The organism is Amycolatopsis sp. NPDC114504 (genome assembly GCF_055633595.1).
This window is the reverse complement of sequence record NZ_JBVKDU010000005.1, coordinates 56010-111340: the sequence shown is the minus strand read 5'-3', so window position 1 is coordinate 111340 and position 55331 is coordinate 56010. Positions and strand designations below refer to the sequence as shown.

54 protein-coding genes (2 of these 54 cut by a window edge) are annotated in these 55331 nt (G+C 71.3%); 27 read left to right on the top strand and 27 right to left on the bottom strand.

The window, feature by feature from the left end:
- A protein-coding gene (locus ACZ7PG_RS36680) for a cytochrome P450 (protein WP_470243773.1) crosses the window boundary here: on the bottom strand, positions 1-525 show its 5' portion. It extends 804 nt beyond the left edge of the window; only the first 525 of its 1329 coding nucleotides appear in the window; its start codon is at positions 523-525; the stop codon falls past the left edge of the window.
- 118 nt (positions 526-643) lie between these two features.
- On the opposite strand from ACZ7PG_RS36680, the gene ACZ7PG_RS36675 reads away from it, so the two are divergent.
- Positions 644-1459: an SAM-dependent methyltransferase gene (locus ACZ7PG_RS36675; protein ID WP_470243772.1), complete on the top strand. Its 816-nt coding sequence runs from the start codon at positions 644-646 to the stop codon at positions 1457-1459.
- Here ACZ7PG_RS36675 and ACZ7PG_RS36670 read toward each other — a convergent pair whose 3' ends face one another.
- Positions 1460-4378 carry a glycoside hydrolase family 3 C-terminal domain-containing protein gene (locus tag ACZ7PG_RS36670; protein WP_470243771.1) on the bottom strand — a complete coding sequence of 973 codons (2919 nt, stop codon included), beginning with the start codon at positions 4376-4378 and terminating at the stop codon, positions 1460-1462.
- A 348-nt stretch (positions 4379-4726) separates the two neighbouring features.
- Between ACZ7PG_RS36670 and ACZ7PG_RS36665 the strand changes: the two genes are divergently transcribed.
- From ACZ7PG_RS36665 to ACZ7PG_RS36635, 7 genes are all read left to right on the top strand, one after another.
- Positions 4727-5734 (top strand): LacI family DNA-binding transcriptional regulator, encoded by a 1008-nt coding sequence (locus tag ACZ7PG_RS36665; protein ID WP_470243770.1) that lies wholly within the window; start codon positions 4727-4729, stop codon positions 5732-5734.
- Positions 5735-5769: 35 nt separating this feature from the next.
- A complete protein-coding gene (locus ACZ7PG_RS36660) occupies positions 5770-6999 on the top strand; it encodes a sugar ABC transporter substrate-binding protein (protein WP_470243769.1) in 1230 nt (409 codons plus the stop codon).
- The gene (locus tag ACZ7PG_RS36655) at positions 6996-7934 is read left to right on the top strand and encodes a carbohydrate ABC transporter permease (RefSeq protein WP_470243768.1); all 939 of its coding nucleotides are present in this window, start codon (positions 6996-6998) and stop codon (positions 7932-7934) included. The genes ACZ7PG_RS36660 and ACZ7PG_RS36655 overlap by 4 nt, the downstream gene beginning before the upstream one ends.
- Positions 7931-8734 carry a carbohydrate ABC transporter permease gene (locus tag ACZ7PG_RS36650; protein WP_470243767.1) on the top strand — a complete coding sequence of 268 codons (804 nt, stop codon included), beginning with the start codon at positions 7931-7933 and terminating at the stop codon, positions 8732-8734. The genes ACZ7PG_RS36655 and ACZ7PG_RS36650 overlap by 4 nt, the downstream gene beginning before the upstream one ends.
- Positions 8735-8743: 9 nt before the next feature.
- A complete protein-coding gene (locus ACZ7PG_RS36645; RefSeq protein ID WP_470243766.1) occupies positions 8744-10741 on the top strand; it encodes a glycoside hydrolase family 31 protein in 1998 nt (665 codons plus the stop codon).
- A 117-nt stretch (positions 10742-10858) separates the two neighbouring features.
- Entirely contained in the window at positions 10859-11764 is a 906-nt protein-coding gene (locus ACZ7PG_RS36640) for an FG-GAP repeat domain-containing protein (protein WP_470243765.1), read from the top strand.
- 92 nt (positions 11765-11856) lie between these two features.
- A complete protein-coding gene (locus ACZ7PG_RS36635; RefSeq protein WP_470243764.1) occupies positions 11857-12711 on the top strand; it encodes a CE1 family esterase in 855 nt (284 codons plus the stop codon).
- A 9-nt stretch (positions 12712-12720) separates the two neighbouring features.
- Here ACZ7PG_RS36635 and ACZ7PG_RS36630 read toward each other — a convergent pair whose 3' ends face one another.
- Both ACZ7PG_RS36630 and ACZ7PG_RS36625 read right to left on the bottom strand, forming a co-directional pair.
- Positions 12721-13755 (bottom strand): helix-turn-helix transcriptional regulator, encoded by a 1035-nt coding sequence (locus ACZ7PG_RS36630; protein ID WP_470243763.1) that lies wholly within the window; start codon positions 13753-13755, stop codon positions 12721-12723.
- Positions 13756-13821: 66 nt separating this feature from the next.
- A complete protein-coding gene (locus ACZ7PG_RS36625; protein ID WP_470243762.1) occupies positions 13822-14799 on the bottom strand; it encodes a pentapeptide repeat-containing protein in 978 nt (325 codons plus the stop codon).
- A 53-nt stretch (positions 14800-14852) separates the two neighbouring features.
- On the opposite strand from ACZ7PG_RS36625, the gene ACZ7PG_RS36620 reads away from it, so the two are divergent.
- Positions 14853-15458, top strand: coding sequence for a TetR/AcrR family transcriptional regulator (locus tag ACZ7PG_RS36620; protein WP_470243761.1), 606 nt, complete (start codon positions 14853-14855; stop codon positions 15456-15458).
- Between the two features lie 21 nt (positions 15459-15479).
- Here ACZ7PG_RS36620 and ACZ7PG_RS36615 read toward each other — a convergent pair whose 3' ends face one another.
- Positions 15480-16037, bottom strand: coding sequence for a YceI family protein (locus ACZ7PG_RS36615; RefSeq protein WP_155543674.1), 558 nt, complete (start codon positions 16035-16037; stop codon positions 15480-15482).
- Between the two features lie 104 nt (positions 16038-16141).
- Here ACZ7PG_RS36615 and ACZ7PG_RS36610 point away from each other — a divergent pair, with 104 nt between their 5' ends.
- From ACZ7PG_RS36610 to ACZ7PG_RS36600, 3 genes are read left to right on the top strand one after another with little or no spacing between them, the layout of a single operon-like run.
- On the top strand, positions 16142-16618 hold the full coding sequence (locus tag ACZ7PG_RS36610) for a MarR family winged helix-turn-helix transcriptional regulator (RefSeq protein ID WP_470243760.1): 477 nt from the start codon (positions 16142-16144) through the stop codon (positions 16616-16618).
- Between the two features lie 8 nt (positions 16619-16626).
- Entirely contained in the window at positions 16627-17610 is a 984-nt protein-coding gene (locus ACZ7PG_RS36605; protein ID WP_470243759.1) for a glutathione S-transferase family protein, read from the top strand.
- Positions 17611-17632: 22 nt separating this feature from the next.
- Positions 17633-18415 carry an SDR family NAD(P)-dependent oxidoreductase gene (locus tag ACZ7PG_RS36600; RefSeq protein WP_470243758.1) on the top strand — a complete coding sequence of 261 codons (783 nt, stop codon included), beginning with the start codon at positions 17633-17635 and terminating at the stop codon, positions 18413-18415.
- On the opposite strand, the gene ACZ7PG_RS36595 is transcribed toward ACZ7PG_RS36600, so the two are convergent.
- Positions 18412-19335, bottom strand: a complete 924-nt coding sequence (locus tag ACZ7PG_RS36595; protein ID WP_470243757.1) for a helix-turn-helix transcriptional regulator — start codon at positions 19333-19335, stop codon at positions 18412-18414. The two genes, ACZ7PG_RS36600 and ACZ7PG_RS36595, sit on opposite strands and share 4 nt — an antisense overlap.
- A gap of 61 nt (positions 19336-19396) precedes the next feature.
- Between ACZ7PG_RS36595 and ACZ7PG_RS36590 the strand changes: the two genes are divergently transcribed.
- Entirely contained in the window at positions 19397-20527 is a 1131-nt protein-coding gene (locus tag ACZ7PG_RS36590) for an epoxide hydrolase family protein (protein WP_470243756.1), read from the top strand.
- Here ACZ7PG_RS36590 and ACZ7PG_RS36585 read toward each other — a convergent pair.
- Both ACZ7PG_RS36585 and ACZ7PG_RS36580 read right to left on the bottom strand, forming a co-directional pair.
- A complete protein-coding gene (locus ACZ7PG_RS36585; protein ID WP_470243755.1) occupies positions 20524-21027 on the bottom strand; it encodes an LmrA/YxaF family transcription factor in 504 nt (167 codons plus the stop codon). The two genes, ACZ7PG_RS36590 and ACZ7PG_RS36585, sit on opposite strands and share 4 nt — an antisense overlap.
- On the bottom strand, positions 20960-21613 hold the full coding sequence (locus tag ACZ7PG_RS36580) for a GNAT family N-acetyltransferase (RefSeq protein ID WP_470243754.1): 654 nt from the start codon (positions 21611-21613) through the stop codon (positions 20960-20962). Before ACZ7PG_RS36580 ends, ACZ7PG_RS36585 begins: the two co-directional genes overlap by 68 nt.
- 256 nt (positions 21614-21869) lie before the next feature.
- Between ACZ7PG_RS36580 and rox the strand changes: the two genes are divergently transcribed.
- From rox to ACZ7PG_RS36565, 3 genes are all read left to right on the top strand, one after another.
- Positions 21870-23297: a rifampin monooxygenase gene (rox, locus tag ACZ7PG_RS36575; RefSeq protein ID WP_470243753.1), complete on the top strand. Its 1428-nt coding sequence runs from the start codon at positions 21870-21872 to the stop codon at positions 23295-23297.
- A gap of 31 nt (positions 23298-23328) precedes the next feature.
- Positions 23329-25476: an RNA polymerase recycling motor ATPase HelR gene (gene helR, locus ACZ7PG_RS36570; protein ID WP_470243752.1), complete on the top strand. Its 2148-nt coding sequence runs from the start codon at positions 23329-23331 to the stop codon at positions 25474-25476.
- Positions 25477-25548: 72 nt separating this feature from the next.
- A complete protein-coding gene (locus tag ACZ7PG_RS36565; protein ID WP_470243751.1) occupies positions 25549-26148 on the top strand; it encodes a hypothetical protein in 600 nt (199 codons plus the stop codon).
- 3 nt (positions 26149-26151) lie between these two features.
- On the opposite strand, the gene ACZ7PG_RS36560 is transcribed toward ACZ7PG_RS36565, so the two are convergent.
- The 10 genes from ACZ7PG_RS36560 to ACZ7PG_RS36515 all read right to left on the bottom strand — a co-directional run bounded on the left by ACZ7PG_RS36560 (position 26152) and on the right by ACZ7PG_RS36515 (position 35578).
- Positions 26152-26340 carry a hypothetical protein gene (locus ACZ7PG_RS36560; RefSeq protein WP_470243750.1) on the bottom strand — a complete coding sequence of 63 codons (189 nt, stop codon included), beginning with the start codon at positions 26338-26340 and terminating at the stop codon, positions 26152-26154.
- Between the two features lie 113 nt (positions 26341-26453).
- Positions 26454-28145, bottom strand: coding sequence for a chaperonin GroEL (gene groL / locus ACZ7PG_RS36555; RefSeq protein ID WP_470243749.1), 1692 nt, complete (start codon positions 28143-28145; stop codon positions 26454-26456).
- 11 nt (positions 28146-28156) lie between these two features.
- Entirely contained in the window at positions 28157-29182 is a 1026-nt protein-coding gene (locus tag ACZ7PG_RS36550; protein ID WP_470243748.1) for an NAD(P)-dependent alcohol dehydrogenase, read from the bottom strand.
- Positions 29179-29895 (bottom strand): iron-sulfur cluster assembly protein, encoded by a 717-nt coding sequence (locus ACZ7PG_RS36545; RefSeq protein WP_470243747.1) that lies wholly within the window; start codon positions 29893-29895, stop codon positions 29179-29181. Before ACZ7PG_RS36545 ends, ACZ7PG_RS36550 begins: the two co-directional genes overlap by 4 nt.
- Positions 29892-30929 carry an amidohydrolase family protein gene (locus tag ACZ7PG_RS36540; protein WP_470243746.1) on the bottom strand — a complete coding sequence of 346 codons (1038 nt, stop codon included), beginning with the start codon at positions 30927-30929 and terminating at the stop codon, positions 29892-29894. Before ACZ7PG_RS36540 ends, ACZ7PG_RS36545 begins: the two co-directional genes overlap by 4 nt.
- Positions 30930-30969: 40 nt before the next feature.
- A complete protein-coding gene (gene mimD / locus ACZ7PG_RS36535) occupies positions 30970-31341 on the bottom strand; it encodes a propane 2-monooxygenase effector subunit MimD (RefSeq protein WP_470243745.1) in 372 nt (123 codons plus the stop codon).
- Positions 31338-32507, bottom strand: coding sequence for a ferritin family protein (locus ACZ7PG_RS36530; RefSeq protein ID WP_470243744.1), 1170 nt, complete (start codon positions 32505-32507; stop codon positions 31338-31340). The genes mimD and ACZ7PG_RS36530 overlap by 4 nt, the downstream gene beginning before the upstream one ends.
- A 6-nt stretch (positions 32508-32513) precedes the next feature.
- Positions 32514-33551: an NADH:ubiquinone reductase (Na(+)-transporting) subunit F gene (locus ACZ7PG_RS36525; protein ID WP_470243743.1), complete on the bottom strand. Its 1038-nt coding sequence runs from the start codon at positions 33549-33551 to the stop codon at positions 32514-32516.
- Positions 33552-33571: 20 nt separating this feature from the next.
- On the bottom strand, positions 33572-35224 hold the full coding sequence (locus tag ACZ7PG_RS36520) for a ferritin family protein (RefSeq protein WP_470243742.1): 1653 nt from the start codon (positions 35222-35224) through the stop codon (positions 33572-33574).
- A 105-nt stretch (positions 35225-35329) separates the two neighbouring features.
- Positions 35330-35578, bottom strand: a complete 249-nt coding sequence (locus tag ACZ7PG_RS36515; RefSeq protein WP_470243741.1) for a hypothetical protein — start codon at positions 35576-35578, stop codon at positions 35330-35332.
- Positions 35579-35757: 179 nt separating this feature from the next.
- Here ACZ7PG_RS36515 and ACZ7PG_RS36510 point away from each other — a divergent pair, with 179 nt between their 5' ends.
- Entirely contained in the window at positions 35758-37554 is a 1797-nt protein-coding gene (locus ACZ7PG_RS36510) for a sigma-54-dependent Fis family transcriptional regulator (RefSeq protein WP_470244708.1), read from the top strand.
- A 10-nt stretch (positions 37555-37564) separates the two neighbouring features.
- Positions 37565-38080, top strand: coding sequence for a GNAT family N-acetyltransferase (locus ACZ7PG_RS36505; protein WP_470243740.1), 516 nt, complete (start codon positions 37565-37567; stop codon positions 38078-38080).
- Here the strand turns inward: ACZ7PG_RS36505 and ACZ7PG_RS36500 are convergent.
- Positions 38050-39198, bottom strand: coding sequence for an FAD-dependent monooxygenase (locus ACZ7PG_RS36500; protein ID WP_470243739.1), 1149 nt, complete (start codon positions 39196-39198; stop codon positions 38050-38052). The two genes, ACZ7PG_RS36505 and ACZ7PG_RS36500, sit on opposite strands and share 31 nt — an antisense overlap.
- Positions 39199-39292: 94 nt before the next feature.
- Here ACZ7PG_RS36500 and ACZ7PG_RS36495 point away from each other — a divergent pair, with 94 nt between their 5' ends.
- On the top strand, positions 39293-39868 hold the full coding sequence (locus tag ACZ7PG_RS36495; RefSeq protein WP_470243738.1) for a TetR/AcrR family transcriptional regulator: 576 nt from the start codon (positions 39293-39295) through the stop codon (positions 39866-39868).
- On the opposite strand, the gene ACZ7PG_RS36490 is transcribed toward ACZ7PG_RS36495, so the two are convergent.
- The gene (locus ACZ7PG_RS36490) at positions 39852-40562 is read right to left on the bottom strand and encodes a DUF4142 domain-containing protein (protein WP_470243737.1); all 711 of its coding nucleotides are present in this window, start codon (positions 40560-40562) and stop codon (positions 39852-39854) included. The two genes, ACZ7PG_RS36495 and ACZ7PG_RS36490, sit on opposite strands and share 17 nt — an antisense overlap.
- A gap of 215 nt (positions 40563-40777) precedes the next feature.
- Between ACZ7PG_RS36490 and ACZ7PG_RS36485 the strand changes: the two genes are divergently transcribed.
- Entirely contained in the window at positions 40778-41254 is a 477-nt protein-coding gene (locus ACZ7PG_RS36485; RefSeq protein WP_470243736.1) for a MarR family transcriptional regulator, read from the top strand.
- A gap of 17 nt (positions 41255-41271) precedes the next feature.
- A complete protein-coding gene (locus tag ACZ7PG_RS36480) occupies positions 41272-41685 on the top strand; it encodes a DUF5655 domain-containing protein (RefSeq protein ID WP_470243735.1) in 414 nt (137 codons plus the stop codon).
- A gap of 4 nt (positions 41686-41689) precedes the next feature.
- Here ACZ7PG_RS36480 and ACZ7PG_RS36475 read toward each other — a convergent pair whose 3' ends face one another.
- A complete protein-coding gene (locus ACZ7PG_RS36475; RefSeq protein WP_470243734.1) occupies positions 41690-42955 on the bottom strand; it encodes a YncE family protein in 1266 nt (421 codons plus the stop codon).
- Between the two features lie 173 nt (positions 42956-43128).
- Between ACZ7PG_RS36475 and ACZ7PG_RS36470 the strand changes: the two genes are divergently transcribed.
- Positions 43129-44253 (top strand): helix-turn-helix domain-containing protein, encoded by a 1125-nt coding sequence (locus ACZ7PG_RS36470; protein ID WP_470243733.1) that lies wholly within the window; start codon positions 43129-43131, stop codon positions 44251-44253.
- A gap of 140 nt (positions 44254-44393) precedes the next feature.
- On the opposite strand, the gene ACZ7PG_RS36465 is transcribed toward ACZ7PG_RS36470, so the two are convergent.
- Complete coding sequence (locus tag ACZ7PG_RS36465) at positions 44394-44939, bottom strand: TetR/AcrR family transcriptional regulator (protein ID WP_470243732.1); 546 nt, start codon at positions 44937-44939, stop codon at positions 44394-44396.
- 103 nt (positions 44940-45042) lie between these two features.
- Here ACZ7PG_RS36465 and ACZ7PG_RS36460 point away from each other — a divergent pair, with 103 nt between their 5' ends.
- Complete coding sequence (locus ACZ7PG_RS36460; protein ID WP_470243731.1) at positions 45043-45927, top strand: NmrA family NAD(P)-binding protein; 885 nt, start codon at positions 45043-45045, stop codon at positions 45925-45927.
- A gap of 21 nt (positions 45928-45948) precedes the next feature.
- The gene (locus ACZ7PG_RS36455; protein WP_470243730.1) at positions 45949-46398 is read left to right on the top strand and encodes an HIT family protein; all 450 of its coding nucleotides are present in this window, start codon (positions 45949-45951) and stop codon (positions 46396-46398) included.
- Between the two features lie 13 nt (positions 46399-46411).
- On the opposite strand, the gene ACZ7PG_RS36450 is transcribed toward ACZ7PG_RS36455, so the two are convergent.
- The 3 genes from ACZ7PG_RS36450 to ACZ7PG_RS36440 form a co-directional block, all read right to left on the bottom strand.
- Complete coding sequence (locus tag ACZ7PG_RS36450) at positions 46412-47626, bottom strand: FAD-dependent monooxygenase (protein WP_470243729.1); 1215 nt, start codon at positions 47624-47626, stop codon at positions 46412-46414.
- A gap of 31 nt (positions 47627-47657) precedes the next feature.
- A complete protein-coding gene (locus ACZ7PG_RS36445) occupies positions 47658-50666 on the bottom strand; it encodes an ATP-binding protein (RefSeq protein WP_470243728.1) in 3009 nt (1002 codons plus the stop codon).
- A gap of 149 nt (positions 50667-50815) precedes the next feature.
- Entirely contained in the window at positions 50816-51934 is a 1119-nt protein-coding gene (locus ACZ7PG_RS36440) for an epoxide hydrolase family protein (protein WP_470243727.1), read from the bottom strand.
- Positions 51935-51996: 62 nt separating this feature from the next.
- On the opposite strand from ACZ7PG_RS36440, the gene ACZ7PG_RS36435 reads away from it, so the two are divergent.
- Entirely contained in the window at positions 51997-52962 is a 966-nt protein-coding gene (locus ACZ7PG_RS36435; RefSeq protein WP_470243726.1) for a helix-turn-helix transcriptional regulator, read from the top strand.
- Here the strand turns inward: ACZ7PG_RS36435 and ACZ7PG_RS36430 are convergent.
- Positions 52931-53407, bottom strand: coding sequence for an SRPBCC family protein (locus tag ACZ7PG_RS36430; protein ID WP_470243725.1), 477 nt, complete (start codon positions 53405-53407; stop codon positions 52931-52933). The genes ACZ7PG_RS36435 and ACZ7PG_RS36430 overlap by 32 nt on opposite strands.
- Position 53408: 1 nt before the next feature.
- Positions 53409-53744, bottom strand: a complete 336-nt coding sequence (locus ACZ7PG_RS36425) for an ArsR/SmtB family transcription factor (RefSeq protein ID WP_470243724.1) — start codon at positions 53742-53744, stop codon at positions 53409-53411.
- A gap of 89 nt (positions 53745-53833) precedes the next feature.
- On the opposite strand from ACZ7PG_RS36425, the gene ACZ7PG_RS36420 reads away from it, so the two are divergent.
- The gene (locus ACZ7PG_RS36420; protein ID WP_470244707.1) at positions 53834-55048 is read left to right on the top strand and encodes an ROK family protein; all 1215 of its coding nucleotides are present in this window, start codon (positions 53834-53836) and stop codon (positions 55046-55048) included.
- 100 nt (positions 55049-55148) lie between these two features.
- Positions 55149-55331, top strand: partial view of an ABC transporter substrate-binding protein gene (locus ACZ7PG_RS36415; RefSeq protein WP_470243723.1) — the start only. Its footprint extends 837 nt past the window's final position; the window shows 183 of its 1020 coding nt (coding positions 1-183); its start codon is at positions 55149-55151; its stop codon lies off the right edge, out of view.

The following is a 55331-nucleotide window of genomic DNA, read 5'->3' as shown; positions in this document are numbered from 1 at the left end:
CACGTATTTCAGCATGATCGGAATCGAATGCTGGATTTCCGCCAGTGCTTCGTCGCCGAGCGCGGTCGAGAAGAGCGTCTGACCGGCGATCGTCAGCACGAGGTCCTGCATCCGCCGGTCGAACTGGACGACTTCGCCCGGCTGCCACGAGCTCGCCAGTTCGTCGGCCAGCTTCGTCATCGTGGTCTCGGCGTAGCCCGCGATCCGCGTCCGGCCGAAGGCGGGCATCACCAGGCGGCGCTGACGGCGGTTGACCTCGCCGTTCGACGTGGCCAGGCCGTCGCCGAAGAGCGGGCGCATCTTGTCGAAGACCAGGCCCTTGTCGAACTTGTCGGCGTCGGTGGCGAGGACCTGCCAGGAGAGCTCCGGGGTCGTGACCACGAGCTCCGGCAACGGCCCGAGGCGGAGTTCGACGACATCTCCGTGCGACGGAAGGGAAGTGAAGAGCTTCAGCGGGTCGCGCAGGAGGGCCACCGTGTGCCCGAGCACGGGCCACCGGCCGGGAACGGGACGCGCGTCGGTCATGTCTCGTCTCCTCGCGACCCAGAAACCCTAGCGGTACGGCGAGCGCGTCGAGTGTCGGTCCACACGAACGGATGAGGGCGCTACACTCCGGCCTCGTCAAGCGAGGGTGGGAGGTCCCGTGACCGGGGAACTGAGCTGGGTACCGCCGGAGATCGACACCACGGTGCCGAACCCGGCGCGGGTGTACGACTTCTGGCTCGACGGCGACCACAACTTCGCCGCCGACCGCGCGCTCGGGGAGCAGATCCTCAAGATCATGCCGGGCGTGCGCGACGCGGCCCGCCTCAACCGCGCGTTCCTGCGCCGCGCGGCGAGGTTCATGGTCGACTCCGGCGTCCGGCAGTTCCTGGACATCGGCTCCGGCATCCCGACCGTGGGGAACCTGCACGAGATCGTCCAGCAGGCCGACCCGTCGTGCCGGGTGGTGTACGTCGACCGCGAGCCGGTGGCGGTGGCGCACAGCGAGCTGCTGCTGCAGGACAACGAGAACTGCCTCGTGCTGCAGTCGGACCTGCGCGACGTCAACGACGTGTTCGCCGGCGCCGGCAAGCTGCTCGACCTCGACCAGCCGGTCGGCGTGTTCATGTTGCTGCTGCTGCACTTCGTGCCGGACTCGTGGGAGCCGGCCGGCATCCTGGCCCGCTACCGCGACCGGCTGGCTCCGGGCAGCTTCCTGGCGGTGACGCACGTCGCGGCGGACTCCGAGGCGGGCCGGCTCGACGAAGCGGTCGAGGTGTACAAGAGCAACCAGGACCAGCAGAACCAGCCGGTCCCCCGCACGCACGACGAGGTGCTCGCCTTCTTCGACGGCTTCGAGGTGGTCGAGCCGGGCGTGGTCGGCTGCGCGATGTGGAAACCGGAGGGCGCCGGCGACATGTCCGACGACCCGGCCATCAACGCGCTGCCGTACGCCGGGGTGGGCCGGAAACCCTAGTCACCGCAGGGAGAACGTCGCCAGGTTCACCGGCCCGTCGAAGGTCAGGTACACGTCGTGGCGGCCGGTCGCCTTCGCCAGCGCGGCCGTGACCGTCGTGTACGCGTACCGGTCCCCTGTGGACGGTACCGACGCCGTGCCCAGGACGCGGCCGATCGGCGAGTCCAGGCGAACCGTGACGTGCGCTGACTCCACTGTGGACACCGAAGCGGAGAACCGCGCCGGACCGTTCAACGCGACATCGCGGTACGCCAGCCAGTTCCCGGACGACGCCGCGACCGAAGTCCCGGAGGTCTTCGCCGTGTCCGTCAACGTCGTCCCGGCGTAGTCGTCGAAGTTCTGCGCTGCGGTCGTCCGGCTCAGCTCGCGCGGTGGGATCCGCTCCCCCGGCACGTACACCCGCTGTGCCGCGGAGAGGTCGGTCGCGTTGCGGCCCACCGAGAACTCGTAGACGCCGTCGGCCACCACGGACCGGTCGACCGAGACGTTCCACGACGCCAGGTCCGCCACCGGCACGGAGAACTTCACCGCGCGTGTTTCGTGCGGCTTGAGCGTCACGCGGGTGAAGTCCCGCAGCCGCTGCACGCCGGACGCCTTCGAGTAGAGCTGGACGACGTCGGTTCCGGACCGCGCGCCCGTGTTGGTCACGTCCACACTCACCTGGACCGAACTGCCGGCGCGGACCGCGTGCACCGAGCCGTACCGGAAGCTCGTGTAGCTCAGCCCGTAACCGAAGGGGTACAACGGCTTCCCGCGGTAGTACTGGTACGTGAGACCGGTCTTCGCGATGTCGTAGTCGAGGATGCTCGGCAGTCCCGCGTCGGAGGCGTACCAGGTCTGCGTGAGCCTCCCCGTCGGGTCGTGGTCGCCGAAGAGGACGTCCGCGACCGCGTGCCCGGTCTCCTGGCCCGCGTGGCTCGTCCACACGATCCCCGGCACGGACAGCGTGTCCCAGCCGGTCGTCGGGTAGCTGTTCTCCACCACGACGACCGTGTGCGGGTTGGCCTTCTGCACGGCCTCGATCAACGCGCGCTGCGCCGGCGCCAGTTCCGTGCTCGTCCGGTCGTTCGCCTCGCGGCCGTTGATGAACGGCATGCTGCCGACCACGACGACCGCCGTGTCCGCGCCCCGCGCCGCGGCGACCGCCGAGGAGACGCCGCTCGTGAGCACCTCGCGGCCGAACTTCGTCGCGTGGGCCGCGTCGGGTGCGGAGATCGTGAGGACCCCGTCGGCGCCGACGACGGCGAAGCGGTTCGGGCCGAACCACGGCTCGGTGACCTCGTTGCCCGCGTATTCGAGCACGTAGCTGCCGTCGGGCTGCGGGTCGAGCTTGAGCTGCTGCTGCACGAACCAGCCCGACGGCTGGTCGGCGTCGTTCACCAGCGCGCCGCCGGAGTAGCCCAGGTACTTGCCGTTCGCCGCTGCGCGCAGGGTGTTCTTGCTCGCGCCCCAGTCGAAGACGTCGAAGGACTCCGCCGTGCCCGCGACGGTCCCGCCCGCGGCCACCTTGCCGGGCGACGCGGGCGCGGTCAGGTAGCGACCGGTGGCGAGGTCCTTCAGCGCGATCCGGTCGACGCCTTCGGACGACGCCACCGAGGTCCCGAGCCGCTCTTCGATGCCCTGCTTCGGCGTGACGCGGTACGGCATCGAGCCGCTGTACCAATCCTCGTACAGCGTGTCCGACAGCGGGCCGACGACCGCGACCTTCTTCTTCGCCGCGTCCAGCGGCAGCGCGTTCGAGTTGTTGCGCAGCAGGACGACCTGTTCGTCGGCGACCTTCCGGGCGAGGGCGCGGTGCTCGGGCGAGTCGATGACGGCCGGGGTGATCTTCGCGTACGGGTTGCGGCCCGGCGGGTCGAACTCGCCGAGCCGGAAGCGCAGCGACAGCAGGTGCCGGTCGGCCTTCTCGACGTCGGCCATGGTCAGCAAGCCGCGCGCCAGCGCCTCCTTGACGGCCTCGACGGTGATCGAGCCGTTGGTGTCGTTGTCGGTGAAGCTGTCGAGCCCGGCCTTGATCGCCGCCGCGTCCCCTTCCGCCTTGGTGGCGTAGTACTTCTCCGAGTTGACCAGGTTGGACGGTGCGCCGGCGTCGCTGACGACGACGATGTCCTGCGGCGCCCACTTCCGCAGCAGGCCGCCGAGGTCGGGGCTCACGGTGTTCGGCCGCCCGTTCACCAGGTTGTACGACGGCATGACGCCGTTCGCCGCGCCGGCCTGCAGCGGGATCTTGAAAGCCTGTTCGTCGTAGTCGTGCAGGATCTTCGGCGGCACGGAGGAGTTGCTCGTGTCGCGGCTGACCTCGTTGTTGTAGGCGAGGTAGTGCTTCAACGTCGGCGCGGCCTGCAGGTACCTCGGGTCGTCGCCCTGGATGCCGCGGCCGTATGCCGTCGCGAGCGCCCCGGTGAGGTACGGGTCTTCGGAGTAGCCCTCCTCGTTGCGGCCCCACCGCGGGTCGCGCAGCAGGTTGACCACCGGCGCCCAGAGGTTGAGGCCCCACAGCGTCGGGTTGCGGACGTTGAAGCCGCGCGCCTCCTGCCCGACGGCCGTACCGACCTGCTTCACCAGCGCCGGGTCCCACGTCGAAGCCAAGCCGATGGCCTGCGGGAACACCGTGCCGTCGGCCTTCACCACGGCACCGTTGTCGTCGTAGTCCGTCGACCAGGCGACGCCGTGGAGCGCCTCGGTGCCCGTCTTGAACACGCCGATGCCCAGCCGCGGGATGGCCGGCTCGTACTGATGCAGCAGCGAGATCTTCTCGTCGGCCGTCAGCCGGGACAGCAGGTCGTCGATCCGCGTCGCGAGGGGCAGGGCCGGGTCGCGGAACGGCGGCGGGGGTGCCGCGAGCGCCGGCGCGGGCGCCAGCAGCAGGGTGGCGGCCACCAGCGGGACGAGGGCACGGCGGAGCGGGGACTGGCGCACGGACGGCCTCCCGAATCGTCGAATCGTTTCGACAGTGCGACGCGGAACCATTCGCGTCGAAGGTGAGGATGGTGACGACTATTACAGTCGTGTGAGCACCGGGTCAAGACTTTCTGGGAGCGCACCCAGGAAGTCCGGCCGGCTTCGGAAACTGCGGCTTGAGCTGCGGAAAGATCTCCCATCAGGTGCGTTCGACAGTTTCGACGCGAGCGATGATCGTCGAATGCGAATCGAATATCTTCCGATGGCGAATCCTGCTTGTGTTTCGGGCGGGTGTCCCCTACCTTCGTGCCATTGTCGATGCGCTTCGACAGAGTTCAGCCCCGTCACGTCCCCAGGAGGCCGCCCGTGGTCACGATCAACGACGTCGCCACGGCGGCGGGCGTGGCACCCAGCACGGTGTCGTACGTGATCAGCGGCAAGCGCTCGATCTCGCCGAAGACCCGGCGGCTGGTCGAGGAGAGTATCCGCAAGCTCGGCTACCACCCGCACGCCGGGGCCCGTGCGCTCGCCAGCAGCAAGACGAACGTGCTCGCCCTGGTCGTCCCGCTGCGCACGGACCTCAACGTCGCCGTCGTGATGGAGTTCGTCGCCTCGGCGGTCACCGCGGCCCGCGCGCACGACCACGACCTCCTGCTGCTCACCAAGGACGAAGGCCCCGCCGCGCTGCAGCGGGTGGCGTCGTCGGCGATCGCCGACGCGCTGATGGTGATGGACATCGAAGCCGCGGACCCGCGGGTGCCGATGCTCATCGCGCTCGACCTGCCGGTGGTGCTCATCGGCGTGCCCGACCACCCGGCCGGGCTGAGCTGCGTCGACCTGGACTTCACCGCCGCCGGCTCAGCGTGCGTCGAGCACCTGGCCGACCTCGGCCACCGCTCGGTCGCGCTGATCGGCCCCTCCCCCGCCGTGTACCGGCGCGGCACGAGCTACGCGACGCGGTTCCTGCGCGGGTTCGACGAAGCCGCGAAGAACCGGGAAATCCGGGCGACCAACCGGCCGTGCGCCCACTCCTACGAAGCGGTGAGCGCCTGCCTCGACGACCTGCTCGCCGCCGACCCGGACCTGACCGGACTGGTCGTGCACAACGAGGCCGTGCTGCCCGGCCTGCTCTCGGACCTGCGCCACCGCGGCCTGCGGGTGCCCGAGGACATCTCCGTCGTCGCGGTCTGCCCGGACACCATGGCCGCGCAGCACCCGGTCGCGCTGACCACGGTCGCCATCCCGGCCGAGGAGGTCGGGGCCCAGGCCGTCGAGATGACCATGCGCCGGCTCGCCGGCCACACCACCCCGGAGGTCCGGCTCCTCGGGCCTCGCCTCACCCGGCGCGACAGCACAGCCGCGCCCCGCGCCTAGCCCCGGTTCTGCTCCAGCGTCGAAGGAGGATCACCATGTCCCTACCCCGTCGCGCCCTGATCCTGGCCGCGAGCGCCGCTTTGCTGGCCGCCTGCAGCCCCAGTCCCGCCACCCCGTCCACCGGCTCGGGTGCCGCGCCCGCTTCGTCCATCACCGAACTCGACTACTACGCCGACGAGCAGGGTTCCGCGGCGTGGCAGAAGATCCTCGACGCCTGCGCGTCGCAGACCGGGATCAAGATCCAGCGCCAGACCGTGCCGACCGCGCAGATGCTGCCCAAGGTCCTGCAGGGCGCCAGCTCCAAGACGCTGCCGGACCTGCTCTTCACCGACAACCCGACGTTGCAGCAGGTCGCCGCGACCGGCGCGCTGACCCCGCTGGACGGCTACGGCATCACCACCGACGGCTACTACCCGAGCATCGTCAAGGCCGGGACCTACCAGGACAAGGTGTACGGCGTCGCCCCCGGCGTCAACGGCCTCGCGCTCATCTACAACAAGGACCTCCTGACCGCGGCCGGCGTGGAGCCGCCGAAGACGTGGGACGAGCTGAAGGCCGCCGCGGCGAAGCTCACCAAGGACGGCAAGTACGGCCTCGCCTTCTCCGCGATCCCGTCCGAAGAGGGCACCTGGCAGTTCCTCCCGTTCTTCTGGAGCAACGGCGCCGAACTGTCCCAGCTGGACTCCGCGCAGTCCGTGAAAGCGCTTCAATTCGTCACGGACCTCGTGAACTCCGGCTCGGCGTCGAAGTCCGTGGTGACGTGGAACCAGAACGACGTCGCCGACCAGTTCGTCGCGGGCAACGCGGCGATGATGGTCAACGGGTCCTGGAACCTGGCCCGCCTCGACGAGCAGAAATCCCTGCACTACGGCGTCGTGCCGATCCCGGTGCCGCAGGCGGGCGCGAAGCCGGTGGTCGCGCTCGGCGGCGAGGTCGGCACCGTGCCGGTCACCAGCGGCCCCGCCCAGCAGGCGGCGGGCAAGGTGCTCTCCTGCATCCTCTCGGAGCCGACGATGCTCGAGTGGAGCAAGGCGCACGCCTACATCCCGTCGAAGACGGCCGCCGCGACCAAGTTCGGCGCGGAGCAGCCCGCCATGCAGGCGTTCGTCGACGAGGTCGGCACCGCCCGCTCCCGCACCGCCGAGCTCGGCGAGAAGTACCCGAAGGTCTCGCAAGCACTGGCCGACGCGCTGCAGGCAGCCCTGACCGGGAAGCAGCCGGCCGACCAGGCCCTGAAGGCCGCGCAACAGGCGAGCGGTTCGTGACCCTGGTGGCTCCGGCCGTCGCGGCACCTCCCCGCGCCGGCCGGAAACCCCGGCGGGACACCCGGTCCGCCGCGTGGTTGTTCCTGCTGCCGGCCTTGGTCTACATCGGGGTGTTCTTCGGCTACCCGCTCGCCGCGAACGTCGTGATGAGCACGCAGAACTACACGGTGAAGTCGTTCTACACCGGCGAAGCGCCCTTCGTCGGCTTCGCCAACTACGCCGCCGTGTTCGACAACCCGCTCTTCTCGACGGCGGTCCTCAACACCGTCCTGTTCACCGCCGGGTCGCTCGTCTTCCAGTTCGGCATCGGCCTCGCGCTCGCGGTCTTCTTCAGCGGCCGGTTCCTCGGCAGCGCGCTGCTGCGGTCGCTGCTCCTGCTGCCCTGGCTGCTGCCGCTGGTGGTCAGCGGCGCGGTCTGGCGGTGGATGTTCGACCAGGACCACGGCGTGCTGAACGCGGCCCTGCGGCTGCTGGGCTTCGACGCGGTGCCGTGGCTGAGCAGCACGAGCTGGGCACTGCCGGCGGTGATCCTCACCAACATCTGGATCGGCATCCCGTTCAACCTGGTGATCCTGCACGGCGGGCTGCGCGCGATCCCCGCGTCGCTCTACGAAGCCGCGTCGCTGGACGGCGCGGGCGCGTGGCAGCGGTTCCGGCACGTCACCTGGCCGTTGCTGCGGCCGGTCACCGGGATCGTGCTCATGCTCGGGCTGGTCTACACGATCAAGGTGTTCGACGTGATCATGGTCGTCACCGGCGGCGGGCCGGCCAACGCGACGCAGACGCTCACGACGTGGTCCTACCGGCTGAGCTTCGGGGACTTCGCGTTCGGGCAGGGCGCCGCCGTCGGCAACGTCCTCATTCTGGTGGCGACCGCGTTCGGGCTGCTGTACCTGCGCTCGGCGAAGGTGACCCTGGCCGAGGCGGCGGCGTGAAAGCCCGGACGGTGGCCGGCGTCCTGATCGTCGCGGTCCTGCTGTTCCCGCTGTACTGGATGGTCAACGCGTCCCTGCAGCCCAGCGGCGCGCTGCTGGCCCCGGAGCCGGCGTTCTTCCCCGTCGGCGGCACCCTGGAGGGGTATCGCAAGGCGGTGTCCTCCCAAGGGCCGCACCTGCTCTCCAGCGTCGTCATCGCGCTCGGCACCGTGCTCGTGTCGCTGGTGATCGCCGCGCCCGCGTCGTACGCGCTGGCCCAGCTGAAGGTCCGCGGCGGGCCGGTGCTGGTGTTCGTGCTGCTCATCGTCCAGATGATCCCGGGCATCGTGATGGCCAACGCGCTCTACACGGTGTTCAGCAACCTCGGGCTGATCGACAACTACCTCGGGCTGGTCCTGGCGGACTCGACCGCGACCATCCCGTTCGCCGTGCTCCTGCTGCGGGCGTTCATGATCTCGGTGCCGAGGGAGCTCACCGAAGCGTCGCGAGTGGACGGTGCCGGGTACTGGCGGACGTTCCGCTCGATCATCCTCCCGGTCAGCCGCAACGCCCTGGTCACCGCCGGGCTGTTCTCGTTCCTGTTCGCCTGGGCGGACTTCCTGTTCGCCGTCACCCTCACCACCGGGCAGTCTTTCGAGCCCATCACGGTCGGCATCTACCGGTTCGTCGGCAACCAGTCCGCCGACTGGAACGGGATCATGGCCACCGCCGTCCTCGCCGCGGTCCCCGCGGCCGTCCTGCTCGTCGTCGCCCAGCGGTATGTCGTCGCCGGGCTGACCAGCGGCGCCGTCAAAGACTAAGGAGACCGCGTGATCACTTCGGAAGACGGCCGCTCGCTCGAAGTCACCGTGCGGCACGAGGTCCTGCGCGTCGAGCCGTGGGGTGACGGCAGCGTGCGCGTGCGCGCCGGCCGGCACCGCATCCTCGACGACGTCCCGGGAGCGCTGCTGCCCGCGAAGCCGTCGGCCGCCACCGCCTCGGCCGACGAGCGGATCGGCAAGCTCGTCAACGGCCCGCTCACCGCGATCGTCGAGATCGCCGACACCGACACCGGGATCGACGCGCAGCTCCGGTTCGTCCGGACCGGCACCGGCGAGGAGCTGCTGTCCGAGCAGCGCGCGCACTTCTGGTGGCCCGGCGCACGGCTGTTCATGCCGTCGCGCAACGGGTACGGCCGCCTCGAGCAGCGGTTCACCGCCTACGACGACGAGCGGATCTACGGTCTCGGCCAGCACACGCACGGCCGGCTCGACCAGAAGGGCCTCGTGCTCGACCTGGTGCAGCGCAACGCCGAGGTGACGGTGCCGTTCCTGCTGTCCAGCCGCGGCTACGGGTTCCTCTGGAACAACCCCGCGGTCGGCCGGGTGGAGCTGGCCGCCAACGGCACCCGCTGGGTCGCCGACGACGCCCGCCAGCTCGACTACTGGGTCACCACCGGCGACGGCCCGCGCGAGATCCTCGGCCACTACGCCGATGCGACCGGCTACGCGCCGATGCTGCCGGAGTGGGCGGCCGGGTTCTGGCAGTCGAAGCTGCGCTACCGCACCCAGGACGAGCTCCTGTCCGTGGCGCGCGAATACCACGCACGCGGGCTGCCGCTGTCGGTGATCGTGGCGGACTTCTTCCACTGGACGCACCTGGGCGATTGGAAGTTCGACCTCGCCGAATGGCCCGACCCGGCCGGGCTGGTGCGGGAGCTCGACGAGCTGGGCGTCAAGCTGATGGTGTCGGTGTGGCCGTCGGTGAGCCCGCTGTCCTCGAACTACCGCGAGCTGCACGAGAAGGGGCTGCTCGTCGCCGCCGAGAGCGGGGTCCCGGCGCACGCGCCGTGGAAGGACAAGGGGTTCGGCACCGAGATGCCGGTGGCGTTCTACGACGCGACGAACCCGGCGGCGCGGCGGTTCGTCTGGTCGAAGGTCAAGGAGAACTACTACGACCTCGGCGTGCGCGCGTGGTGGCTGGACGGCGACGAGCCGGAGATCCAGCCCGGCCACCCGCACAACCTCGGCTTCCACGCGGGCCCGGGCGCGGAGGTGTTCAACCTCTACCCGCAGGCGAACGCGCAGACGTTCCACGACGGCATCCGCGCCGAGGGTGACGACGAGGTGGTGCTGCTGTCCCGCTCGGCGTGGGCGGGCAGCCAGCGGTTCGGCGCGGCGCTGTGGTCGGGTGACGTCCCGGCGACGTGGGCGTCGCTGCGGGTGCAGGTCCGCGCGGGGCTGAACGTGGCGCTGGCCGGGATCCCCTGGTGGACCACGGACATCGGCGGCTTCCACGGCGGCGACCCGGCGTCGCCCTCCTATCGGGAACTGATGGTCCGGTGGTTCCAGTACGGCGTGTTCTGCCCGCTGTTCCGCCTGCACGGCTTCCGCGACCCGCGGCCACCGTTCGGCCCGGAGATGACCGGCGGGCCCAACGAAGCCTGGTCCTACGGCGCTCCCGCGTACGCGGCGATCACCGAGTCCCTGCGGCTGCGGGAGCGGCTGCGGCCGTACCTGATGGCCCAGATGCGGGTCGCGCACGAACACGGCGTCCCCCCGATGCGGCCGCTGTTCGTCGACTTCCCCGCGGACGCGCCGGCGTGGGACGTCGACGACCAGTTCCTGCTCGGGCCGGACATCCTGGTCGCGCCGGTGCTGTCGCCGGGGGTCGTTTCCCGGCAGGTGTACCTTCCGGCGGGTGCGGTGTGGACGGACGCGGTGACCGGCGCCCGGCGCGAGGGCGGGGTCACGGTCGCGGCGGCGGCGCCGGCGGACCGGATCCCGGTGTTCCTGCGCGATGGGGCAGACGTGCCGATCCGCGGCTGACTCCGGCTTACCGGCGGCACCTCGTCCTGTCAACCCTCAACGCTGGGGGTTCCCGCGCTCCCCCGCGCCGGCGGACCCTTCGGTGGTCGACATCGTTGACCATGAGGGGGAGAAACCATGCTGGGAAAGAAGATCGCGGCCGTGCTCGGGGTGACCGCGGCGGCGCTCGCGTTCACCGTCGCGCCGGCCCAGGCCGTGGCGGGCAACGCGGATCTGCTGTGGCACAACCCGAGGACCGGTGACGTCGGTGCCTGGCTCACCGACGGGCACGGCACGGTGGTCGGCGAGAACCGGCTGTCGTGGAAGTGCGGGCCCGAGTGCGCGAACCAGTGGCGGGTGGTCGGTGCGGGTGACTTCAACAACGACTTCACCTCGGACGTGCTGTGGCACAACGCCACGACGGGTGAGCTGTCGGCCTGGATCCTGGACGGCAAGGGCACGGTCACGAAGGCGCTGACCCTCGACTGGAAGTGCGGTCCGGACTGCGCCAACCAGTGGAAGGCCGTCGCCATCGGGGACTTCAACGCCGACAACAAGTCGGACATCGTCTGGTACAACGCCACCACCGGCCAGGTGAGCACGTGGCTGCTCGACGGCAAGGGGCACGTCACCGGCAACCCCGACCTCAGCTGGAAGTGCGGGCCCACCTGCGCGAACCAGTGGCAGGTCGTCGGGGCCGGCGACTTCGACGAGGACGGCCTCGACGACCTGTTGTGGCACAACGCCACCACCGGCGAAGTGGCCGCCTGGCTGCTGAACGGCAAGCAGACGGTGACGGGCGACCTGAAGCTGTCCTGGAAGTGCGGGCCCGACTGCGCGAACCAGTGGAAGATCGTCGGGGTCAACGACTTCAACAACGACTTCAAGAACGACGTGGTCTGGCACAACGCCACCACGGGTGAAGTCGCGACCTGGACGCTGGACGGCCGCGGCGGCGTGACCGGAGACCCGCGCCTGTCCTGGAAGTGCGGCCCCGGCTGCGCGAACGACTGGAAGGCCGTCGCCACCGGCAACTTCGGCTGATCCCACCCCAGGGTCGTGAGTGAGAAACAGTGTTCTAACCCTGTTTCTCACTCACGACCGCCGCGGCAGACCGTCGAAGAGGAGTTCGAACCATGATGCCCGCATCCACCCGCGTCCGCAGGCGGCTCGTCGCCGGGGTTCTCGCCGTCCTGATGGGCGTGGGCTTCCTCGGCGCCGGACCGTCCGCCGCCGCCACGGCCGGCGGCTCGACCTGCACGCTGTCACCCACATCGGGGACCGTCGCTCGCGAGGCGGCGGGCCGGGCCTACCACGTGAACGTGCCGCCCGGCCTGTCCGGAGCTTCGGTGCCGCTGCTGCTCAGCCTGCACGGCGCGCTCCAGCCGTATGCCCTGCACGAAAGGGAAACCCGGTGGTCGTCGATCGCGGCCGATCGCCACTTCGTCGTCGCCTACCCGTCCGCGGCGGCCGGGCTGGTGTGGGACGCCGCCCGGAACTCCGGGGACGTCGCCTACCTGCGCGCGGTAGTCCAGGACGTCTCGCGGACGTGGTGCGTCGATCCCCGCCAGGTGCACGTGGAAGGTTTCTCCAGCGGTGCCAACATGTCCGCGCGGCTCGCGTGCGACGCTTCCGACGTCTTCGCCTCGGTGGCCGCCTACGCGGGGGTGTCGCCCTCGTTCACCGGCAGTCCCTGCGCACCGGGCCGTCCGATCTCGGTGGGCCTGTTCCACAGCGACGGCGACCTGATCAGCCTTCCGCCGCTGGCCGTCGCGCACCGCGACGACTGGGTGCGGCGCGACGGCTGCCCGGCGACGCCGGTCAGGGAACCCGGGGTGACGGTGGAAGCCGCCGCGTACGGCCCGTGCCGAGGGGGCGTCGAGGTGGTCTGGCGGGTCTACCGCGGCACCCACTTCTGGCCCGGAGGCGGCGACCGCACCGACATCACCGATCGCATGTGGACCTTCTTCCGGCGCAACCCGCACCCGTGACGCCGGGCGTCACCGGGACAGCACGGCCACCATCTCCTCGCGGCTGCTGATGCCGGCCTTACGGTAGACGGCTTTGAGGTGCTCGTTCACGGTGTGCACCGACACGTCGAGCCGCCGCGCGATCTGCTTGGCGGGGATGCCGTCACGCAGGTGGCCGATGACGGTGCGCTCGCGTCCGGTGATGTCGTACCAGGACGACAGCGCGGGCAGCAGCTCCACGCCGGCCGCCTGGACGATCACGGCGACGTCGCCCCGGCCGCCGGGGTCGAGGGGCTGGCCGTGGACGCTGACCCAGCGCCCGGCGTAGGCCGAGGGCAGGCAGGCCACCGGGCGCGGGGTCGCCGGATCGCGCGCGAACCGCCGGCTGGCCATCGCCACCTCGCACGAGAGGGCCGTCGCCGCCCACCCGGGATCGGCCAGCGACCCCGGCAGGCGGATCTCCCGCAGCCACGCGTGCCCCTCCGGCGTGATCCCGCGGACCGCGTGGTCGGCGCCCACCAGGATGACGCCCGGGGGCAGGTCCCGGTCGGGCGGCCGCAGCGCGGGTGCCTTGATGTAGCTGCGCGACGCCGCCACGAGCGGGGCGACGAGCCGGGCGACGCGGTCGACGTCGTCCTGCTCGAAGGGCCTGCCGCGGTGCTCCCGGAACAGCGCGAGCGTCCCCCACACCCCGCGCGGGCCCCGCAGGAGCAGCCGCAGCTCGCTGCCGAACCCGTTGTCCACCAGGATCTTGTGCGCGAGCCGGTCGCGGGCGTTCACCACCTGCCCCAGCACGCCCCGGCGCACCAGCTCGGCGGGGTGGGCCGCCTCCTGGCCGGTGTAGAAGGTGATCAGCTGCGTCCAGTCGACCTTCGGGGTGTGCCGGTGCCAGAAGCCGAACGAGGGCATGTCCGAGACCGGGTTCCGCCAGCACACGTGGAGGGAGTCGTGCGCGACCAAGCCGGCGACGGCACGGGAGACGACCTCGCCCATCTCGTCGGCGGTGAGGCCCTCCCCGGCCACCGAACAGAGGTCGCGCTCCCGCCGGTCCGCGTCTGCAGTCACGACGTCGAGTGTCCGGATCTTCCGAATCCGCGGGAAACGAATATCGGCGATTCCCCGGTCACCGGCTCAAGATTCACCCTTTCGTGCACCGGAAGTTCCGGTGTCGCGCAGTTCGGCCCACCGTCCCGGCCGGTGCGGCGCGGGCTCGCCCGGGCGGACGCCGTCCGGCCAGGCTCGCACTCCGTACACGTCCGTGCGGACCCGGGCCCGGGGGAACCGGAACCGCTCCGCCGTCGCGCCCGCGAAGTCGGCGTGCCCGCCGAACCGGGCGCCGCCGAAGAAGGCGTCGGTCGCGAACCGCGCGTCGCGGAACGTGGTCCGGCCCGCGAAACCGGCTCCCGCGAACGAGACGTCGTCGGCGAACCCGGCCTCCGAGAAGTCCGTGCGCGCTGAAAACCGAGCCTCGTCGAACCACATCGCGCGGCCCGCGGTCGCCCGCGCGAAGTCCGCGCTCCCGGTGAAGGTCGCGTTCTCGAAGTCCGCACCGACCCCGAACCGCGCTCCCCCGAACCAGGCGTGGCGGGCGAAACACGCCTCCTCGAAGCACGCCAGGCCGGTGAAGACGACCCCTTCGAAGTGGGCGTCGCCGACGAAGCGCACGCTGCGGAACACGACGTCGAGGACCTCGCAGCCACGCAGGTCCACGTCGTGGAGCACGAGGCTTTCGGTGCGCAGGTACATCCCGGGCCAGAAGCGCGGCGAGTCCCGCCGCAGGTGCGGGAGCAGGAGCCGCCAGAGCTCCGCCTGCCACGCCCGCGGGTCGTGCCACCGGTAGTGGAGCTGGGCGGTGATCTCGTCGACGCAGTCCTGGCGCCGCACGGGATCGGCGTCGGCCAGCTCGGCGAGGTGGGCCAGCGCGGCCAGCCGGGCGGCGTGGTCGTCGGCCAGCAGCCGCGCGGTGACCTCGGGCTCCATCGGCTCGGGTGGCGCCGACGGCGTGAGCACCTGGACCGGCGGGTTCCGGCGGAGGATCAGCCACGCCGTGACCGCGCCGGACACGGCACCGATCACCGCCAGGACGACGAACGGCGTGAGCGTGGACATGCCGGGATTGTCCCGTCTCGCCCCGTTTCGAGACAATGATTTAAAGTGGACCCGTGAGTCCAAAGCTGACCCCGAAGGGCGCCGCGACGCGGCAGCGGATCATCGAAGGCGCCGCGGCGGAGATCCGCGCGCGCGGCGTCGCCGTCACGACGCTCGACGACATCCGGGCGCGGACGGGCACCAGCAAGAGCCAGGTGTTCCACTACTTCCCCGGCGGCAAGGAAGAGCTCCTGCTGGCGGTGGCGCAGTTCGAAGCCGGCCAGGTGATGGCGGCCCAGCAGCCGCAGCTCGGCGAGCTGGCCTCGTGGGCGGCGTGGCGGCGCTGGCGCGACACGGTCGTCTCGCACTACCGCGAGCGGGGCCAGTACTGCCCGCTCAACGTTCTGATCTCCCAGCTCGGCCGCGCGACACCGGGGGCTCAGGCCGTGGTGAGCGAGCTGCTGCGCGCCTGGCAGAACGAGCTCGAGGCGGGCATCCGCCGCATGCAGGACACCGGCGAGGTGAACCCGCGGCTGAACGCCGAACGCGCGGCGGCCGCCCTGCTCGCGGGACTGCAGGGCGGCGTCGTGGTGATGCTGTCGACCGGCGGCATCGAGCACCTCGAAGCGGCGCTCGACGTCGGGATCGAAAACCTGCGGGCGAGCGGGAGCCGGCACTGACGCCGGCCCCCGCTCCCGAAGTCAGGCGTTCTTGATCGCCGAGATCTCGAACTCGAGGGTGACCTTGTCGCTCACCAGGACGCCGCCGGTCTCGAGGGCCGCGTTCCAGGTGATGCCGTAGTCCTTGCGGCTGATCGTGGTGGAGCCCTCGAAGCCGATCCGGTCGTTGCCGAACGGGTCCTTGGCGGAGCCCTCGAACTCGAACGGGATCGTGACCGAACGGGTGACGTCCTTGATCGTCAGGTCGCCGGTGACGTCGAAGGAGGTGTCGCCGGTCTGCTTGATCTCGGTGGTGGTGAAGGTGATCGTGGGGTACTCGTCCATCGACAGGAAGTCGTTGCTCTTCAGGTGCCCGTCGCGGTCCGCGTTGCGGGTGTCGATGCTGTGTGCCTGGATGGTGACCTGGGCCGACGACTTCTCCGGGGCGTCACCGTCGATGGTCGCGGTTCCGGTGAACTCGTTGAAGCTGCCGCGGACCTTGGTCACCATGGCGTGCCGGGCGACGAACCCGATCCGCGAGTGGGCGGCGTCCAGGGTGTACTCACCGGTCAGCTGGGGGTAGGTGGTCGCGCTGGTCATGCTGGCTTCTCTCCTCCGTGCGGTCCCCCAGGTGATTGAGGGTTCAACAACACTGTACTCACATTTACTGGTTGCGCAAGCAAGCTTTCGCTAGACTCGCCGATATGGGTGAACCGTACGCGCTCGATCCCGACGAAGCCCCGTTCTGGCGGTCGCTGATGCGCATCACGACCGCGCTGCCGCGTGCGCTCGAGGACCAGTTCCTCCCCGAGACGGGCCTCGCGATCACCGACTACGGTGTGCTGGTCGCGCTGTCCGAAGCGCCGGACCACCTGCTCCGCATCTCGGCGCTGGCCGCGACCACGGGGCTGTCGCTGAGCCGGATCAGCCGGGTCGTCGACGACCTCACCCGCCGCGGCCTGGTCAAGAAGCGGAAGTGCGCCGAGGACGGGCGCGCGTCCAACGCCGTGCTGACCGACGCCGGACTGGCCAGGCTGGAGGCGGCCTACCCGGCTCACCTCGCGCGCGTGCGGGCTTCGGTGTTCGATCACCTGGACGTCGAGGACATCCGCACGGCCGGGCCGGTGCTGGCCCGGCTGGCCGCGGCGCTGGACGCCACTCCCCCGACCGACGACTGCTGAGGACGCCGATGACCGACCAGGGCGAGTACAAGCGCGACCTGAACTACATCCCCGACCGGATCACCGCCGACGGCCGCGACGGCTGGCCGGTCGAGCCCGGCCGCTACCGGCTGGTCGTCGCCCGCGCGTGCCCGTGGGCCAACCGCGCGGTGATCGTGCGGCGGCTGCTGGGCCTCGAGCCGGTGCTGTCCATGGGCATCGCCGGGCCGGTGCACGACGAGCGGAGCTGGAGCTTCGACCTCGACCCCGGCGGCAAGGACCCGGTGCTCGGCATCGAGCGCCTGCAGGAGGCGTTCTTCAAGCGCGACCCGGAGTACCCGCGCGGCATCACCGTGCCGGCGTTCGTCGACGTCCCGAGCGGCCAGGTGGTCACGAACGACTTCGCGCAGATGACCCTCGACATGTCCACCGAGTGGACCGCGTACCACCGCGCCGGCGCGCCCGAGCTGTACCCGGAGAAGCTGCGCGACGAGATCGACGACGTCGCGCAGAAGGTGTTCACCGACGTCAACAATGCGGTCTACCAGTGCGGGTTCGCCCGCTCCCAGGAGGCGTACGACCACTCGTACACGAAGCTGTTCACCCGGCTGGACTGGCTGTCGGAGCGGCTCGCGGACCAGCGCTACCTGGTCGGCGACACGATCACCGAGGCCGACGTCCGGCTGTTCACCACGCTCGTCCGGTTCGACGCGGTGTACCACGGCCACTTCAAGTGCAACCGGCAGAAGCTGACCGAGCTGCCGGTGCTGTGGGCGTACACGCGCGACCTGTTCCAGACGCCCGGGTTCGGCGACACGATCGACTTCCCGCAGATCAAGGAGCACTACTACGTGGTGCACAAGAACGTGAACCCGTCCGGGATCGTGCCGCTGGGGCCGGACGTGGCGAACTGGGTCACGCCGCACCACCGCGAGGAGCTGGGCGGCCGCCCGTTCGGCGACGGCACCCCGCCGGGCCCGCCGCCCGAGTCCGAGAGGGTGCCCGCGCTCTAGTTTCTTGGCTACGGTGATCGCCATGGAACGCCTGCGCGATCGCCGAATCCTGGTCACCGGAGCCGGCTCCGGCATCGGCCGGGCCACCACCCACCGCCTGCTGGAAGAGGGGGCGCTGGTCATCGGGACCGACGTCTCCGAAGAAGGGCTGATCGACACCCAGAAAGCCGCGCCGCGCGGGGGCCTGACGACCTACGTCATGGACGTCGCCGACGAAGCGTCGGTGGCCTCCGGGGTGACGTCGGCGGTCGACGCGCTCGGCGGGCTCGACGTGGTGGTCAACGCGGCGGGCATCCTGCTGGCGTCGCACACGCACGAGACGTCGCTGGAGCTGTGGAACCGCGTGCTGGCGGTCAACCTGACGGGCACGTTCCTGGTGACGCGGGCGGCGTTGCCGTCGCTGCTGGAGTCCGGGCACGGCGTGGTGGTCAACTTCAGTTCGACCTCGGCATCGTTCGCCCACCCGTACATGGCGGCGTACTGCGCGAGCAAGGGCGGGATCCAGGCGTTCACGCATTCGCTGGCGCTGGAGTACAGCAAGCAGGGCCTGCGCGCGGTGAGCATCGCCCCGGGCAGCGTGAAGAGCGGCATCACGGACTCGGCGGCGAGCTGGCTGCCGCAGGACATCGACTTCACGCTGTTCGGGAGGTTGCTGCCGATCCTCCCGACGGACCACACGACGGAGGTGGGCAACCCGGTGGCGGGCCCGGAGGCGGTGGCGGGTGTGGTGGCGATGCTGGCCTCGGACGACGGGAAGTTCATCACGGGCACGGAGATCCGGATCGACGGCGGCACGCACACCTAGGTCGCTTGGGCGTACCTGTTCGCGAGCACCCGAAGCCGCTCCGCCAGTTCCGGTGGTGACTCCACCTCGAACGGGACATCCAGCATCCCCACCACGAACGCCACGATGTCGTACGAATCGGACGCCAGCTCGAGCCGGCAGCTCCCCGCGTCGATCGGGGTCACCTCGCCCTCGACGCGCCCCTCCAGTTCCGACGCCGGGGCGAAGACCCGGAGCGAACAGCGCAACGGCCACATCTCGCGGCCCATCGTCCGGGTCAGGTACGCGGTCAAGTCGCCGTCGGGCGGCTCGCGGTGGGTGAAACGAGGCCCGTTCGGCGTACGCAAAGACACCCTGTCCGCGCGGAACGTCCGCCAGTCCTCGCGCAAAGTGTCCCAGCCGACCACGTACCAGCGGCGCCCCCACGACACCAGGCGGTGCGGCTCCACCGACCGGCGCGACGCGCTCCCGTCGTGGCTCACGTAGTCGAACCGCAGCGTCTCCGCGTCGCGGATCGCCGCCGATACCGCGGTCAGCACCGCCGGCTCCACCACCGGCCCGCGCACCGGCAGCGCCAGCATGCTCGCCTCCAGCGCCGCCACGCGGTGGCGCAGCCGGGACGGCAGCACGCGCGCCAGCTTGCTCAACGCCCGCTGCGACGCCTCCTCCGCACCGGACGTGTGCAGGGCGATCGTCGCCGCGACGGCTTCGTCGTCGTCCAGCAGCAGCGGGGGCAGCTCGGAGCCGGCGCCGAGGCGGTAGCCGCCGACCGGGCCCATCACCGCGTGCACCGGGTAACCCAGCTCGCGCAGGCGGTCGACGTCGCGGCGGACCGTCCGGGTCGTCACGTCCAGCCGCGCGGCCAGTTCCGTGCCGGTCCAGTCGCGGTGCATCTGCAGCAGCGACAGCAGCCGGAGCAGCCGGCCGGGGGTTTCTCGCATCCGCCGAGAATGCCAGACGACTAGGACCGAACCTGTCCTACACGCGCGAGAAGGTCGTCCCATGGATCCCTTCCGCATCGACGTCCCGCAGGCCGACCTCGACGAGCTGCACCACCGGCTCGCCCGCACCCGCTGGCCGGGCGAGCTGCCCGGCGCCGGCTGGGACTACGGCGTCAGCGAGCCCTACCTCGCCGAGCTCGTGGAGTACTGGCAGCACGACTTCGACTGGCGTGCCCAGGAAGCGCGACTCAACGCCTTTCCGCAGTTCACCACCACGATCGACGGCCAGCGCGTGCACTTCCTGCACGCCCGCTCCCCCGAACCGGACGCGACGCCGCTGATCCTGACCCACGGCTGGCCGAGCACCGTCGCCGACTTCCTCGGCGTCCTCGGGCCGCTCACCGACCCGCGTGCCCACGGCGCCGATCCGGCCGACGCGTTCCACGTCGTCGCGCCGTCGGTGCCCGGTTTCGCCTTCTCCGGGCCGACGGCCGAACGCGGCTGGAACACGCGCCGGACGGCCCGCGCGTGGGCCGAGCTGATGCGGCGGCTCGGCTACGAGCGCTACGGCGCCCAGGGCGGCGACTTCGGCAGCATCGTCTCGCCCGAGCTGGGCCGGACGGCGCCGGAGTCGGTGCTCGGGGTGCACGTCAACGCCGTCGCCAACGCCGGGGTCCCGACCGCGCCCGGCGACCTCGAGCGACTGTCCGAAGAGGACGCCAAGCGGGCGAAGGAGAACGAAGCGTGGTGGTACGGCCATTCCGGCTACGCCACGCAGATGGCGACGCGGCCGCAGACGCTCGCCTACGCGCTCAACGACTCCCCCGCCGGCCAGCTCGCGTGGAACCTCGAGTGGTTCGTGGACTGGGACCCCACGGCGACGAACCAGTCGCCGGTGGACCGCGACGCGATCCTGACGAACGTGACGATCCTCTGGCTCACCGGCACCGCCGGCTCGGCCGCGCGCCTCTACCTGGAGGCGGGCCAGGACGGCTGGGGCGAGCGGCCGGAGCCGTCCGGCGTGCCGACGGCGGTGGCGAACTTCCGCGGCGACCACGCGATCCGCGGCCTCGCGGCGTTGTCCAACAACGTCACGCGCTGGACGGAGTACGACACCGGTGGCCACTTCGCATCGTTGCAGGCGCCGGAAACCCTGGTCCAGGACATCCGGGAGTTCTTCCGCGGCCTCTAACGGAGCACCGCACCATCGAGCAACGGCCGCAGCTCCGCGACCACCGTGTCCAGGGGCGCGACGTCCTGGTGCGCCCGCGCCAGGACGATCGCACCCTCCAGCGCGCTCAGCATCAGCACCGCCAGCGAGGTGCTGCGAGCCACAGGCACGCCGTACTCCTCGAGTGTCGCCGCCACCGGGCGCTGCCAGCCGTCGAACGCCTTGCCGACCGCTTCCCGCAGGTCGTCGCTGGTGGCCGCCGTGTCGGCGACCGTCGCGACCAGCGGACAGCCCGCGTCGTAGCCCTGCGCCGTGAACTCGTCGCGCCACTGCGCGGCCATCGCCTCGAACAGCTTGCCCGGCGTCGGGTCCTCGATCTTCGCCGCGACGCGCGCGACGCGGCGGGCGGCGTACCCGCCCGCCCACGCGACCGCCTCGGCGATCAGCTGGTCCTTACCGCCCGGGAAGTAGTGCTGCAGGGACCCCCGCGGCGCTTCGGCGTGCGCGACCACGTCCCGCATGCCGGTCGCCCCGACACCGTGGATCCGCACCAGCTGCGCGGCGCTGAGCACCATCCGCTCGCGCGGCGTCCTCGTCATCGACTGCCTCCTTCATGACGTCCGTCATGGTAGCCCAGTCCGGTACGACCAGCGCGAAGTCGCGCTCGCCGCGTTCGTAGGTCGGTACCGGCCGGAAACCCTGGCGCAGCAACAGCGCTTCGGCGCCGGCGTTGCCCGCCCACGCGGTGCCGCGCACCGTCCAGCCCGGGAACTTCTTCGACGCCCACAGCCACCTGGCCAGCGCGTTGCCGATCCCCTGCCGTTGCCACGGATCGGCGACGAGAATCCCGATCTCGGCCTCGCCCGGGGTCACCGCGACGAAGTTGAGCAGCCCCACCGGAATCCCGCCGCGGGTCGCGAGCAGAGCCGGTGCCCCGGCGAGCAGGAACCGGCCGTACCGCCGGAAGACCTCGCCCGGCTCGGCCGCGCCGCCCATCATGAAGCGCCGCCGGAGGCTCTCCGGCGAGCAGGCCGCGACCAGCGCGGCCACGCGTTCCCGGTCCGCCGGGTGGTCGCCCAGCTCCCGGACTTCTATGACAGCTGTCATGACTCCATGACAGCACAGTGCGACGTGAAGCACACTATGACGGCCGTCATAGATCGACGGCGCGGCGCAAGTCTGCGACTATGCGGGATGAGCTGGAGCTGGGAAGACGTCCCGGAACCGGCGGGAGGAACAACCACTCCCCTCCGTAATTAATGTATAGCGCACCCCTGGGCTTGCGGCAAGACCCCCGTAGTGCCGCACAATTCTCGGCCGAAGCCACAACCTGCGGAAACGCGGGGATTTCAAGGGGGTCTTTTTGACTGACGTGATCATCGCCGGCGGCGGGCCGACCGGAGTGATGCTGGCGGCCGAACTCCGCCTGCACGGGGTCGACGTGCTGGTGCTGGAACGGGACGCGGAACCGACGAAGGTCGTCCGCTCGCTCGGCCTGCACGCGCGCAGCATCGAAGTGATGGACCAGCGGGGGCTGCTGGAGCGGTTCCTGGAACTGGGCACGAAGTACCCGGTCGGGGGTTTCTTCGCGGGAATTCCGAAGCCGTCGCCGGAGAAGCTGGACACCGCGCACGGCTACACGCTCGGCATTCACCAGCCCGTCATCGACCGCCTGCTGACCGAGCACGCGCTCGAAGCCGGCGCCGAGATCCGGCGCGGTGCCGAGGTGACCGGCCTGGCGCAGGACGACGACGGCGTCACGGTCGAGCTGGCCGACGGCACGACCGAGCGCGCGCGCTTCCTCGTCGGCTGCGACGGCGGCCGCAGCACGGTGCGCAAGCTGCTGGGCGTCGCCTTCCCCGGCGAGCCCAGCCGCGTCGAGACGCTGCTCGGCGAGGTCGAGGTGACCGCGTCGCGGGAGGAGATCGACACCGCGAACATCGAGGTCCGCAAGACCCAGAAGCGGTTCGGCTTCATGCCGGTCGAAGGCGGCACGTACCGCGTCGGCGTCCCCGCCGAAGGGGTCGCCGAAGACCGGCGGACCGCACCGACCCTGGACGAGCTCAAGGAGCAGCTGCGGAAGACCGCGGGGACCGACTACGGCGTGCACTCGCCACGCTGGCTCTCCCGCTTCGGCGACGCCACCCGGCAGGCCGAGCACTACCGCGTCGGCCGGGTCCTGCTGGCCGGCGACGCGGCGCACATCCACCCGCCGGTCGGCGGGCAGGGGCTCAACCTCGGCGTCCAGGACGCCTTCAACCTGGGCTGGAAGCTGGCCGCCGAGGTCAACGGCTGGGCACCGGACGGGTTGCTCGACAGCTACGAGGCCGAACGGCACCCGGTCGCCGCCGACGTCCTGGACAACACCCGCGCGCAGATGGAGCTCATGCAGCTCGAACCGGGACCGCAGGCGGCGCGGAAGCTCGTCGCGGAGCTGATGGACTTCGATGAGGTCAACCGGTACCTCACCGAGAAGATCATCGCGATCGGCATCCGCTACGACTTCGGCGAGGGACCCGCCCTGCTGGGCCGGCGCCTGCGGAACGTCGAGCTCAAGCAGGGCCACCTCTACGGGCTGCTGCACGCGGGCCGCGGCCTGCTGCTCGACCAGACCGGATCGCTTTCGCCTGCGGGCTGGGAAGACCGGGTCGACCACGTCGTCGACGTCAGCGAGGAACTGGACGTGCCCGCGGTGCTGCTGCGCCCGGACGGGCACGTCGTCTGGGCCGGCGAAGACGGCGCGGACCTGACCGGTGCGCTGCGGAAGTGGTTCGGCGCGCCCACCGCCTGAAACGCCGTCGGCCGAGAACGAAGAGGGAAATTTGTCTCAGGGGTACGAAGAAGAACTGCGGTCCGAACGCGACCACGTCGCCGGGCTGTACGCGCGGCTCGACGCCGAGCGCGCGCGGGTGAAGGGCGAGTACGAGGCGGCGCTCGGCGGCAAGGGCGTGGGCGCCATGGAACGGGACGTCGGCGTGCGTTCGCTCGGGCGCCAGGTGAAGCGCCTCGACGTCGTCGACAACGGGCTGTGCTTCGGGCGGCTGGACGCCGTCTCGGGCGAGCAGTCCTACATCGGGCGCATCGGCCTGTTCGAGGAGGACGACGACTACCGGCCGGTGCTGCTCGACTGGCGCGCGCCGGCGGCCCGGCCGTTCTACACCGCCACCGGCGCGAACCCGGAGGACATGCACCGGCGGCGCCAGTTCCACACGCGGGGACGGCGGGTCCTCGGGTTCACCGACGAGGACCTGGGCCGTCCCGGCGGGGACGCGCAGGGCGACGCGGCGCTGCTCGCGGCCGTCAACGCCCCGCGCGGCGAGGGGATGCGCGACATCGTCGCGACCATCCAGGCCGAGCAGGACGAGATCATCCGGCTCGACCACCCCGGCGTGCTGGTCATCGAAGGCGGCCCGGGCACCGGGAAGACGGTCGTGGCGCTGCACCGCGTCGCGTACCTGCTGTACACGCAGCGGGAGCGGATGGAACGCCACGGCGCACTGGTCGTCGGGCCGAACCCGGCGTTCCTGAACCACATCGGCCGCGTCCTGCCGTCGCTCGGCGAGACCGACGTCGTGTTCACCACCACCGGCGATCTCGTGCCGGGCCTGCACGTCACCGCCGAGGACGTTCCGGAAGCCGCGCGGCTGAAGGGATCCCTGAAGATCCTCGACGTGCTGAAGGCCGCGGTCGCCGACCGGCAGCGGCTGCCCGCGGAAGCGGTGTCGATCGCGCTGAAGGACGTCACCGTGCGGATCGACGCCGCGACCGCCGAGTGGGCCCGGCAGGAGGCCCGCGACAGCGGACTGCCGCACAACGAAGCGCGCGGTGTCTTCACGGAGATCGTCACCTACGTGCTGACCGAGCGGGCGATCGGCCGGATCGGCAAGGGCTGGCTGGACCGGGACGACCGCGACGAGTGGGAGAGCATGCGGAAGGGCCTGCTCGAGGACCTCGCCGGTGACGAGAAGTTCACCGCCGCGATCGACGAGCTGTGGCCGATCCTGACGCCGGAGGGTCTGCTGTCGTCGCTCTACACGTCCGCGCCGGCGGATTCGAGACTGTTCCGGGCCCGGGGCGACGCCTGGACGGTGTCGGACGTGCCGCTGCTCGACGAGCTGGTCGACCTGCTGGGCCGCGACAAGACGGCCGAGAAGGCGGCGGAGAAGGCGGCCGCGCAGGCCCGGAAGGCCGAGGCCGAGTACGCCGAGGGCGTCTTCCAGTCGATGAAGCTGGACCGGGAGGAGATGGACGAGGACGTCATGCTCTCGGCCGAGAACCTCCTGTACGCCGAGGACCTGGCCGACCGGTTCGTCGAGGCCGACACGCGCACGCTGGTCGAACGCGCCTCGGCGGACCGCGACTGGACCTACCGGCACGTCGTGGTCGACGAGGCCCAGGAACTGTCCGAAATGGACTGGCGGGTGCTGATGCGGCGGTGCCCGGGCCGGTCGTTCACGGTGGTGGGCGACCTCGCCCAGCGCCGCTCGGCGGCCGGGGCGCGGGCGTGGGACACGATGCTGGCGCCGTACGTCGCCGACCGCTGGGTCTACCGGTCGCTGACGGTCAACTACCGCACGCCGGCGGAGATCATGGCGGTCGCGGCGTCGGTGCTGGCCGGGTTCGCACCGGACGTCAAGCCGCCGGAGTCGGTGCGCGCGTGCGGCGTCCCGCCGTGGTCCCGGCGGGTCAGCGGGGACGAGCGGGCGGCGGCGATCGAGGAGTTCGTCCGGGACGAGGCCGGCAAGGAAGGCACCAGCGTCGTGATCGGGCCGCCGGGGGTGCCGGGCGCGGTACCGGCGGCGGAGACGAAGGGGCTGGAGTTCGACGCCGTCCTGGTGGTGGAGCCGGCGGCGATCCTCGCCGACAGCGCGGCGGACCTCTACGTGGCGCTCACCCGGGCGACGCAGCGGCTCGGCGTGCTGCACGAAGGCGCGTTGCCGGCCGAGCTGACCGGGCTCGTCCGGCGCTAGCGGCGGTTCACCGGTGGGGAGCGCGGGTACGTAGCACCTCGCCCGCGCTCCCCCACCGCGAAAGGCGTCCCGATGCAGCTCTACGCCGAACGGCCGATCCGCCGCACCGCCCAGCTCGTCAGCGACCTGCTCGCCCTGCTGGTCGTGATCTCCGCGGTCTGGCTGGGGACGTCGGTGTACGACCAGGTGATGAAGCTGCGGGCCCCCGGCGACGGGCTGGTCGACGCGGGGACGGGGCTGCGCGGCACGTTCGACAGCGCGGCGAACTCGGCCGGCGGCATCCCGCTGATCGGCGACAAGCTGGCGAACGCACTGCACGGCGGGTCGGACGTCGGCACCAAGCTCGTCGACTCGGGGAGGTGGCAGATCGAGGCGGTGGAGAACCTGGCGTGGTGGATGGCGGCGATCATCATCGCGCTCCCGGTCCTGACGCTGGTGGCGACGTGGTTGCCGCTGCGCTGGCACTTCACCCGCCGAGCGTCGGCGGCAGCCCGCCTGCGCGCACTCGGCGACGAGGGGATGGACGTATTGGCCCTGCGGGCACTGGCAACGCAGCCGTTGCGCCGGCTGGCTTCACTCGGCGAGGTCGCCACCGGGTGGCGGGAGCGGGACCGGGACGTCATCGAGAAACTGGCCGGCCGCGAACTGGCGAGCCACGGCCTCGTGAGCTGAGGGTCAGCGCGGCCCCTGGCGCCGGCCCACCGAGCGGCCGACGAAGAAGCCCAGCAGCAACCCCACCACCAGGCCGATCGCGACGAAGAAGATCACCGTCGCCGCGGCGATCTTGCCCACCGTGCCGAGGAAGCCCTTCGCTTCGAACTCTCCGACCGTCGCCAGCGTCTGCGCGAGAACGTAGTGCATCATGATCACCAGGGTCCCATCGAACGTCACCCGGCGCGACGCGAAGGTCCCCTCACCGAGGCTCAGGACACCGGCAAGGGGACCTCCGTTCTCCGACAGCGAGAGCGGACGAAGGCTCAGCCGACGGAGGGGCCCATCCCGAGGGACTGCGGGGTGCTCGCGTCGGGCGAGGGCTGGTGCAATCCCTCGTCCAAGGGGCCGAACTCGGTCATCAGGGCCGCGCTGCCGCCCCACGGGGTCTGCTCTTCGGCGATCAGGGAGTTCGTCGTCAGCAGGAGACCTGCCACCGACGCCCCGTTCTGGATCGCCGAGCGGCACACCCGCAGCGGGTCGACGACGCCCATCGCCACCATGTCGCCGTACCGGTCGTGCAGGGCGTCGAAGCCCTCGTCGTCGCCGAGCTCGCGGGTGCGCGCCACGATCTCGTGCGCCGGGTGGCCCGCGTTGTGCGCGATGAGGAACGCCGGTTCGGCCAGCGCCCGCCGGACGATCTCGACGCCGATCGCCTGGTCACCCGAAAGACCCAGGTTCTCCAAGGCCTTCTCGGCGTGCAGCAGCGCCGCTCCCCCGCCCGCCACGATGCCTTCCGCCATCGCCGCGCGGGTCGCCGACAGGGCGTCCTCGACCCGGTGCTGCAGCTCCTTCAGCTCGGCCGGGGTGGCCGCGCCGACCCGCACCACCGCGACCTTGCCGGTCAGGGCACCGATCCGCTCGGTCAGGACGTCCTCGTCGACGCCGAACTGCGCGCGCTCCAGCTCCGCCCGCAGCTGCCCGACCCGGAACTCGACGGCGTCGGACGTGCCGGCGCCGCCGACGATCGTGGTGCCGTTCTCGGTGACCCGGACCTGCTTGGCCCGGCCGAGGTGCTCCAGCGTCATCGTCTCCATGCTGAACCCGGACGTCTTCGACAGCACCGCGCCGCCGACGATCGCCGCCAGGTCCTCCAGCTTGTGCAGCCGCCGGTCGCCGAAGCCGGGCGCGCGGACAGCCACCGACTGGAACGTGCCGTTGACGTGGTTGTGCACCAGCATCGACAGCGCGGTGCCCTCGATCGACTCCGCGATCACGACCAGCGGCCGCGGCGCCCGCATCACCTTGTCCAGCAACGGCATCAGCTGCTGCACCTTGGTGATCTTCTCCGCGGACATCAGGATGTACGGGTCGTCGAGCACCGCCTCCAGCCGGCCCGGGTCGGTGACCAGGTACGGCGAGAGGTAGCCGTTGTCGAACTCGAAGCCCTCGACGAAGTCGACGCTCATCCCGATCGACGGCGACTCCTCGACCGTCACCACGCCGCCGTCGCCGACGGTGTGCAGGGCCTTCGCGATGACCGCGCCGACCGTGTCGTCGTCGTTGGCCGAGATCGCCGCGACCCGTGCGTAGTCCTGTTCGGACACCACCGGGTGCGCCTGCTTCTCCAGGTGCGCCACCAGCAGCCCGACGGCGTGGTCGATGCCGCGCTTGACGAGCACCGGGTTGCCGCCGCCCGCGATCGCCCGCATGCCTTCGTGGACGATGGCCTGAGCCAGGACGGTGGCCGTGGTGGTGCCGTCGCCGACGACGTCGTTGGTCTTGATCGCCGCTTCCTTGACCAGCTGCGCGCCCATGTTCTCGAACTGGTTCTTCAGGTGGATCTCGCGGGCGATGGTGACGCCGTCGTTGGTGACCACCGGCGAGCCGGTGATCTTCTCGATGATCACGTTGCGGCCCTTGGGGCCCAACGTGGACTTGACCGCTTCGGCCAGCTTGTCCACGCCCGCCAGCAGCAGGTCGCGGGCGTCCGAGCCGAACCGCAGTTCCTTCGCCATGTTTCCTGCTCCTAGGGTGTGAGGATGGCCCGACCGCGCACGCGTCCGGCATCGAGGTCGGCCAGTGCGTCGAGAGCCGCGTCCAGCGGGTACTTCTTCGTGTGGAGCGTGACCTTCCCGGCCTGCGCCAGCACCATCAGCTCGACCAGGTCGTTGTACGTCCCGACGAGGTTGCCGATGACGTTGCGCTCGGTGGAGATGATGTCGATGGTCGGGATGTCGATGTTGCTGCCGTAGCCGATCACGAAGTGCGACCCGGCGCGCCGGGTCATCGCGAACGCGTCCTGCTGGGCGCCCTGCTCGGCGACGAAGTCGAGCACGACCTCCGCGCCGTTGCCGCCGGTCAGGTCGAGCACGGCGTCGACCTGCTTGCCGTCGCCGAGCACCGTCTCGTCGGCGCCCAGTTCGGCCGCCAGCTTCAGCGCGTCGGCGTTGCGATCGACCACGATCACGCGAGCGGCGGTCAGCGCCTTCAGCGACTGGATGCCGATGTGCCCGAGGCCGCCGGCGCCGTTGACGACGCAGGTGGTGCCCGGGTACAGCTGCGGGACGGCCTTGCGCACCGCGTGGTAGGCGGTGATGCCGGCGTCGGCCAGCGCCGCGACGTCCTCCGGTTGCGTCGACGGGTCGAGCTTGATGCACGCCCGCGCCGACGTCAGCAGGTACTCGGCCATGCCGCCGTCACTGTCGATGCCCGGGAAGCTCCCGTTCGGGCAGTGCATGTCGTCACCCGCGCGGCAGGCGTGGCACAGCCCGCACGTCGGTGTCGGGTGCAGGATGACCGTGTCGCCGACCTCCACATTGGACACTGCGGGGCCGACCTCGTGCACCCAGCCGGCGTTCTCGTGCCCGATCGTGTAGGGCAGCGCGACGCCGGACTTCTCGGCCCACTGCTCCTCGATGATGTGCAGGTCGGTGCGGCACACGCCGGCGCCGCCGATCTTGACCACGACGTCGAAGGGCCCGGTGGTGCGCGGCTCCGGTACCTCTTCGATCACCGGTTGCTGGTGGTACTTCTGCAGCCGCACGGCCTTCATCCCGTGCCCTCCTCATCCGAAGTCAGCGAATACCGGGCGCGCAGCATGCCGCGGCAGACGCCCGAGTTGGCCTCCATGCTCGTGCGGGTCAACCGCGCGAAAGCGAGGTGGCGCTTCGCGTCGGCCGGGGCCACCGCCGCCCCGGTGGCCGGGTCCAGCAGCAGCGGGTCGCCGTCTTCGGCGGGCAGGCCCAGCTCACGGCGCCGGGCGCGCAGCCGTTCGACGTCCGGCCCGGGCGGGACCTCCCCGAGCGTCAGCGACGCCGGGTCGAGCCCGGTGCCGGCCAGCGTCCGGCAGACGCGGTCGGTGCCGGCGAGCACGGCCTTGCGCACGAAGTCGTAGCGCAGGCTGTCGAGCTCGTCGACGGCCTCGCCCTCGAACGACGCGACGAACCCTCGCCGCGCCGCCACCCCGCGGTTGATGACGTCGGAGGCGAAGTGGTCGTCGAGCCGGATGTCGAGCCCGGTGAGGCCCGACACCCCGGCGACGGCGTCGTAGGCGTCCGCCACCATCAGGAACGCGAAGTTGGGCGCGCAGAAGTAGGTCGGCAGCCGCAGCCGGATGAGGGCGTGGCCCGCCGCGCTCACCTCGCAGCGGGCCACGAAACCGAGGTCGGTCAGCGGCTCGTCCAGTTCGGGATCCCGGACGGTGCCCAGCGCCGACCACACGGCGGTGTGGTCGGCGCGGACGATCCGGTCGTCGAGTGCCGTCATGAGTTCGGCACGCCGACGGGTTCGACCGACTCCGGGTCCTTCAGGCGCAGCTCGGCCGGCACGTCGATGTCGTACAGGCGAGCGGCGTTCAGCCCGAGGATCTTCTTCTTCTGGTCGACCGTCAGCGGTGCGAAGTCCGACAGCTCGTCGTCACCCGGCATGTTCCAGTCGACGAAGCCCTCGACCTGCCACTTGGGCTCCCAGATGGCGTAGTCCGCGCCGAAGATCAGCTTGTCCTCGCCGATCCAGAACATCAGCTCGCCCATGACCTTGGCGAAGAACTTCGGCCGGGCGTGCATCAGGCCGCCGACGACCACGGCCAGCCCCGCGTAGACGTTGCGCTCCTGGGTGGCCATGAAGCAGAAGTCCTCGATGCGCGGCAGGCCGACGTGCTCGACGATGAAGTTGAGGCCCTGGAAGTTCGTCGCGACGTGGTCCACATCGGACACGTCGAAGGCGTCTTTGTCGAGCGGCCAGATGGTCGGGCCCTTGTGGATGTGGACGTTCTTGACGCCGAGTTCTTCGCACTTTTCGAGGTACTTCGCCGCTTCCGGGTCCTTCAGGCTCCAGCCGCGGGAGTCGCCGCGCCACTCGGCGGTGTAGAGCTTGACGCCCTTGCAGCCGTACTTCTTGACCCGTTCCTCGAACGCCTTCATTCCTTCGTCGCCTTCACGCGGGTCGAAGGTGGTGTTGACGAGGAACTTGCCGGGGTGCTTCTCGGCCAGCGCCGCGTCGGCCTCGGTGGTGTTGAAGCCGTTCTTGAACCACTGCCGCAGGTTCGTCGGCTGGAAGATCGCCGTGTCGACGTGCCCGACCTCGAACAGGTCGTGCATCATCAGCTCTTCCGAGTACTTCTGGAAGCGGTCGATCGGCCAGTGCGTTTCCTTCGGGCCGAGGCCCTGGTAGGCGTGGAAGCACTCGATCCAGCCCTTGGCGTATTCCTCCTGCCCCTTCACCCAGTTGTCCGGGCTCGCGTCCCAGAAGTGGGTGTGGGCGTCCACCACGAAATACTTTTCGCCGTCTTTTTCGTACATCGGTGATCCTTCCTGAGCGGATCGAGTGCTTCCAGCTGAACTACTTGATGGGCTTCAGATCGAAGTCGAGGTATTCCGCCGCGTCTTCGGGGTTGGCGAACATGATCGTCCGGTCGTCCTCGTGGATCATCCGCCCGTAGTGGGTGGACATGCTCTCCTCGAACTCGGCCGCGTTGAACCAGCCCTCTTCCTCGCCGGCGGCCTCGTCGACCTCGGCGTAGACCAGGTCCGTCCGGCCCCGCGCGTCCACCCGGATCATCGACGGCAACGGCGTCACGGTCACGTTGTCCTTCGTGGACATGACCTCCGCGATGATCGCGCCGACCTGGTTGTTCATCAGGGTGAAGCCGCACATGTTGGACGCGGTGTTGTTCGTCTTGTACGGGCTTTCCGCGGTCTTGAAGACAGTCACTGGCCCAGCTCCTCGGGTGCCTTGAGGCCCAATTCGGACAGGATTCCGGCGAACCGGCTCTTCGCCCGGTCGAGACCGTCCTCGAACCGGATCGGCTTGGCGTCGGGCTGCGACCACAGCGGCTGCAGGGCGCGGGCGGCGGCGATGCTCTTCGGCACCCAGTCCTCGAGCCACTTCTGCAGCAGCGCCTGGTTGTGCCCGGCGAACTCCTTGTCGTTGATCAGCAGGTGGAACATCGCCTTCGTGTAGCGGAGGTCCCGCTCGGAGAAGTCGAACTCCTCGGCACCGATCAGCGTCGGGGTGACGAAGTCGCCGTTCGCCGGCGCGGCCTGCTGCACCAGGTTGCTGCGGAACAGCTCGCCGACGAGGGGTTCGAAGACGATGTTCGCGGCGAAGATCGCCTCGCACCAGTCCCAGATCCCGGTCAGCTGCTCGGCGGTCTCCCGCACGCCCTGCCACGCCGGGTCCTCGGCCCAGGTCGTCAGGTGGGCGCTGCCGTCGAAGCCGTCGATCTCCTCGGTGAGCGTCAGGTTGTACAGCGCCAGGTCCTGCGCCGCGCGGATCCGGTGCATGCTGTTCACCGAGATCGCGTTGTTGTGCATGTTCGTCGGCGCGCGCCGGTTGGCGTTGGCGAACAGGTACAGGCCGAGGCCGTGGTCGACGTGCATCCAGGCGCCGATGTGCTTGGCGACGAAGTCGACCCAGTTCGGGTTCCACTGCTCGAACGCCTTGGCCTGGCGGGCCGCGTCGATGTTCTGGTTGAGCTGGCGCACGACGTTCGCGTTGTAGCGGTAGAGCGTGAGCTCCCACTCCTCGTTGGGGTCGCGGAACTCGTGCCAGCCGTGTGCGGGCCAGTCGTAGCCCTTGCCGCCGGAGCCGGGGCTGCGTTCGGGCACCGGCCGGTCGGAGCCCCACGCCTTCAGCGCGGTCCACTCGAGCGGGTAGCCGGCCTTGCCGTCGGCGAAGGCGTAGAGCCAGCCCTGCGACAGGTAGTGGCGCGGGTCGGGCTGGACCTCGACGGTGACGTCTTCGTAGTGGCTCTGCTTGCGTTTGGCCGGGGTGAAGTAGTTGTACCGGCGGGCGTCGGAGTCCGGGAAGACCTTGGCACCCGCTTCGGCGTCGGTGAACGTCGGCTTCGGCACACTGCGTTCGGAGGTGGCTGTCATGGGTTTTTACCCTTCGCCCGTGGTGGTGAACTTGTCGTAGAAGACGCGCTTGTCGGCGACGCCGAGCGCGGGCAGCAGTTCCAGCGCGGCCTCCACCATCGGCGGCGGACCGCAGACGTAGGCGTCGGCCCCGGTCAGGTCGAGGCCGGCCCGGCGCAGGACGTCGGTGATCAGGCCGGTCTCGCCGTCCCAGGTGTCGTCACCCGGTTCGGAAAGCGCTGGGACGTAACGGAAGTTCGGCAGTTTCGCCTCGAGCTCCCGCAGTTCGGCGTGGAAGCAGAGGTCCGCCTCGCGGCGGGCGCCGTAGTAGTAGGTCGCCTTCCGGTCGATGCCGCGCTCGGCCATGGACCGCAGCAGCGACAGGATCGGCGCCATCCCGGCCCCGCCGCCGACGAAGACCAGGTCCTTGCCCGGGTTGTCCCGGAGGGTGAACACCCCGAACGGGCCGGTCACCCGGAGCCGGTCGCCGACCGCGACATCGGCGTCGAGGAACCGGGAGAACAGCCCGTCGGGGTAGATCTTGATGACGAACTCCAGCTGCCCGTCGCGCGCCGAGGTGTTGGCCATGGAGAACGACCGGGACTCCTCGGTGTCCGGGATCGCGAAGTCCAGGTACTGCCCGGGAAAGAACTTCAGCGCCTGGTCCGGATCGGTCAGCTTGACGACGAGGTGGCGCAGGTCGTGGGTGACGTTGTCGTTGGCCACGACCTCGACCTCGGCCTCCTGGATCGGCAGGCCGGACTGGATCATCTCCTCGTCGTAGTTGAGCAGCTCGATCGTGAGGTCTTCGTAGGCGTGGGCCCGGCACAGCAGCGTGAAACCCTCCTCCTTTTCGTAGTCGGGGAGCGCGAAGGTCGAATAGCGGTCGTGTTCGACGTCTTCGCCGTCGAGGATGAACGACTTGCAGGCCGCGCACTGCCCTTCCTTGCAGCCGTGCATGAGCATGACGCCCTGCTCGGCGGCGGCGCGCAGGATCGTGGTGTCCTCGGCGACGTCGATCTCGATCCCGACCGGTTCGAACCGGACGCGGTGCTTCTCTGCCATGCCAGGCCCTTCCTACGCCGTCAGGCCGTCTGCGGTGCCGGGCGCCCGGCCGGGCCCTGGCGGTTGTAGTCGGCCACGAACGCGGCGCGCTCGGCGTCGGACATCTGGTTCAAGAGCACGTTCGGCGACTGCACCTCGGGCATCCGGCGCAGGTGGTCGAGCGTCCACATCTTCTTGGGGTCGAGGTTCAGGTGCGGCTGCGCGACCATGGTCTTGCCGTCGTCGCGCACGAAGCCCATGTCGGAGACGACGTCGGCCCAGTTCCAGCCGTGGTAGAGCGTCTCCCACTCGCGGGCGCCGACCAGCTGGCCCATGTTCGGGGTGTTGCGGCCCTGGTAGGTGGGCCGGAACGCCTCGGCGTCGGTCCAGCGGCACGTCTCCGAGCAGTACGTGCGGTGCTGGCCGTCGACCTCGTCGACGACCATGTCCTCACGGATGAGGCACGGCACCATGCACGTCCAGCACCGGTGCGGGTACACGTAGTTCACGTCTTCGGCGACGATCGGGTGGTGCCCGTTCGGCGTCGCGAGGCGGCTGTAGTTCTCCCACCAGGCGCCGTACTTGTCGTACCAGCCCGGGTACTTGTACTCGAACCACTCGAAGTCTTCGTCCGTCATCGGGTCGATGCGCCAGTAGTTGGCGAGCCACCCGGTGGCGAAGAACTGCGCGACCTCGTGGACGTAGCCCTTGTTCCAGATCCGGTTCCACGCCTCCTCGATGAGGTCGTGCGGGATCACCAGCCCGTACTTCTCGAGCGGGACGAGGTAGGAGCGGTAGTAGTCGTCGTAGATCCAGCGGCGCCACATCTCTGCGTAGCTCTCGCGGTCCTTGCGGCGGTCCTTGGTGCCGTACTCGATGAACGTGCCGATCGCGGCGTCGACGACGGCGTGGTTGTTCCACCACGCGTACCGCAGGTCGCGTTCGAGCAGCTGGTGGTTGCTCTCGTCCGACAACGCCATCAGCAGGGTCGCGTAGCCGTTGCTGATGTGGCGGGACTCGTCGGACTGCACCGAGTGGAACACCGTGGGCAGCAGGTAGTCGCCGTTGGCGGCGGCTTCCGCGGGCATGGCGACGAAGAGGGTGTTCGTGAACGCCGTCTCCGCCACGATGGTGAGGTAGATGCTCGCCGCGGTGATGGCGTCACCGGTGATGAAGCCTTCGGCGAACTGGCGGCCGATGGTGCCGCAGTAGTCGTTCTGGAAGTTGCGCAGGCTCGAGTTGAAGCCCGCCGGGTCGATGTAGTTCTGCATGTACAGGCGCTTGAGGTTCTGCTGGATCGTCGAGTGCCGGACCTCGTCGATCATCTGGATCGCCTGGCCGTTGTGCAGCTCCGGGTTGGGCACCGTGCGGAACAGCAGCGGCATCGCCCGCGCGGCCGAGATCTCCGGCAGCGGGATGATCGACAGGAACAGCTTCTGCCACTCCAGCCAGCGTTCCTGCACCTGGCGGAACATGTTGCCGCGGATCGCGCCGTCTTCGGCGCCGTAGACCCGGTGGTCCTTTTCCTCCTGCATCGGGAAGTACGAGCGGAGGACCTGCTTCAACGGGTCCTTCTTCTTGGCCTTCTGGAACGTGTAGTCGGTCCCGTAGTGCGAAACCGGGGTGTGGTACGCCGGCTCCCACGACAGTTCCTGGATCTTCTGGTGGGCTTTCGCCACACTCTGGCGACTCATGGAGGCTCCTTGTCCGTCGCTCGCCGTCGGGGCGGACGTCCTGCGTTCACCATTCAAGGGGCGGCCACGAGTGACGCGGGTCTCAATCTGAGACAGAACCGCTGCTCAGGGCGTTTCGTCCGAGCCGAGCATCCGGGCGCGCAGTTCGGCGAGCTCGCTGTGGACGCTCGTGCGCACCCGCGCGTCCCCTTCGACGGTCGGCGCGATCCCGAGCGCGCGCAGCAGCGCCGCGGCCGGTTCACCCGGGTGGCCGTCCCCGCCGAACGTCGGGTGCAGCCCCTGTTCGGCCAGATGCGTGAAAACCAGGTTGACGATCGTCCACGGGTTGTACGTCTCCGCGTGCTCGGCGGCCATGGGCACTCCTCCTGGTCAGCGGTGGGTCGCGCCTCCATCGGACCGCCGCCCGCGCCGCCCGGGCGTCTCAATTTGAGACACCACTCGGCGCGCGCCGGATCTAGGCTGAACGGGCGGCACAACGGGTGTGCCCGCACCCACGTGGGCCGCGGGGAAAGTGTGGAGGTCACGTGGACGAGATGGTGCCCGGAACGCTGCTCGCGGACGACGAGCTGGCCCGTACCCGGGTCCGTTTCCTCACAGCCGAACCGGTGCCGCCCGGCACGGTCCGGCAGACGATCCTGGCCTCCTGGCGGCGGTCGCAGGAGTTCCGCGTCGACGCCGACCGGATCGACCCCCTCTTCCAGGGCGACCAGAACCTCGACATCCCGCTGATGCGCGGCGCGGAACCGGTGCTGCACAAGCTGAGCGAGCAGTTCGACGGCCAGCCGATCAGCCTGATCCTCACCGACGCCAGCGGCGTCGTGCTCACCCAGCGGACCGGCGACGCCGACCTGAAGCGGCACCTCGAACGCGTCGAGCTGGTACCCGGGTTCAGCTACGGCGAGCAGTCCGTCGGGACCAACGGCATCGGCACCGCGCTCGAGGACGGCCGCGCGACCACGGTGTTCGGCCACGAGCACTACGCCGAGCACCTGGAGAACCTGGCGTGCGCGGGGGTGCCGATCCACCACCCGATCTCCGGCAAGAAGATCGGCGCGGTCGACCTCACCTGCTGGTACAAGGACGCGGGCGGCCTGCTCATCGCGCTGGCCCGCTCGACGGCCGAGCAGATCCGCCAGGCGCTGCTGCGGCACAGCGACCTGCGGGAGATGATCCTCTTCCAGGCGTACCTGCAGACCTGCCGCCGGTGGACCGGCATCGTGCTGGCGTTCAACGAGGACATCGTGATGATGAACGACCGGGCGCGGCAGCTGCTCGACCCGGTCGACCAGTCGGTCCTGCTGAGCCACGCCACCGAGGCGCTGGCCGACGGGCGCCGGACGTCGGCGACGCTCGCGCTGTCCAGCGGCCTGCGCGTGCGCGTGTTCTGCCGCCGCGTCCCGGGCCAGCGGGAGACCGACACCGCGGGCGGCGTCCTGTCGGTGAAGCTGATCGAGGCGGAGGAAGCCCTCTCGGTGCCGTCGACGCCGATGCTGCCGATGTACCTGCCGGGCGTGGTCGGCTCGGCGCCGCTGTGGCTGCGCTGCGGGCACGAGCTCGACACCGGCCACGAGCGCGGCGAGTGGGTCGCGCTGGAAGGCGAGGCGGGAACCGGCAAGCTGACCCTGGCCAAGGGACTGCACCAGCGTCACCACCCGGCGGCGCGGCTGCTGACCGTCGACGCGGCGGTGACCACCGGCACCGACTGGGCGGCCGAGCTGCTGCGCGAGCACGCCGACGCCCCGATCCGCACCCTGGTGATCCGCCACGCCGACGCGCTGACGGCACCGGCGGCGAACGCGCTGGCGACGACGTTGCGGGAGCTGCGCGAGCGGGCCGACGCGCCGTGGGTGGTCGTCACGCTCGTGCCCGAGGCCGAAACGAAGCCGGCGATGGCCGAGCTGCTGAAGTCGTTCCCCCGGACGGTGCGGGTACCGCCGCTGCGCCACCACGTCGAGGACCTGGCGGAGCTGGTCCCGCTGGCGCTGAGCAAGCTCGGCTACGGCGGCAGGCTCACCTGCTCGGCGGCGGCGCTGCACCTGCTGATGCGGGCGGAGTGGCCGGGCAACACCGGCCAGCTCTACCAGGTGCTGCGGAAGGTGGCCCAGCGCCGCCGGGCCGGGACCATCCGCCCGGGCGACCTCCCGGCGGAGTTCCACACGGTCGCGCGGCGGCCGCTGAACCGGTTCGAGTCGATCGAGCGGGACGCCATCGTCCGCTGCCTCGAAGACGCGGACGGCAACAAGGTCCGGGCGGCGAAGCTGCTCGGCATCTCCCGGGCGACGATCTACCGCAAGATCCACGAGTACGGCATCGTCCCCCCGACCCGCTAGGTTGGCGGGCGTGCCCTGGCCCCCTCCCCCGCTCGAGACCGAACGGCTCGTGCTCCGCGAGTCCGAAGCCCGCGACCGGCCCGCGTACGTCGAGCTGTTCGCCTCGCCGGAGGTCGGCACCTACATCGGTGGTTCGCGGCCGCGCGCCGAGGTCGAGACCACGGTGCCCGCGGTGCCGGGACGGCGGTTCGGCTCGTTCGCGGTGGAGCGCGACGGCGCGATGATCGGCATGGTCACGCTCGACCGGGACGACACCGGCCGGGCCGAGATCGGCTACCTGTTCTTGCCGGCCGTGTGGGGCCGCGGGTACGCCGCCGAGGCGTGCGCGGCGGCGCTCGGCTGGTTCGCCGCGGAGTGTCCTGGTGAGCCGGTGCTCCTGCGGACGCAGACCGCGAACGCGGCTTCGCTGCGGGTCGCGGCGAAACTCGGGTTCGCCGAGGTCGAGCGGTACCAGGACTACGGCGCCGAGCAGTGGCTCGGCACGTGGTCCCCCGGTCAGCGCGCCGCGAGCTCGGACAGCTGGTAAGCCAGCTTCTCCCGCATCGGCGGCAGCGAGAACACCGTCTTGAGCACGGTGTTGCGCAGCAGCCGCGCCGGGCGGGGGCGCAGCGTCGCCATCCGCGTCATCCGGTCGGTGAACGCCACCACGCCGGTCGCCACCGGGCGGCGGGTCGTCTCGTACGTGTCCAGCAGCGCGTCCGGTTCGCCGGCGGCCACCCGGGCCAGCAGGCGGCCGAGCGCGACCGCGTCCTGGATGCCGGTGTTCATGCCCTGGCCGCCGGCCGGGCTGTGCACGTGGGCCGCGTCGCCGGCCACGAAGATCCGGCCCGCGCGGTAGTGGTCGGCCACCCGGTGGTGCACGCGGAACCGCGAGCTCCACACGACCTCGGTGACCCGCGACCGCGCGCCCTCCGGGCCGCGTGCGTCCACAATGGACTGGATGTCGGCGATCCCGGGGTGCTCGGGCGCCTCGGCGACCGTCGCGACCACCCGGTAGTGGTCGTCGCTGCCGGGCAGCGGCGCCACCACCGTCACGCCCTCCGGCGACAGGTGGAGGCTGACCTCCGCGCGGTCCAGCGGCCAGCTCATCCGGACGTCGGCCAGCACGAACGACTCGGCGTAGCTGGCGCCGGTGAACCCGATGCCGGCCTGTTCGCGCACGGTGCTGTGCATGCCGTCGGCGCCGACCACGTACTTCGCGCGCACGGTGCCGCCGGTCGTCGTGACCGTGACGCCCGTGTCGTCGCCGGCGACGGCGGTGACCTCGTACGGGCGGTGCACGTCGCCGCCCAGCTCGCGCAGCCGCGCCAGCAGCACGGCTTCGGTCCGGTCCTGCGGCACCATCAGCGTGTACGGGTAGGCGGTGGGCAGCCCGCCGAAGGGCACCTTGGCGAGCACCGTGGCGCCGTCGCGGACGGTGAACGTCGGGACGACGACACCCAGCTCCTTCAGCCGCTCGGTGACGCCGAGCTCGGCCAGCACCTCCAGCGTCCGGGCGTGCACCACGCAGGCCCGGGAGGTGTTCGCGCCTTCGGCCTGGCGGTCGAGCAGCACGAAGTCGACGCCGGCCTCGGCGAGGACGATCGCGGTGGCCAGGCCGGCGGGGCCGGCGCCGGCGACCAGGACGTCGGTACGGGTGGTCATGACGGCTCCTCCGAGTTTTGCCAACAACTGTTGGCATCCACGTTAGGCACGCCCCCGCTGGCTTGTCAACAAGTGTTGGCCTACACTTGTTGGCATGACCGAGTCACCCCGCCGATCCGACGCCACCCGGGCGACCATCCTGGAGGCGGCACGCCGCCGGTTCGCCGCCGACGGCTTCCGCCGCGCGACGATCCGCTCGATCGCCGCGGACGCGGACATCGACCCGTCGATGGTGATGCGCTACTACGGCAGCAAGGACGGCCTGTTCGCGGCGGCCGTGGACGTCGAGCTGGACCTGCCGGACCTGGCCACGGCCGACCCCGGCACCGTCGGCGAGCTGCTGACCCGCCAGTTCCTGGTGCTGTGGGAGCAGCCGCCGACGGACGAGATCCTGCTGACGCTGCTGCGTTCGGCGGTCGCGGACGACGCGGTGGTCGAGAAGATGCGGCAGGTGTTCGCCGGCCAGGTCACCCCCGCGGTCCTGCGGTTCGGTGACCCGGCCGACGCCCCGCGCCGCGCGGGGCTGGTGGTGAGCCAGCTGCTCGGGCTGGCGCTGACGCGCTACGTCCTGCGCCTGCCCCCGGTGGTGGCGCTGACATCGGCGGAGGTGGTCGCCGAAGTCGGTCCGACAGTGCAGCGTTACCTGGCGGGGGTCACTTTGGCGGGTTGACCGCCTTCGCGACGTCGGCGATCGTCTGCGGGTCGACCAGACCGGTGTCCTCCAGGACGTTCATGTGGTCGAGGACCGTCTGGTTCGCCTGCGTCGCGTGCCGACGGATCACGTCGTTCTGCGTGCCCGCGCGGACCTCCGCGATCGTCGCGAAGATCTTGCCGTGCGAGGCTCGCAGCAGGTTCACGAACAGCTTGTCGAACTCGAGCCCCTGCGCGGCCGTCAGCTGGCGGACCCAACCCTGCTGCTCCGCGCTGGCCTGGTCGGGCAACGTCACGCCGAGCATCTTCGCGTCCTCGCGGACGAGCTGGTCCAGGTGCGAATGCCCGTCCAGCAGGTGCAGCCCGGCGCGCTTCACGGCGTCGCTGCTCGCGTGGCTCTGCGCGAGGTCGCCCGCCGGCATCTCCCACAGCCCGGCCTGACGCACCTTGACCAGGAACGTCTTGTCGAGCTCGGTGACCGGCCCGGCCCCGACCGGGTTTTCCCCGAGACCGGCCTGGGCGGCCGAGCCCATCTGCATGCCCACCATGCCCTGCCCGTACGCCGGGACCTGCGCCTGCGTCGACCCGGGAGCGGTCTGGGCGCTGGCTTTCAGCACCATGACCGAACCCACGGCGACCACGGCGAGAGTGGCTACGACGACCAGCACGGTCCGAGCCCTGGCCTTGGCCGTCATGCCACGGTGATCCGGCATCGTTCCTCCTTTGGCGACAAGTGCCTGTACGGGGTACTACGGCTCCCGTCACGGAGGGGTTCAAGCCAATCCGGATGATTTTTCTTGCGCACCAACGGTTTTCGAAAGTCCACAGTGGAGGCATGAGAAAGGCGGCCGAGCCGGCCGGACGTCCCGGGCGAGTGCCGGGGTCACCCATCTTGACCGATGCTCTTGCCGTTGGCAAGTATTGCTTCATGCAAACCCTCGAAGACGCGGCTCCGGGCGCCGACCCGGACGTGGTCGCCCTGGACGGCCTCACCCTGGTCCTGGTCGGGATCGCGTGGGAGTGCGCGCACGCGGCGCCACCGGAGGTCACGTTCCCCCAGACGCGCCTGCTGCTCATCCTCGACCGCCTCGGCCGGGTACCGAGCTCGCGCCTGGCCGCGGCGATGGACGTCAACGCGTCGTCGGTGACGCGGCTGGCCGACCGGCTGGAGGCCCTCGGCTACGTGGCCCGCGGCCGCGACCCGCGCAACCGGAGCGTGGTGACCCTGGAGGTGACCGAGACCGGCCACGACCTGGTGGCGCGGATCCTCGACCGGCGGCACGCGGCGCTGGGCGCGCTGCTGGACCGGCTGCCGGCGGGGCAGCGCAAGGCCGCGGCCACCGCCGCCCGGCGGCTGGTGACCGCGGCCGCGACCGTCCCGTCGCTCGGCCCGGCCCCGCTGTGAGTGCCATCCTGGACGGCATGCCGACCCGCTGGACGTGCCCGCGCTGCGACCGCGAGTTCGCGCGCGCCGGCCAGGGCCACACGTGCGTCCCGGGCTGCACGGTCGACGAGACGTTCGCCGGCCGCGACCCGAAGTTCCGCGCGATCTACGACGCGGTCATCGAGCACCTCCGGACCCTCGGCGACGTCCACGAGGACGCCGTCAAGGTCGGGGTGTTCCTCAAGCGGGACCGGAAGCTGGGCGAGCTGCGGCCGCGGTCGAAGGACGTCCTGGTCTACCTGTTCCTGCCTCGCCCGATCGAGACGGCCCGGATCGCCCCGGCGCGCTGGGCGTCGGGGCCCCGGGTGGGACACCAGCTGAAGCTGCGCGAAGTGTCCGATGTGGACGACGAGGTCCGCGAATGGTTCACGATCGCCTACGACTTCGCCTGAGGGTTCAGGCGGCCGGGCCGGTCCAGCCCTCGGGGACGTGGCCGATGCGGACCCGCTGCGGGTGGTCGCCCACCGCCACCGAGACCAGCTTCTGCCCGGTCGCGAAGTCGATCGCCGTGACCCGGTCCGCGCCGGCTTCGGAGATGACGCACGCGCTGCCGTCGCCGCTCACCGTGGCCCAGTACGGCTTCACCGCCGGCACCAGCGTGCCCTGCTGCAGGGTGGCGCGGTCGACGACCGTGGCGTAGTCGTCCATCGTCCCGGCGACGCAGAGCTTGGTGCCCGCCGGGTTCATCGACATCCCGTGGTGCCGGGAGTCGTTGACGAACGTGGTGCGGTCGTCGCTCGTGGCCGGGTTCTTCGGCAGCTCCTTGAGCCGGGTGATCTTGTCGGTCGCGACGTCGTACTCCAGGAAGCCGTTGAAGAACGACACCTGGAAGTACAGTTTGGACTCGTCGGGGGTGAACGCGACCGGCCGCACGGCGTCCGAGAGGTCCCGGCGCCCGAAGGCGTCGAGCCGGTCGCGCATGTCGATCACCTTGACCTGCTGGAAGGTCGTGGCGTCGACGACAGTGATGCGCCGGTCCCCCTTGGTGAAGTCCCAGCCGGGGTCGTCGAGGTTCGTGTCGACGTTGCCGATCGACATGTTCCACAGGTACCGGCCGCCGCCGGTGAAGACGTTCTCGTGCGGCTTGTCGCCGGTGGCGAACGAGCCGGCCTGCTGCCCGGTCACGATGTCCAGCACGTGCACGGTGTTCGACGTCGAGGCCGAGACGGCGACGCGACGGCCGTCCGGCGAGACCGCCATGTGGTCGGCGCGGAAGCCGGAAACCGGGAAGCGCCAGTTGATCCGGCCGGTGGCGAGGCTGATCGAGACGACGTCGGCGAAGCTGGGCCGCGACGCCACCACCGATGCCCCGTCCGGGGTCGTGTACATGTCGTCGACGAACTGGTCGTGCCCCTCCCCCGGCCCGTTGCGGATGCCGAGGAAGAACGCCAGCTTGATCGGGTTCAGGTAGATCTCCCGCAGCCGGTCGTCCTTGTCGGGGATGATGTTGATCCGCCCGATCTTCGCGAACGAGCCGCGGGACTGGATGACGTCGGCCGTCCCCTCCCAGTTGTTGCCGACGAACATCACCTCCCGCAGCGCCGCGGGGGCGCCGGTCGCGGGCACCGCCGCGCCGGTCGCCAGCAGGGCGACGGCGGAGGTCAGGTACGCCAGGCGCGAGAGGTAGGACCGCCGTCGGCGGGTTCCCGGGGAAGTGCGCACGACAAGACACCTTTCGACGCTGAAGAGGTGCGGCGGTGGTTTTTGCCCCGGGCAGGGGTTACTGTCCGGTATTGCCACGATAACCGGGCACCGGAGCCCGTCCGGTAGGGTCGGCCGCCCAACGTCGCCGGTGCCGGTTGTGGCGGTGCCACAACGGTTTCGGGAGGTGCCCGGTGACGCCGCTGCTCCGCCGGATCCTCGACGACCTGGCCGCGGACGAGGCCGTGCTCGACGAGCTGGTCAAAGCGGCGCGCAGCGAGTCGCCCGAGGTAGCGCGGCTGCCGGAGGCCGAAAACCGGCGGCACATCCAGGTCCTGCTCTCGGCCGCGCTGCGGGCGACGGCGAGTCCCGACGGCCCCGCGCGAGAGGACTACACCACCGCCGAGGCGCTCGGCGCGGACCGCGCGGCGCAGGGTGTCCCGCTCACCGAGCTGCTGCGCGGGGTCCAGGCCGGCCGCACGCACGCGGCCCGCGTCGCCGTCGAACGCGCCCGGGCGGCGGGCGTGCCGGACGACCTCATCCTCGAAACCGTCCTCGACGCCGACCGCTACACCGGGGCGCTGGAGCACCACATCGTCAAGGGCTACCACGCGGCCGAGCTCCAGCTGTCCCGCACGGTGCGCGACGCGCGGACCCAGCTGCTGCGGACCGTGCTGCTCTCGGGGCACCCACCGGCACCCGACGAGCTGCGACGGGCGGGGCTGCACCCGGACGTCCGGTACTTCTGCGTGGTATCGGACGTCAGCGACCCGGCCCAGGCGCGGACTCTGGAGCAGGCACTGCTGGAGTTCGGCGGGGTGTACGGCCTGGTCGAGGGCAGGCTGACCGGCCTGGCCGTGCGGTCGCCGTCCGGGGTCGCGCTGGCCGACGACGTCCTGCTGGTCGTGGCGCCGCCGGCGGCGTTGCCGACGTTGCCGGAGGTGCACCGGCTGTGCACGGCGGCGGCGCGCCTCGCCGGCCCCGGCTACCACGACTTGACGGCACTGGCGGGCGAAATCGCCTTGACGGCTCAGCCGCTGCTGGCGGGTCTGCTGACGACTGGTCTGCTCGGCTCGCTGGACCCGGCGAACCCGTTCCACCGCGAGCTGGCGGCGACGGCGCTGGCGTACCTGGACCACGGCCAGCGCCTCCGCCCGACGGCGGAGGCGCTGCACCTGCACCCGAACACGGTCCGGTACCGGCTGGACCGGCTGGCGGAGCTGACGCCGTTGCCGCTGGCGGAGAACGCGGGCGGCCGGGTGCTCGACGCGGTGCGGTCGTGGTGGGCACTGCACCACTGGCTGACGGCCTCGAGCTGACTCGCGAGGGCGGCCCGGCCCGCACGCCCGCGATCGGCTACCACTCGTCCTGCCGGAAAGCCGGCCGCGAGTGGGCCGATTTCCGTTGCCCTCGGCGGAAACCGGCCGCGGCCCCGACGGCGACCAGGGCCGGGGCCGGCTCAGCGGGCCGGGCTGATCCCCCGCACCGCCAGCTCCAGCAGCCGCCGCGCCTCGCCCGCCGGGTCGCGGTGGTGCTCGGTCGCCAGCACGATCCCCGTCACCACCGCGATGAGGTCCGCCGCCGTGACGTCCGCACCGACCGCGCCCGCCTCGATCGCCCGGCGCACCAACGGCTCGCCCGCTTCGGTCATCGTCGTCGAGCACGCGTGGGCCATCGACTCCTCGTCGCGGACCAAGGCCGTCGCCAGGCCGCGGGCCGTCGCCGCGTAGGTCGTCAAGGCACTCAGCCAGTCGAGCAGTGCCGCGCGTGGGTCCGGGGCTTCCGCCAGCGCGTGGGCCCGCTCGGCCAGCGCGTCGACCTGCTGCCGGAACACCGCTTCCAGGAGCGCCGGCCGGCTCGGGAAGTGACGGCGCACGGTCGCCGAGCCGACGCCTGCGGTGCGGGCGATCTGCTCCAGGGACGCGTCGGCGCCGTGCGCGGCGACCTCCTCCTCGGCGACGGCGAGGATGCGCGCGTAGTTGCGACGGGCGTCGGACCGCGGCACGGACCACCTCCGGAACAGGAAGTGGCGGGGGCCGCCACTTAGTCGCTAGTGTAGCGACCACGAAGTGGCGGGCCCCGCCATTTACCGGCCCCGAGGAGTCCCCATGTCCCCCGTCCTGGTCACCGGCGCCACCGGCAAGCAAGGCGGCGCCACCGCCCGCGCCCTCCTGAAGGCCGGCGTCCCCGTCCGCGCGCTGGTTCGGAATCCCGCGAAGGCGCAGGCCCTCCGCACGTCAGGTGCCGAAGTCGTGCAAGGCGACCTCTACGACCCCGACTCGCTCGCCCCCGCCCTGAAGGGGGTGCGAGGCGTGTTTTCCGTCCAGATGCCCGACATGACGAACCTCGACGGCGACTCCGAGTGGGTCCAGGGCCGCAACCTCATCGATGCCGCTCGCGAAGCCGGCGTGCCGCAGTTCGTGCACACGTCGGTCTCCGGCGCCGGGCAGCACCGGTCCGCGCCCGGCTGGGCGGACGGCCGCTGGGCGTCGATGGAGCACTACCTGGAGACGAAGACGGCGATCCAGGAACGCGTGCGCGACGCCGGGTTCGCGCACTGGACGCTGCTCAAGCCGGGGTTCTTCATGGAGAACTTCCTGCCGCCGTCGTTCCTGCTCCCCCACGGCCGGCTGGTGACGACCATCAAGCCCGGCACGGAACTGGCCCTGGTCGCGGTGGACGACATCGGCGCGGCGGCCGCGGCGGCGTTCGCGGACCCGGCCCGCTTCGACGGCGTCGAACTAGAGCTGGCGAGCGAGCGGATGACCATGACGCGGGTCGCCGAAGTCCTGTCCCGCGCGCTCGGCACCGAGCTGACGGCACCGGACCTGACGGCCGAGGAAGCGCTGGCCGCCGGAGCACCGGCGTTCGCCGTCCGGCACGAGTGGCATAACGAGATCGGCCACCCCGCGCAGCCCGAGTTCGCCCGGGCGCTGGGTATTCCGCTGACGTCGTTCGCGGAGTGGGCGGGAAAGCACCTGACACCGGCGTGACCATCCGGCTACGGTCGGCGCATGCCACCGCACCTGCCCGCGACCACACCCGACGGCGAGTGCGTCTTCTGCGCCCTCGCCGCCGGCCGCGCCCCGGCGGCGTTCGTCCACGAGGACGCGGACTTCGTCGGCATCGTCGACCTGCGCCCGGTAACGACCGGCCACCTGCTGGTGCTCCCCCGCGCGCACCACGAGGACCTGGCCGCGCTGCCGGCCGAGGCGGGCGCCCGGATGTTCGGGATCGCGCACGAACTCGCCGCGGCGCTGCGGCGCACGGACCTGCGCTGCGAGGGGATCACCCTGTTCCTGGCCGACGGCACGGCGGCGGGCCAGGAGATCCCCCACGTCCACCTGCACGTGATCCCCCGCCACGCCGGCGACGGCTTCGTCCTGGCCGCGGACTGGCGGATCCGCGACCGCGAAGAGCTGGCCGAGGTGGCGGCCAAGGTCCGCGCGGCGAGCTTGGCCTGACGCAGCTCCGTGGTCACCGCGAGTACGCACCCGCGTAGTCCTTCAGCACCAAGGCGTTCGCCGCTTCGCGGATCGGGCGGGACATCTGCTCCAGGACGCGGTTGCGGCCCGGCAGGTACGGCATCAGCTTGATCATCCGGGTGTTGAACCACGCGAACGCCCGCGACTGCGGGATGATCCCGCGCAGCGCCGTCTTCGCCAGCGCCTGGTTCTTCTCGATGTACGGCCGCATTTCCTCCTCGTACCGGGAAAGCGCGACCGCGGTGTCGTCCGCGGCCGCCAGCTCGCCTGCCAAGACGTACGCGCCCACCAGGGCCAGGCTCGTGCCCTGGCCGGACGCCGGCGAGGCGCAGTAGCCCGCGTCGCCGAGCAGAGTCACCCGGCCGGCCGACAGGTCGTCCATGACGATCTGGCACACCGGGTCGAAGTAGAAGTCGTCCGCGTCGCGCATCGCGTCGAGCAGCTCCGGGATCTCCCAGCCCAGGCCCGCGAACTGGTCCGCGACGAGGTCCTTCTGGCCGTCGACGTCCCGGCGGTCGTAGGCCAGCGGCGGTGCGGTGAACCAGAACGCGGCCTTCGCGTCGTCGGCGCGGGCCGTGCTGTAGACGTTCACCATCTTGCCCGCGGCCGCCGAGTGCAGCAGCTCCCAGCGGTCCAGCTGCTGGGTGTTCGGCACGGTCGAGATCGAGATGTACGCGTCGAACCGGCGCAGGAAGTCCTCCTCCGGGCCGAACGCCAGCGCGCGGACGCCGGAGTGCAGCCCGTCGGCGCCGACGACCAGGTCGAACCGGCGCGGGGCGCCGTGCGCGAACGTCACGTGGATGCCGTCCGGGCGCTCGTCGAGGCCGGTGATCCAGTCGCCGAAGACGTACTCGGTGTCGTCCCGGGTCACGGTGTAGAGGATCTTCGCGAGGTCGCCGCGCAGGATCTCGGTGTCGTCGCCGTGGCGGAAGCCGAACGTGTCGGCGTCCAGCGTCGCGAGCTCCTTGCCGCGCTTGTTCACGAACGCGGCGCCGCGCATGTCGGTGCTCGCCGCGTGCACCTCCGCCAGCAGGCCCATGCGGCGGACGACGTCGACGGCGACCCCGCGGATGTCGACCTTGTAGCCGCCTTCGCGCAGGCTCGGGGCCCGCTCGACGACGGTGGCCTGGAAGCCGTGGTGGTTCAGCCAGAAAGCGAGGGCGGGGCCGGCGACGCTGGCGCCGGAGATCAGGATGCTCTTCGTCATGCCCCGAACTCTGGGCGCGGCCGCTGACCGCTCACGAACCGAGCGCGAACCGCCGCGAACCGAACTCGCTCAACGCCTGGTCAGGGGGCATTTCGCGGCCGCGATCGAAGGCTTGCGCGTAGGCATCGGCACCGATCCGCCCTCGCACGCGGTCGGTCACCGCGGCCACATCCACGTCCCCGGTGACGGGCGCGCCGCGCAGCCCGACGGCGACGCCGAGCAGGAACGCGGCCCGCTCGTCCTCGGCCCGCGCGGCGAGGACGCCCGCCAGGCCTTCGACCGCCTGGGCCGCGCCCGGCAGGTTCGCGTGCTCGAGGGCCGTGGCCAGCGCCTCCTGGTGCAGGTCGGTCGCCTCGTCGAGGTGCCCCTCGGCGGCGGCCGTCCAGCCGAAGCCCGTGTGGAGCCGGATCCGCGTCTCGCCGCCGGTGACCGGGTCGACGGCGAGGCCGACGGCCGCGGTGTACCAGCGCCGGGCGGCGGTCAGGTCGCCCGTGCGCCGCGCGATCTCGCCGAGGCCGCCGCGGGCCCGCGCGAGCGTCGACGGCGTGCCGGCCGCGCGCGCCTTTTCGGCGGCGGCTTCGTAGTCGGCCCGGGCGGTCTCGGCGTCGCCGGCGCGCAGCACGCCGTCGGCGCGGCGGCAGAGGAGGTCGGCGGCGTCCTCGACGGCGCCGAGCTCGCCGGCCAGCCGGACGGACTCGTCCATCAGCTCCCGGAACCGCGCGTGGTCGCCGCGCCAGTCCGCGAACTCCGCGAGCTTCTCCAGCGCGCTGGCCTCGCCCCAGCGGTCGCCGAGCGCGCGGAATCCGTCCAGTGACGCCGAAAAGTGCGTCTCGGCCTCCGCGATCCGGCCGCGGTACTGCGCGCCGAGCCCGTCGCCGATCCGCGTGAACGCCCGCGACCACGCGTCGTCGCCGACGAGCGAGGCCAGCCGCTCGCCGTCGCGCACCTTGGTGTGCGGGGAAAACGCCCACAGCAGGAAGAGGTACGGGTACCGCAGCGGCCGGTCGAGCCCCTGCACGATCGGCTCGATCCCGACGCCGGTGTCCGACGCCTGGATCAGGCAGAGGACGTACTCCTCGGCCAGTCCCGGCGGCGGCTCGGCCCCGAAGGCCGCGACGACGGCGTCCGCGAACGGCGTCGCTTCGCCGCGCCGGCCGCACAGCCACCAGTACCAGGTCAGAGCGGCGATGAGCCGCACCGCGGTGGCCGGTTCCTCGGTCGCGCTCCAGCGCAGCGCGGCGAGCAGCTCGGCGTGCTCGGCGGTCAGGTCGTCCAAAGTGGACAGCTGGTCCGTGCCACGCAGCTTCGGCTCGGCCGCGCGGGCGAAGTCGAGGAAGTACCGCGCGTGCGCGGCCCGCCGGTCGTCGGCGTGCTCGGCGCAGAACGCCCGGATCGTCTCCAGCATCCGGTAGCGGCCGCCCGCGAACTCCACGAAGGACTTGTCGACCAGGCCGGTGAGCACAGTGTCGGCTTCAGGGTCGGCGTCGGGATCGGCACAGACGTGTTCGACCGCGTCGAGCCGCGCGCCGCCGGCGAACACCGCGAACCGGCCCGCGAGCCGCCGCTCGTCCGGATCGAGGAGGTCCCAGCTCCACTCGACGACGCCGCGCAGCGTCCGGTGCCGCGGCTCGGCGGTCCGGTCGCCGCGCGACAGCAGCCGGAAACGGTCGCCGATCCGGGCGGCGACGTCGTCGGCCGACAGCGACCGCAGGCGGGCGGCGGCCAGCTCGATCGCCAGCGGGAGGCCGTCGAGGGCCGCGCAGATCCGGCTCACCGCCCCCGGGTCGGGCACGCTGCCCGGCGCCACAGCCGCGGCCCGGTCGGTGAACAGCTTCGCCGCGGCGTCGGCGGGCAGCGGGCCGACCGGCACGAGCGTCTCTCCCGTCAGGCCGAGGGGTTCGCGGCTGGTGGCGAGCACGCGCAGGCCGGGGCACGCGCCGAGCAGCAGCCGGACCAGCCGCGCGGCCTCGGCGACGACGTGTTCGCAGTTGTCGAGCACCAGCAGCGCCGGCCGGTCGGCGAGCGCGGCGGCCAGGCGCGCGGCCGGCTCTTCGACGGCGCCCGGCGCCAGCACGCCCTGCTCACGCAGCCCGAGCGCGGCGAGGACGGCCCGCGGCACGTCGGTCGTCGTCGCCAGCTCGACGAAGCAGGCGTCACCGGTCGCCGCTTCGATGGCGAGCCGGGTCTTGCCCGCGCCGCCGGGCCCGGTGAGCGTGACGAGCCGGGCGTCCCCGAGGGCGGCGGTGAGCCGGTCGAGTTCGCGTCGGCCGACGAACCCGGTGAGCGGCACCGGAACCCGCCGGGCCGGAGCCGGCGCGGCGGCCCGCAGGACGGCGACGTGCGCGTCCGCCAGCTCCGGCGACGGGTCGGCACCCAGCTCGTCGGCGAGCCGTTCGCGGATCTCGGCGAAGACGGTCAGCGCCTCGGCGGAGCGGCCACCACCGTGCAGCGCGCGCACGAGCTGGGCGGCGAGCCGTTCGCGCAGCGGGTGCTCACCGGTGAGCTCACGCAGCTCCGCGACGAGCCGCTCGTGGTGCCCGAGCACGAGATCGGCTTCGACGCGGTCTTCGGTCGCGGCGAGGCGCAGCTCGGCGAGCCGGGCCGCGCGCGGCGGATCCGCGAGGCCGTCGAGCGCGGGTCCTCGCCACAGCGAGAGTGCTTCGGTCAGCAGCGCCGACTTCGCGGCCGGGTCGGGCGTCACCCGCGCCTCGGCGGTGAGCCGTTCGAAGCGGTGGACGTCGACGTCCTGCGGGTCGACGGCCAGCCGGTACCCGGCGGGGGTGAACTCGACGAGCCCGTCCGGCGCGCCACCGTCCCGCAGCCGCCGCCGCAGCCGCGAGACCTGCGACTGAAGCGCTTCGCCGGCGCCATCGGGCGGGCGCTCGCCGTGCAGGCCGTCGATGAGCCGTTCGGCGCTGATGACGCGCCCGGCATCGAGCGCGAGCAGGGCCAGCAGCCCCCGCAGCTGAGGCCCACCGAGCGCGACGGAGGTCCCATCAGGACGGCGGGCTTCGACCGGCCCGAGGATCGCGAACTGCACACCGCCGATTCTGGCCCACCACCCCCGTCCGCGGTGGCCGTTCGGATCAAGAGCTGCCACGCCCGGCTCTCGGCGCGCGGGTTCGGCGCGCTCGGCCCGAGGGTCGTGAGTGAGAAACAGTGTTAGAACACTGTTTCTCACTCACGACCTCAGGCCTGCCGCAGCTTGCGGAAGAACGCTCGAATATCGGCCACCAGCAGCTCCGGCTCCTCCATCGCCGGGAAGTGGCCGCCTTCCGTGAACTCCGACCAGTGCTCGATCTTCTCGTCCGGGTCCATGATCCGCCGCACCACCGGCGACGTGTCGAACACCGCCCAGCCCGCCGGCACCGCCGACGGCGCCAGCCACCCGTGGCCGGAATGCGCCGCCTCGTACAGGAACCGGGCCGCCGTCGCGCCGCTGCGGGTGAACCAGTACAGGCTGACGGTCGTCAAAAGACGGTCACGAGAAATGCCCCGGCTCGTCCACGCCTGGAACTTCTCGGCGATCCAAGCCAGCTGCCCCACCGGCGAATCCGTGAGCGCCGCCGCGATCGTCTCCGGTTTGTGCGACTGCAGGTCGAGGTAGCCGCGGCCGGCCTTCCACGCCTCGCGGGCCGCGTCCAGTTCGGACTGTTCGGCCTCCGTCAGGCCGTCCGGCAGGGGAAGCTGCTCGCCCGCCAGCGCGATCGTGCCGCGGTCGCTGTTCACGTGCGTGCCGAGCACACGATTCGGGTACAGCGCCGCCAGCCGTCCCGTGACACCCGCGCCGATGTCGCCGCCCTGGGCGGCGAAACGGCCGTAGCCGAGCCGCGTCATCAGCTCGGCGAACGCCCCCGTCGTGCGGGCCAGCTCCCAGCCGGGCCCGCTCAACGGTGTCGAGAACCCGAACCCCGGCAGGGACGGGACGACGACGTGGAACGCGTCCGGGCCCGGCCCGGTCAGCGGTCCGATGACGTCGAGGAACTCCGCGAAAGTGCTCGGGTAGCCGTGGATCAGCAGCAACGGGACCGCGTCCGGGTCGGCCGAGCGGACGTGCAGGTAGTGGATCGGCTGGCCGTCGATCACGGTCGTGAACTGCGGGAACGCGTTCATCGCGGCTTCCTGGGCGCGCCAGTCGAAGCCGTCGCGCCAGTACTCGGCCAGCTCTCGGACGGCGTCGGTGGGCATGCCGCGGGACCAGTCCGGCTCGTCGCCGGGCACGGGGTCGGCGAACCGGGCCCCGGTGAGGCGCCGGTGCAGGTCGTCGAGGTCGGACTGCGGGATTTCGATGCGGAATGGGTTCGTCATGAGCGGAACGCTAGAAGCCATTGCGGAAGACTTCCTTCCGCGATTCGTGCGATCCTCGGGAAATGCTGCAGACCTCCGCCCGGCTCCTCCGGCTGCTGTCACTGCTCGAGACGCGGCGCGACTGGACCGGCGCCGACCTGGCCGACCGGCTGGGCGTCACCGCGCGCACCGTCCGCAGCGACGTCGGCAAGCTGCGCGACCTCGGCTACCCGGTCGAGGCCTCCCCCGGCGTCCAGGGCGGCTACCGGCTCGCCGCCGGCGCGCAGCTGCCGCCGCTGCTGCTCGACGACGACGAAGCGGTGGCCGTCGCGGTCGGGCTGCGGACGGCCACCGGCGTCGCCGGGATCGGCGAGACGTCGGTGCGCGCGCTCGTGAAGCTGGAGCAGGTGCTGCCGTCGCGGCTGCGGCACCGGGTGCACGCGCTGCAGGCCGCGACCGTCTCCGTCCCGGGCACCGGCCCGGCCGTCGACGCCGACGTCCTGACGGCGATCGCGGCGGCGATCCGGGCGAACGAACGGCTGCGGTTCGACTACACCAGTCACGACCGCACCCCCAGCCGCCGCGACGTCGAGCCGCACCGGCTGGTCAGCCTGAACCGGCGCTGGTACCTCGTCGCGTGGGACACCGCGCGCGACGACTGGCGCACCTTCCGCGTCGACCGCATCACGCCGAAAGTGCCCAACGGGCCGCGCTTCACCCCGCGCGAGCCGCCGGAGGGGGACGTCGCGCAGTTCGTGCAGCGCAGCGTGGGCGCGGCGACCTGGCGCTACCACGCGAAGGTCCGGCTGCACGCGCCCGCGGCGTACGTCCGCGCCCGGCTGCCGCTCGCGGTCGAGGTGACGCCCGAGGGGCCCGACCGCTGCGTCACCGAGGTCGGCTCGGACAGCGCGGCGATGCTCTCGCTGTACCTCGGGCTCCTCGAAGTGGACTTCGAGGTCCTCGACGCGCCGGAGCTGGCGGCCGAGCTGGCCAAGACGGGCGAGCGGTTCCTGCGGGCTAGCGCAGGGAGTTCGCCAGCTCCTCGATGATGACCATCTGCTCCCGCACGCCGACCTCCATGCCGGACTCCAGGATCATGTCCCGCAGTTCCTTGCTTCCCGTCTCGGTCAGCAGCTCGAGGCGTGTCCGGTCTCCGAGTGCGGTGAAGGTGGCGGTGTTGAGCGGCCCGTCCACCGAGTCGAGGTCCACGCCCGGCAGCTCGAAGACCTCGGTGTAGACGACCTTCTCGTCCGGCACGACCTCCCGGTACTCGCCGTGGAAGCCGACCTCGGCGCCGTCGTTCGTCTCCAGCACGAACCGCCAGCGGCCGCCGGGCCGCAGGTCCATCTCCACCTTCGTCGTCGTCCCGCGCCGCCCGGCCCACCAGCGCTTCACCAGCTCCGGCGTGGTCCACGCGCGGTAGACGAGGTGGCGAGGCGCGTCGAACTCGCGCGTGATGAGGATCCGGTCGTCGGCCGGCGTCGTGATCTCCACGTCAGTGCTCCTGTTCCTTGAGTTCTTCGAGGACGTCGTCCAGCAGCTCGAAGCGTTCCGCCCACGTCCGTTCGTAGCGCTTGACCCAGTCGTGGATGGGTTTGAGCGCGGGGCCGTTGAGCCGGTAGAGCCGCTGGCGGCCGTCGCCGCGCACGTCGACCGCGCCGACCTCCCGCAGGACGCGCAGGTGCTTCGACACCTGCGGCTGGGCGAGGCCGAGCACGTCGACGAGGTCGCCGACGGACCGCTCGCCGCGCATGAGGACGTCGAGGATCTGCCGCCGCCGGGGTTCGGCGACGGCGTTGAAGGTGTCGGCCGTTGTCGCTGCTCGTGCCACGGGAGCATCATATGCCCATATGGGTATGCGTCAACACCCACATCCTGGGCACGCTGGGCTCCCGCGCCGCCGTCTGCCACGATCGGGACATGGCCTCCCCGGTCGACGGTCCACAGAGGACGGACGCGCGCGGCGCCCGGCGGAGTGCCAGTGCGAGCGCCGTCCTGCGGGCGATCCTCGACGACGGCCCGATCGCGCGCAGCACCGTCGCGCGGCGGACCGGGCTGTCCGCCGCCGCGGTGACCGGGCACACCGCCGAGCTGCTCCGGCGCGGGCTGCTGCGGGAACTCCCGGAGGCCGAAAAACGAGGCGTCGGACGGCCGCACGTCCCGGTCGACCTCGACACCGGTCGGCACGTCGCGGGCGCGCTGCACCTCGCCGTGCACCACGCCACCGTCGCGCTGCTCGACCTGCGCGGGAACGTCCTGGTGCAGCACGAAGAACCGCACGACGGCCTCGCCGCCGAAGACCTGCTCGCCCGCGCCGCCGAGATCCTCGACGACCTGCTGCTCGGGCACGCCCCGGACCGCGAGCCGCTCGGGCTCGGCGTCGCCACCGGCGGCTGGGTCGACCGCGCGTCCGGCACCGTCGTCGACCACCCGCTGCTCGGCTGGCGGGACGTCCCGGTGCGCGACCTGCTCGCCGCCTCGACCGGGCTCACCGTCGCGGTCGACGGGCACGCGCGCTCACTGGTGCACGCCGAGCAGCTCTTCGGGCACCCGCGGGCGCGGGACAGCGTCGTGCAGCTGTTCACCGGCAACGTCGTCGACGCCGCGTTCGCCACCGGCGGCACCGTGCACCACGGGCCGCGCTCGGCCGCCGGCGCGGTCGCGCACCTGCCGGTCGGCGACAGCACCGAAGCGTGCCGGTGTGGCCGCACGGGGTGCCTCGAAGCCACCGTGTCGGAAGCGACCCTCGCGCGCCGGGCCGCGGAATGCGGTTTGATCGCGCGTCCGGATTTCCCGGAATTGCTCGCGCTCGCCACGCGGGGCGATTCCGCGGCGGTGCGGTTGTTCCACGAACGCGCGCGATTCATCGGCCAGGCGGCGGCTTTGCTGCTCGACGTGCTCAACCCCGCGGTGCTCGTGGTGGTCGACCGGAGCATAGCGGGGGTACCCGGGTGCCTTCCCGCCATCCGGGACGAGGTCCGCGCCCGTTCACGCGGCCTTGACCCGGAGGAAACCGTTGTGGGAACGAGCTTCCCGGGCACGGAGCTGGCCACCGCCGGGGGCGCGGTCCTGCTCGACCTCCTCTACGACGACCCGCTCGGTCCGCTCCTGACCCCACTCTCGCACGCCTCGTGAACCACCGGAGTTATTTCACGAACTCGCAAAATTGACCGCCCGGCCGGCGGCCGCCGACAATTGCGGCATCCCCGCCGACTCCCGGAACGGACGAACCACCGTGAAGAAAACCTTGCCTTTCCTGGCCGCCGCCGCGGTGCTGCTCGCCGGGTGCGCGTCGGCCACGGCGACCGGGACCCCCGGCCAGCCCGAGAAGCTGGAGCTGCGCTACCAGGGCAGCGCGAACTCCGTGACGCTGCCCGAGCTCGCCGAGGACCTGGGCTACTTCGGCCCGGTCAAGCTG

What these genes read in the sequence shown, in the direction of transcription:
- groL (WP_470243749.1), bottom strand. Translation starts at nt 28,145, where the DNA reads ATGGCGAAGGAACTGCGGTTCGGCTCGGACGCCCGCGACCTGCTGCTG.
- ACZ7PG_RS36625 (WP_470243762.1), bottom strand. Translation starts at nt 14,799, where the DNA reads ATGTCCACGCTCACGCCGTTCGTCGTCCTGGCGGTGATCGGTGCCGTG.
- ACZ7PG_RS36550 (WP_470243748.1), bottom strand. Translation starts at nt 29,182, where the DNA reads ATGAAGGCCGTGCGGCTGCAGAAGTACCACCAGCAACCGGTGATCGAA.
- ACZ7PG_RS36600 (WP_470243758.1), top strand. Translation starts at nt 17,633, where the DNA reads ATGGAACGCCTGCGCGATCGCCGAATCCTGGTCACCGGAGCCGGCTCC.
- ACZ7PG_RS36435 (WP_470243726.1), top strand. Translation starts at nt 51,997, where the DNA reads ATGCTGCAGACCTCCGCCCGGCTCCTCCGGCTGCTGTCACTGCTCGAG.
- ACZ7PG_RS36580 (WP_470243754.1), bottom strand. Translation starts at nt 21,613, where the DNA reads ATGACAGCTGTCATAGAAGTCCGGGAGCTGGGCGACCACCCGGCGGAC.
- ACZ7PG_RS36530 (WP_470243744.1), bottom strand. Translation starts at nt 32,507, where the DNA reads ATGACAGCCACCTCCGAACGCAGTGTGCCGAAGCCGACGTTCACCGAC.
- ACZ7PG_RS36595 (WP_470243757.1), bottom strand. Translation starts at nt 19,335, where the DNA reads ATGCGAGAAACCCCCGGCCGGCTGCTCCGGCTGCTGTCGCTGCTGCAG.
- ACZ7PG_RS36490 (WP_470243737.1), bottom strand. Translation starts at nt 40,562, where the DNA reads ATGCCGGATCACCGTGGCATGACGGCCAAGGCCAGGGCTCGGACCGTG.
- ACZ7PG_RS36605 (WP_470243759.1), top strand. Translation starts at nt 16,627, where the DNA reads ATGACCGACCAGGGCGAGTACAAGCGCGACCTGAACTACATCCCCGAC.
- ACZ7PG_RS36545 (WP_470243747.1), bottom strand. Translation starts at nt 29,895, where the DNA reads ATGACGGCACTCGACGACCGGATCGTCCGCGCCGACCACACCGCCGTG.
- ACZ7PG_RS36510 (WP_470244708.1), top strand. Translation starts at nt 35,758, where the DNA reads ATGGTGCCCGGAACGCTGCTCGCGGACGACGAGCTGGCCCGTACCCGG.
- ACZ7PG_RS36640 (WP_470243765.1), top strand. Translation starts at nt 10,859, where the DNA reads ATGCTGGGAAAGAAGATCGCGGCCGTGCTCGGGGTGACCGCGGCGGCG.
- ACZ7PG_RS36515 (WP_470243741.1), bottom strand. Translation starts at nt 35,578, where the DNA reads ATGGCCGCCGAGCACGCGGAGACGTACAACCCGTGGACGATCGTCAAC.
- ACZ7PG_RS36585 (WP_470243755.1), bottom strand. Translation starts at nt 21,027, where the DNA reads ATGCGGGACGTGGTCGCGCACGCCGAAGCGCCGCGGGGGTCCCTGCAG.
- ACZ7PG_RS36540 (WP_470243746.1), bottom strand. Translation starts at nt 30,929, where the DNA reads ATGTACGAAAAAGACGGCGAAAAGTATTTCGTGGTGGACGCCCACACC.
- ACZ7PG_RS36660 (WP_470243769.1), top strand. Translation starts at nt 5,770, where the DNA reads ATGTCCCTACCCCGTCGCGCCCTGATCCTGGCCGCGAGCGCCGCTTTG.
- ACZ7PG_RS36560 (WP_470243750.1), bottom strand. Translation starts at nt 26,340, where the DNA reads ATGATGCACTACGTTCTCGCGCAGACGCTGGCGACGGTCGGAGAGTTC.
- ACZ7PG_RS36440 (WP_470243727.1), bottom strand. Translation starts at nt 51,934, where the DNA reads ATGACGAACCCATTCCGCATCGAAATCCCGCAGTCCGACCTCGACGAC.
- ACZ7PG_RS36565 (WP_470243751.1), top strand. Translation starts at nt 25,549, where the DNA reads ATGCAGCTCTACGCCGAACGGCCGATCCGCCGCACCGCCCAGCTCGTC.
- ACZ7PG_RS36455 (WP_470243730.1), top strand. Translation starts at nt 45,949, where the DNA reads ATGCCACCGCACCTGCCCGCGACCACACCCGACGGCGAGTGCGTCTTC.
- ACZ7PG_RS36525 (WP_470243743.1), bottom strand. Translation starts at nt 33,551, where the DNA reads ATGGCAGAGAAGCACCGCGTCCGGTTCGAACCGGTCGGGATCGAGATC.
- ACZ7PG_RS36420 (WP_470244707.1), top strand. Translation starts at nt 53,834, where the DNA reads ATGGCCTCCCCGGTCGACGGTCCACAGAGGACGGACGCGCGCGGCGCC.
- ACZ7PG_RS36450 (WP_470243729.1), bottom strand. Translation starts at nt 47,626, where the DNA reads ATGACGAAGAGCATCCTGATCTCCGGCGCCAGCGTCGCCGGCCCCGCC.
- ACZ7PG_RS36590 (WP_470243756.1), top strand. Translation starts at nt 19,397, where the DNA reads ATGGATCCCTTCCGCATCGACGTCCCGCAGGCCGACCTCGACGAGCTG.
- ACZ7PG_RS36500 (WP_470243739.1), bottom strand. Translation starts at nt 39,198, where the DNA reads ATGACCACCCGTACCGACGTCCTGGTCGCCGGCGCCGGCCCCGCCGGC.
- ACZ7PG_RS36480 (WP_470243735.1), top strand. Translation starts at nt 41,272, where the DNA reads ATGCCGACCCGCTGGACGTGCCCGCGCTGCGACCGCGAGTTCGCGCGC.
- ACZ7PG_RS36485 (WP_470243736.1), top strand. Translation starts at nt 40,778, where the DNA reads ATGCAAACCCTCGAAGACGCGGCTCCGGGCGCCGACCCGGACGTGGTC.
- ACZ7PG_RS36520 (WP_470243742.1), bottom strand. Translation starts at nt 35,224, where the DNA reads ATGAGTCGCCAGAGTGTGGCGAAAGCCCACCAGAAGATCCAGGAACTG.
- ACZ7PG_RS36615 (WP_155543674.1), bottom strand. Translation starts at nt 16,037, where the DNA reads ATGACCAGCGCGACCACCTACCCCCAGCTGACCGGTGAGTACACCCTG.
- ACZ7PG_RS36635 (WP_470243764.1), top strand. Translation starts at nt 11,857, where the DNA reads ATGATGCCCGCATCCACCCGCGTCCGCAGGCGGCTCGTCGCCGGGGTT.
- ACZ7PG_RS36610 (WP_470243760.1), top strand. Translation starts at nt 16,142, where the DNA reads ATGGGTGAACCGTACGCGCTCGATCCCGACGAAGCCCCGTTCTGGCGG.
- ACZ7PG_RS36460 (WP_470243731.1), top strand. Translation starts at nt 45,043, where the DNA reads ATGTCCCCCGTCCTGGTCACCGGCGCCACCGGCAAGCAAGGCGGCGCC.
- ACZ7PG_RS36495 (WP_470243738.1), top strand. Translation starts at nt 39,293, where the DNA reads ATGACCGAGTCACCCCGCCGATCCGACGCCACCCGGGCGACCATCCTG.